The following is a 57,671-nucleotide window of genomic DNA, read 5'->3' on the forward strand; positions in this document are numbered from 1 at the left end:
ACCAATTAAAAGCCAGTTGCGCTTTGCCTCTTGCGCCTTTTTCAGCGTATTCTGGCAGCTCTAAAAACAGCTTAGAGATATACGCATAATCTTCGATTCGATTACAGAAAAATACCGGATGATTGATTAAATTAAAATCAAAGTTAGGACTATCTTCTTCGCCGGGAGCGAGTTTTCCACCCGCTACGTCAAAGACCTTAATCGCTAAACCTTGCGCTAAGCCAAGCTTACGATCAGTCGAAACGCGCGAGGCTCCGTTAGAAAAACGAATGACGGCATCATGAATGCCTGCTTTGGCATACAGACCTTGCGCGTATTCAGCAGGCAAATTATCTACTATCTCAAACTTGGCTTTAAGGGCGCAGTAGCCTTTGGCATGGGCATCACGCGTATGGTAATCGACGTTACTGGCTTTATCACTTCGAGCAATATAGTTTTTGATATCGTCGGTAATGGTGCGAATATTACGCTCGTCTTCTGCGCTCAGCGCAATATATTTTGCGTCATAAGGTACATATTTAGGTTTGAATAATTTCTTTAACATTTTTTTAATCCTTTTTTATCAGTAGTTATTCTTGTAAATGAAACGGTATTTTTAAGCTTTTAAGACAATTCACTCATCCATTTTAGCGCCGATAAGCTTGGGATAAATAAATACTCACCGCCGTACAAGGTATTGAAAGTTTCGATACCGTGATAGCGCTGACGAATTGGGTCAGCAGGTACGGTAAAGGTATCAGCAGCGTCGTCTTTATCGCCATGATGGACACCAAGCATCGGATCTTTCTCTTCTCCTAAGCTCATAAAATTACCATCATTAATCCATTGCGATTGTAAAAATTCAACAGTCTCCATAGCATGAGCATTGATACCAATAAAAAATAGCCCGCGCTCTTTGCCATCGTCCTCAGTCACATCGGGCGGCAACACCTCGCCAAAACCGACGCTGCGCCTAACGATACGGTGAATACGTACGTCTGATAAAATAAAGTCTTTGCTGTCTCTTGGATTCATACGCCGTACATGGGCACCAAATGGACATTTTTTGCCATAAGGATCGTCTTTATAGCCAAAGTTATTGTTGCGGTTGGGGTCATCGCCCAGTGCTTTATCATCGTGCTCAGGAGATAAGACCACAGGCGCACCTGAGCGCCAACGTCCCCACATTTTTGCGCCCAGTAACTCCGCTTCTTCGTCACTCTGCGTATTTTCTGTTAAAAATTTATTAAAGGCGGCGACATGACTGTTATAGGCACGCAATACCATAAACGAGCCGTTTTTACCCAAAACTTCTGGCTGCGGCATTGGTGCTATCGTGCCCGCCTCGCCTTCATAACCTAATACAAACTCGCCTGCTGCAATCGCCTCACCGTCGAGACTTGGCGGCGTTTGAATGCCGCTGCCTTGAATCTCTGGATTACTGATACCATCACGATAGCCAAAGACGTTTTTGACATTATTGTCTGAACCAAAAGCATGCTCCATAAGAATTTCAATATCGCCATTGGCAGGATTATCTTCATTGATATACGACTGAATATTGTCTTGCAGCTCCTTCAGCTTTATTTGCCATTTCTCTTTACTATCAGCAATAATGGCCGCACCGACATGGATATCGCCTTTATCACCAAAAGGGGAAGCCCAGTTTTCGGGGGCATTGATATCGAAATCCCGCAGCTTTTCTGCGCGCTTCGCCATACCTGCTTTAAAGGATTCTGGAAAGCTATCCAATGACGACCGCGGCACGCCGAGCGCCTCTAAACCATCATAAGTCATGACAATAGATAGCGTCGCTTGCATGTCTTTATGCCACGCCTTACTGCCAGTCACGTCAGGTAAAACGGTTTTCAAAAGTTGGCGCCCAGCTTCTGCATTATTGATTTTCAGCGCAACGATTGTTCCATAATAAGGCGTTGGTCGATCGCGTAAAATAATGGATTGAATGTCTTCTAGCTGCATGGTGACGGTATTTGGATTAAAGACGCCGCGTGCTTTATTCGCTAAAGTCTCGATACCATCGCCGACTTCTTTTTTAATATCTGCTAACCACGATTCAAAATTGCTATCTACGATACGATTGCCAAAGTCATCCTTTAATTCATGCAGTTTGCTGGTTAAAGGATGATTATCTTTTGAAGTACTATCATTTTTATTATTATTTCCAGTGTTTTTACTCATTGTTAACCCTATTTTTATCATTGTCTGAGTTTACTTTGCCCTTACCTTTTATATCACCCAGCCCATTTAAAAATGGTGATATAAAAGGATGGCATAAATTAGTGATATCTTATTGTTTTATCACAAACTTTAAGACTGTGCTTCATCCAGCGCTTTATTAATGCCTTTAACGATGCGGTCTTGGCGGCGAATATCTTGAATAGTCAGATGCGGAACTCCTACATACCAACCAGCGGCAGTGATTTGATGATCTAAAATGAACTGTTTGACACTCGGGTCTTTAATGCCAGGCCAACCTTCAACGCTACCGAATAAAATATCCATCAGTTCAGGAATTTTAGTGGCAAAGTCGTCGATATAAGGGTCCCAATCGCCATCATAAGCCGTACAAAACAACACTCTGGTGTCATTGTCTAAAAACACAAAGCGTAAATCGTGCAGCGTGCCAACCCGCGTTGCCCCTGCCAAATTACCGCCAGCAATCTCTAAGACTTTTTTTAGCCGTTCTGCCCCGCCTTCTTTTAACGGTGCAATCACTGTTAGCTCTGAAACTTTTCCGGATTTAAGCCCTTTTTCACCGGCAGTGGTCGTCGAATGGTCATAACCATCATCTCCGCCCTCTTTTAAATTAGCTATCAAAAGCTCAGCGCGCAATTTAAAATCATCAATAGATTCGGTGATTTTGGCTTTTAAATCTTCAGAATTATCGATAATGCGCTTTTTGTTATTTTTAGCATCAGCGTTTTTAGCGTTATTGTTTTTAGTGTCATTATTCATAATATTCGCCCTTTTATTATGTTGTTATTATTTGAAAAGCACTTTGTAAAAAAGATACTCTATAAAAATAAGCTGTCATTTCGCTATCAACTTATTAGTTTTTACCATAACAGACATAAAGAGAAACTCGAAGCCCAGCAAGTTATTCACACAAAATAGAACAGAGAGCAAACGTCACTATTATTTAATTTCGAACAAAGTTTTAGTATTGATATTATTTTTATTTTGCTCAAAGAGCGCTTTATTCGTTTATAGAGTTAAACAAATGACCTTTATCTTGTTTGGATAAAAAAATTGCTTGGATACGTTATATATCCAAGCAATTGAAAGTCACGGTATTCTTATACTTGTTTATAGTTATTAGTGTATCTACTCACTCAGGTATCAAAGCCATTGTTTAATAAAATGATATCTAAACCACAGTCACGTGCAAACGCGCATCCACATTACCGCGAGTAGCATTGGAGTACGGGCATACTTGGTGAGCCGCCTCAACAAGGGTTTGCGCTTGTACTTCATCGATACCAGACACCTCAACGTACAAATCGATATCTAAGTTATAGCTGCCATCGGCCTTCATACCAATACCAACTTGGGTCGAGGTCTTTGACGCAGTGATCGGCAGTTTCATGTGCTGCGCCGTCATATTTAAGGCGCTATCAAAACAAGCGGCGTAACCCATGGCAAAAAGCTGTTCTGGATTGACACCTTCTTTATCTTGCTCTTGAAATGACACCAAATCAAAACCTAACGAACCATCATCAAGACCGGTGTGACCAGAACGACCGCCGGTTGCTGTGGCGCGAGTTTTATAAAATATTTTCATTATCTATTCCTTATGTTTTACTTACACAAAATTTGATTCAATCAATCATGAGGCTGCATCAGTCTCAATAAGGCTAGTATAAGACTCAGCGCGACAATCTGTTAGAACACAGCTCCAAACCTCTTGCCCAATCCTACAAAACTCTATAGTATCGAGTAATTGTATAAAATAAGAAAAGCTAATGAATCAATCAACCATTGAGCAACTCCTATCGTTATTACCTAGAAACAAAACCATTGAATCCGCCGTTTCAGGTTTGTTTTTTTACTGTGCTGATAAACCCAGTAAAGCCGTCAGCTATATTCAAGAACCTAGTATCTGCATCGTTTTACAAGGTGCGCGCCAGATTTACTTAGGTGCCGACTGTCAAAGGTTTGACAAAAGTAATCTCATGTTTTGCCCCGTTAATATCCCTTTAAGCATGCATATAAGGCATGCGACGGTAGAGCGTCCGGTTATCGTGCTGTCTATGAAATTAAACCTTGTTATGATTAGTGAGGTTTTAGCAAAAATACCGCCGAAACTACCTAATACTGCAGGTCATTTAGGAATAAAGTGGCAATTGGACAGTACCATCATGGCGGCGTTTGAACGCCTGATACACTTGCTTGATTATCCAAATGATATTGGTTTTCTTGCTCCATTAATTCAGCAGGAGATTTACTATCGCCTGCTTATAGCAGAGCAAGGCAATAAATTGCGCCAACTGGTGGTCAATGGCAGCCATACGCACCGTATTAGCAAAGCTACCGATTGGATAAAGACGCATTTAAATGAGGCAATAGTTATCGAAGAATTGGCCAGTCGCTGCGGGATGAGTGTCTCAGGGTTTCATCATCATTTTAAGGAAATTACTCAGTTAAGCCCGCTTCAATACCAAAAAAGCCTGCGTTTGATGGAAGCAAGACGACTGATCCAAGCAAATGACACTCAAATCGCCCAAATCGCTATGCAAGTCGGTTATGAAAGCCCGAGCCAATTTAGCCGAGAATATAAACGCTTATTTGGCATCAGCCCGAGTGCTGAATTACAGGTCTAGAATTAAGCAGTCAAAATCAAAGAATATAAGTATTATCAAAACTGACAATCACGTTCATAAATTAGCGCCTAAATTCATGCTCATCTGTTTTTTTAGCAATAAACTGTACCACCGCACTCAAACCTTGATGGCGCTTACCTTCAGAAATCATGCGCTGCTTTTCGATACCCGTTATTTCTTCTAACTCTGCCAGCTCAGCACGCAAAACTGCTAACGAACCAAAGCGCTCTTTTTGTGTTGCAGGAGGTCCGCCGACAGCGTCCATGCTTAGCTGCTGCTCGGTATAAGCCTCTAAGATAAACACGCCCTCTGGCTTGAGCGCTGGTGCAATCTGCCCATGAACGTGCTGGCGTATGGCTGGCGGCAGATGCGCCCAGATAGCAACGATACTGTCCCACTGTGATTGGCCAAACTCATAGTCAGCTAAATCAGCAACTTGAGTGATGATATCAACGCCTCTATCTTGCGCCAGCTTTAAAGCTTTATTTAATCCTACGTTAGACATATCCATGGCGGACACTTCGTACCCTTGTTCTGCTAAAAAAACTGCATTCCTGCCTTCGCCTTCAGCCAAACATAACACCCTGCCACCTAGCGGTATTTTTTGAAAATTTTCTTTTAAAAAGTCATTGGGCTCGGTACCAAAAATATATTCTGCTTCGTCATAGCGCTCGTTCCACATGGTTTTTCCCTTTTTATTGCATTGGTTTTTAATTTTTGCTTAGGCTATTTATTTTCTATTGATAAAATTTTAGGCTTTAATCTCGCAGCTAGTGTGCTATTAGTTAAATAAAGATGGTGATAAAAAACAGTTGACTTAACTTGTATATTCGTAATATAACATATAATAATATATTCAATTATTGGAATATATTAGATATTGATGTGTTATCCATGGATGGTCACATCACCGTCAGATTTAGGGAGGAAGTCACATGATTCGTTTCAGCTACACTCTCAAATGCTGGGCATTAGGTATCAGCTACTATGTAGGCTTTTACTTTATCGTTCTCTCAAGCAATCCTGACTTCGTCAAATATCTCTATATTCTGGCTGTCAGCACCCTACTTTTCCCGATCGCCAAACGCGCTGTCGATGTCATCACCGATTTTATCGCGCCGCACAGCATTATCTTTAATGGTCTATTATCATCATTACTCATTAACATTGTAATTTGGGTTTTAACGCCGTTTATCGTCGCCATGACCCTTATCGCCTTGCTGTTTTATGCGATGGGCGTGGTGACAGAAAATATAAGAGCAAAACCCTAAAGCAAATTTTGGCGCTTATTAAGTGCTTTAAACTAACTATAGTAGAATTACTCTAAAATCGATACAGTGCGACTGGGATGAATTTTTCGTAGCCTCTGTGATAACAGCAAGCAAGGAAAATTTATACCAGTCGAAGAAATCTATAACGTGTCGCTTTTATTTTACACTGACTATATTAAAGTAGAGATAAAATCATATTATCTTTGCTTTGAAGGTGGATTTAATGAGTTTACGGCCTTCTTCAGATAAAAACGTTTAGCGCTTACTATTTATAATATAAAGTTTTTTGTTTTATTATGAGTGATGTAATAAATATTCATTGTTAATCCCTGCCTAAAAGGCTTATGCTATAAGGTCAACCATATAGACTTACCAATGCAAGGCTATTACTGTCATGTTAACAAATGACGGTATCTTTGCGTCTTAATCAGGGCTTTTTATTGAAAGGATTTATTGCATGACAACTGCTACTCGCCAAGAACATGACCTACTCGGCTATCGTGACGTGCCCGCTGATGCTTACTATGGTATCCAAACCTTACGTGCTTTTGAAAACTTCACGGTCAGTGGAGTGCGCTTGAACCAGTTTTCGACCTTTATTCGTGCCTTTGCCACCGTTAAAAAAGCAGCCGCGATTGCCAATAATAAAGTAGGCGTGCTAAATGACACCGTTAAAGATGCTATCGCAGCGGCGTGCGATGATTTAATTGCTGATAAATATCATGATCAGTTTATCGTTGATATGTTCCAAGGCGGTGCAGGTACGTCGACCAATATGAACGCCAACGAAGTGATTGCCAATCGCGCGCTAGAAATCCTAGGCTACGAGAAAGGCGACTATCAGCACGTGCATCCAAATAACGATGTCAACTTGTCACAATCAACCAACGACGCCTACCCTACAGCGATGAATGTGGCGTTAGATGAATACTGTGTCCATCTATTAAGTAAAATGGATATCTTGTATAACAGCCTTAAGAAAAAAAGCGCGGAGCTTGCCGATCAATTAAAAATGGGTCGCACGCATTTGCAAGACGCTGTGCCTATGACCGCGGGTCAAGAGTTCAACGCCTTTGCAACCATGATCAAAAAAGAGATGGATCGTATCGAATCTACTCGTGCGCTGTTTCATGAAATCAATATGGGCGGCACAGCAATTGGTACGGGCTTGAATGCACCAGCGGGCTATTCTGAAGAAGTTGCCAAAACCTTGTCTGATTTGACTGGCAGACCTTATTATATTGCTGAAGATTTGATTGAAGCGACACAAGACACCAGTGCTTATGTGGCTTTGTCTGGCAATTTGCGTCTCTTTGCTGCGCGTTTATCTAAGATTGCCCATGACTTACGTTTGCAGTCTTCGGGTCCGCGTGCAGGTTTAGCGCAATATCGCTTGCCTGAAATGCAGCCTGGTAGCTCCATCATGCCGGGTAAAGTAAATCCTGTGATCCCAGAAGTGGTGAACCAAGCGTGTTTCCATGTCATGGGTATCGACCATACTATCGCTATGGCGTCAGAAAATGGTCAGCTACAGCTAAACGTCTTTGAGCCCGTCATTGCCTTTAACTTGTTTACGGGTATGAGCATGCTGGCTAATATCTGTGAGATGTTTGCCACGCGCTGTATTGATGGTCTGATGATGAACAACGAGGCGTGTAGTGTCGAGGTATTCAATAATATCGGACTGGTCACCGCGCTAAATCCGCACCTTGGTTATGACGCCTCTTCTTTTGTTGCGAGAAGAGCACAAGAGACTGGTGGCAGTGTTTACGACATCGTATTAGAAGAAAAACTGATGGACAAAGAGACGCTAGATGATATCTTGTCTCCTGCCAATATGGTGTATCCAAAGGTTAGAGCATTGCTATAGTTTATCTATGGTTAAACAAAAAGGCTGGATTAGCGTTTGCTAATCCAGCCTTTTTTATTGTTTATCATTAGATATGGAAATTATTGTAGGGTGCGCCAAGCGCACCGATAAGAAGTAAATTACATGGAAATGGTGCGCCGGGCCCACCCTACTCACTAGCTATCTAGGATAACTGGATTTTCGGTAAAATTCCTAGTTACTAACTCACTTTCTCCCACATTTTATTTAGACGCTTCGGTGATACCGCCATACGGGTTTTCATCGGCTGCGCGAAGAGTTGAATGCGATACTCCTCAACCATCCAGCGATATTCGCTAATGGCTTTATCATTGGCACGATTTGCCAGCCGCTCCATATGCTCATCAAGAGCGTAGACACCATCAAGATCCGCTTCAAGATTGTGCTCAAGGCGCTCAAGACGAATCTCTAATGCTTCCAAATAGCGTGGATACTGCTGCCAATGGCTATAATCCATGCGATAAACAAAATCAGCCAACTGCAAATCCTCTAGCTGGTCTTCGATATCTTCGATAGACTCGCCAAATATTTCTCTATCAAGCATGAGTAAGCTCTGACGAATACGCTGCCAACGCGTATAGACATTTTTGAGTGTTTTTATGACATCTTGACCCGTTAATAGGAAGTTACCAGCGACGACTTCTAAGGTTTTCTCAAACTCCTCTGGCGTAAAAGGCAATTCTTCTGCAAGGGCAACAGCAGTATCATCAGCGCTTTCAGGTAAATCGGCAGTATGATCAAATAGCACATAATGCTCTTCAAGCGCAGCATCTAATGCCGCATCGATAACGATGGTTTTTAGCTTCTCCATATCACCAAGGGGAGCAAAAGCCAATTTAAATATCTTATCAATCTGACTGGTGAGCTGTTTTTTCTTCGCACCAAGCTTAGCTTTTATTAAAGTCAAAACCCCGATACGGTGCGCCTGCAACGCTGCATTAACGTCGGTATATTGGTGAATCGATACCGCCTCGCCCGACGCGTCTGCGACCAAAGCAGCAAACTGTTTCATCACCACACCTGCACTATGATGATTTTTGCTAAAGGCAAAATGCTCAGGAAACTCCGTATGCGTACCTTGTTGCTCATTCACCGCTTGGCGGGTCTCTTGAGCATGGCGAATTTGTAGCGTTTGTAGGTCGCGACCTTTTTCGATAATGCGGTTTTTGTCATCGACCACGCAGATTTGCGGCTGTAAATAGCGATCAATGCTAGCAGGATTAAAACTCTCAGGCGTCACCGACATAATGCCGCGACGATTTAAAGCTTGGCACAGCTGCTTAAGCAACCCTTGCCCACCAGCAGGCTGCAACTCATCAAACAAGCTATCGGCAGTATCAGGAATGGGGACGATTTGACGGCGAATGTCTTTCGGCAATGACTTGAGCAATTGTAATACCAGCTCATAACGCCAGCCGGGTACGCCCCACAATAGCTCAATCGCATCAAGCTGCGGTAGCGCTGCCAGTGGCACACGAATGGTCACGCCATCATCATCGCTTGACGGATCAAAGACATAACGCAGCGGTAATTTTAAATCACCCAGTTTCCACACTTCTGGAAAATCGCCTGTCGTTGGCGCTTGGCTATTAAGTACGTCATCATCGGTGAAGAATAGATACTTAGTATCAGTTTTTTCCACCTCGGCACGCCAATCTTCAAACGTTTTGCGGCTGGCAATATGCTCGGGGATTTTTCTATCATAAAACTGATACAGCGCTTCTTCATCAACCAATAAATCACGGCGACGCAATTTGTCTTCGATACGTTCAATATCAGCAATTTTATCCATATTATGCTGTAAAAATGGCGCTTGCCGACCCAAATTACCGGTCACCAAACCATCACGGATAAAGATTTCTCGCGATTCGCTTAAATTGACTTGCTCATAGTTGGTCAGCTGTTTACTGATAATAATCAGACCAAATAAGCTAATCTGCGCGTAAGCTTTAACGCGTCCGGTCTTCTTCGACCAATGCGGCTCAAAGTAGTGATATTTTAACAAGTCGCCTGCCGCTGAGATAATCCATTCAGGCTCAATTTTGGCAACGGTGCGCATAAATACTTGCGAGGTTTCCACCACTTCAAAGGCCATTACCCAAGGCGGTATTTGTTTAAACACCGTACTGGCTGGGAAGATTTTGGCTTTTTGCTGTCGCGCGGCTAAGTACTCACCGCGATTTTCAGTTTTATGCGCGATCGTAGATAACAGACCCGTTAATAACGCACGATGTAAATTGGCATATTTAACGGCTTTGAGTTCTTCATCTTCAATCGCGGTAGGGTCGCTAGTCACATTCTCTAAAGAAGCTTTTTTATTGCTACCTTTATTAGTGGTTTTTGCCTCCTTAACATCGGTCAGTTTTAGCTCAGTGACCATTTGTACCAGCTGGCGATGGGTTTGATTCCACTCACGGACACGCGGGAAGCTCAAATAGTTTTTCTTGGTAAAATTCTTACGCTGATTGCCAGACAGTTTGTTGCCGTCTTCGTCCTTTTCAAACAAGGCTTTCCACAGGCTCAAATAGAATAAGAAATCTGAATCATCTTGACGAAACTCAGCATGCTTTTGATCCGCTTGCTGGCGCTTATTGGCAGGACGCTCGCGCGGGTCTTGAACAGCAAGCGCCGCAACCACGATGAGCATCTCACGGATACAATCAAAATCGCTACCGGCAACTAGCATACGTGCCAGCCTTGGATCAATTGGCATACGTGCCATTTTTTGCCCAGTCGGCGTCAAAACCAAATGGTCGAGACCTTTTTGTTTTTTAGCATTACTGGCCGTTTCTTTTTGAGAAGCTTTTTTGGAAGTAATCGCGCCCAATTCATCAAGCAATTTATGCCCATCAGTGACCAAACGGCTATCAGGTGGCTCAATAAAGGCAAAATCATCGACACTGCCTAAGCGCAGGTTGGCCATTTGCAAAATAACGGAGGCAAGATTGGTACGTAAAATTTCAGGTTCGGTAAATTCTGGACGACCAGTAAAATCCTCCTCAGAATAAAGACGAATACAAACACCCGGCGCCACACGACCGCAGCGACCTTTACGCTGATTGGCCGCTGCTTGTGAGATGGCTTCAATCGGGAGACGCTGCACGCGCGAGCGGTACGAATAACGCGAAATCCGCGCAAATCCTAAGTCAATCACATAGCGAATACCAGGTACGGTCAGTGCAGTTTCGGCAACGTTGGTGGCGATAACGATACGCCGACCGCGACCTGACGGCTGAAAGATTCGCTGCTGCTCTTCATAAGTCTGCCGTGCAAATAGTGGCAGCACTTCGGTATGTTTTGGCCCATGACGCTCAAGCACCTCTTGGAGCTCACGAATCTCAGCTTCTGTCGCGGCAAATATTAAAATATCTGCTTGATCGGCATGACCTTTATTTTGTGCATCGCTAAAACATTCTTCGACGGCAGCAACCACCGCACGCGGCAGATTCTCTTCAAAGTCATCATAGCTATCATCATCCGAGCTGTTTACTGGCTCATCGGTCAGCGGACGATAACGAACTTCCACAGGGTAACTGCGACCTTCGACATTAAAAATCGGCGCAGGCACGTTACGTTTTAGCTTCTTATCATAATGGCTAAAATATTCACTAAAGCGTCTAGTATCAAGGGTCGCTGAGGTAATAATGACTTTTAAATCAGGGCGCTTGGGCAGCAGTTTTTTTAGATACCCCATAATAAAATCAATATTTAAACTACGCTCATGCGCTTCATCAATGATAATGGTATCGTACTTACTCAAGAAACGATCATGACCCAATTCAGCGAGCAAGATACCATCGGTCATGAGCTTGACAATAGATTGTGCCGACCCTTGCTCATTAAAACGAACCTTAAAGCTGACGGTATTACCAAGCTGCTCGCCCAACTCTTCAGCGATACGGTTTGCTACGCTGCGTGCTGCCAGACGTCTTGGCTGAGTATGCCCTATTTGTCCTGTAATACCGCGACCTGCCAGCATTGCAAGCTTTGGCAATTGCGTCGTCTTACCAGAACCCGTCTCACCTGCCACGATAATCACTTGGTTATCAATAATACCTTGAACCAAGTCATCAGCACGTTGGCTTACGGGCAAGTCAAGATTTAACTTCGCTGCTAAATCTTGAGGAATACTATCAATACGCGCTTGCACCGCTTTCTGTGAGCGGGTTTTTATTTTGTCATACTGCGCACGTTTTTTGGTTAGCCCGTCCTCTGCTTTATTATCAGAACCCTTCTGATCTCTTTTATTATTAGCCACAGCGGCACGCGCCAGCTCACGCTCTAAACGACTGAGATAATAGCTATCTTTGGCTAAAACTGGTAAGTCAGTGGCAACCTTCGCGTACGAAGATGCCTTATCACTGTTTACAGTAATATTTGAGTCATCATTATTTGGGTTGGCGGCTTTACTTGCTTCATTTTCGTTGGAGCTAAATTCATTAGAGCTTAGGTCGTTGGTTGTGTTTTCAGTAGCAGTTTCTGTAGTATTCTTAGAAGTATTGGGCATATTTACTTAGGCTATTTATTATTTGGAAGTGCTTAGATTATGGGGGTAATTTGGGCGTGATTCAAGATGGTTATAGAAACAGGCTAAAGCAAAAAATTCACTAATTACTGGTATAAATTACCTGCCCACTAGTTGCAGCTCCCGTAAAGAAGCTATGGAGCTTTTGCAGAGGCAGCATAGGAAAAGGCAGGTGCAACGAAAGTAACAGTCTTTCAAACGCCACCACCTCATCAGCTAATAATTTAGCGACATTAGGCTGAATCTGTGGATTTTCATAAAAGTTATCAATTAACCACGTCAATTGTGGAAAATTGGCATTATTATGAATCTGATAAAGCGTGGTCAATAGCTCATCAGATATTTGGCTGCGCATTTTGCGAATAACGCCGTTTTTATAGTACATATTTAAAGCCATATTATTTTAACCTCCTTAAATTCTTGATACTCAGATAACCAACGTACTCTTTATCATCAGTATTCGCAAATTCATTGTTATCGTTAGTAATCGGCTCAATCAACAACCGAACATTTGGAATAAGGTCATTGACGTTATAAATATCGTCGATATCTACCTCAAACTTATCATCAATATGCGAGGCGGCATTAAAAGGCGACTCTTTGTCTTTATAAGTAAATTGCTTATAAAATTCGCTCTGTTTTGCTTGCTTAATAGCGTCCGCTTGAGTAGCAGCAACGATAAGCAGCTTATAATGAAACTCTTCGAAACTGCCGCGCTGATAACCCCCTAAATTGATAAAGAATAACTTTAAATCGTTGGTACTCTCTACATCGTTGGCACTTTCTATTTGGCTACTTGGTTCGACCAATTTAATCGCATAATTATTAACTTTAGTAATCGCTCGATACGAGTCAATGTGCCATTTATTTTTAACCTCAGACCAGTGCTGATTGATATCGTCTATCAGCTCGCTGACTTGGTTGGCCACGCCAAAAAATATATCGTGCTGCTCAATCAAACGACCTTTGGGGCGAGCACCAAGTTGTACCATAAACAGTGTTAGCATTTTACCCATTCCATAGCCAATCTCTTCTATAAAGCTTAACGTTAAAGTTCTAGTTATACATTCATTGAAAATAAAAGGAAATAAAAAACCCGACATTTAAGTAAATATCGGGATTTATTGAAAGCAGTAAATGACGGCTTAAACTAGATTAAGAAAAAATACGCCCACAACCCGACGACTAGGGTAGCAAGAATATTGAGAATAACACCAACACGTATCATCTCGTTTTGCTTAATCAGACCCGTACCAAAGACAATCGCATTCGGCGGCGTGGCAACCGGTAGCATAAAGGCACATGAAGCGCCAATACCGATAACCAAGACGAGCACTTCGTGTGGCAGTCCCATTTGCTCAGCAATAGCAGCAAATACCGGTACTAACAAAGCAGCAGAAGCCGTATTAGAAGCAAACTCTGTCAAGAAGATAATAAATGCCGATACGGCAATCATGACGATAATAAGCGGTGCTGAAGACAGCGCATTGGCAACCGTTTCGCCCAGTACCAAAGACGCACCTGATACTTTCAAAATCGTCGATAGCGCGATACCACCACCGAACAGCATGAGTACGCCCCAATCGGTATTATCAGACACTTGCTTCCATGACACCAAACCCAAGCTCACTACAGCAGCAGCAGCGGATAAGGCAATCACGGCATCGGTATCCGTAATATCTAATGCCGCACCGATTTTTTTGGAAAAGATCCAGCTAAGGGCGGTAATGATAAAGACGATAATTGTCACTATGCGCGGTTTATTCCAAGCAATAGGCTCGTCTTCAAGCAGTACAATCTTACGATTTAGATTTGGTTTTAAATACACATACATGGCACCCAGTAACAATGGCAAGAGCACCAACATCATCGGTATACCAAACTTCATCCAGTCTACAAACGCAATATCAAGCGCCTTTGCGGCAATAGCGTTGGGCGGCGAACCAACAATCGTACCCAAACCACCAAGACTCGCTGAATAAGCAATACCCAGTAATACAAAAACAAAGGTGCCGCGGTCTTTTTCACGGTCAACTTGGGTCAAAATACCGAGTGCTAGTGGCAACATCATCGCCGCGGTCGCAGTATTCGATATCCACATCGACAAAAACGCTGTCACACCAAATATCAAAAATACTGCCGTGCTGAGCTTACCGCCTGACATCGATAAAATCTTTAACGCAATTTTTTTATCCAGTTGCTGTACATGTAGTGCCGCTGCCAAAGCAAAACCACCAAAGAATAAATAAATCGTCGGATTGGCAAAGCTTTGTAAACCAATCTCCGCATCAAACTCTGGAATGCCAATCAACGTGCCAACGACGACGACCAAAAGCGCCGTAATCGTAACATGCACCGCCTCTGTCAGCCACAGAACCCCGATGAAAAACAACATCGCGAGGCCCTTATTGGCATTGATATCAAACGGCAAAACGTTATAGATAATCATACTGATAACCGCCGCAATAACGACCACTATCAACCCTTTACCCGTACCTTTTGGAAAGGTGTCGGTAAATAAATACTCGTTGCCATCATCAGGAAGATGGCTATCTAGTTTTTGCTCTGACATAAAATGTCCTTATTTTCCCCAAAGACAGTGTAAAAAACCTAAAATAAAAGCGTATTTTAGCGACCTACCCTTCATCAATCGGTCACCACAAAAAATACGCCGTCATCATAGCAGATATATAACAAAAAACTGATTTAAGAGTGCTGCTAATAATTTTGCAATAAATGTGGTTATAGAAAAATTAAGCAGTAATCCTTGTGATGTATGGTTACACATCGTCACTAAACAAGCGTACACCGTGTATGTACAAGCGTACAGTGCTATCTCATACTAAATAAGTTAATTAAAACTAAAAGCCGATAAATTTACCCATTATATTTTTAAAATTTTTATTGGACTTTATTGGACACTGATAAAAACAAACAGGAGTATGCTATGCCAAATTCAAATAAAACCGATTCGACCACAAAAATGGCACCAAAAGATATCAATCAAGACGGCTTGGATAGAAAAGATCAGCAGCGTACCGACGACTCCGCATTAGATATGATGCAAGGGTTACATGAACATGAAGATCACGAAGAAGACGATAAGTAGTTTGTCTCATTAAGCTTATTTGAATTAAAAAGTTAAAATAAAAAGCGCTCATCAAGCAGATGGGCGCTTTTTTTGTCTCGGCTGTCTTTTTTCTGGCAAACGGTCTGACATATAGTTATAGAAAAAAGCTGCACTCAAAACAATGCTAATAGGGACAAATAACGCGCCATAGCCAACTTTAGCGTACAAAAACGCCCCAACGGCGCCGCCACCGCAAAAGCAGTACCAAATAATCGCTTGAAAACCTAAGGTGGGCTTACTAATACGGCGACCTGCCAGCCAGTTGCCAATGGCAGCGCCCATATCCGAGGTTAGTCCGGTCAAATGCGTGGTACGAATAACCGCGCCGCTATAAGTGGCGACCATCGCATTCTGTAAGCCGCACGCCATCGCCGCTGCCAATTGTCCTAAATAATCATGCTGCTGATATAACCAATAGCTCATCAATAATAGTGCCGCTTCTATATACAGGGCACTGCCGTAACGCCGACCCAGCTTTAATGATCGTTGCCCAATCACAAAACCGCTTAATATTGCCCCAGCCAAAAAAGACAGTAGCAAAGCACCGATATATAAAATACTGCGACCGTCTAAATGGGCAATCGCCGCTGAAAACAAGCTGACATTACCGGTTACATGCGAGACAGACAGATTGGTAAAACCCATTAATGCGGCGGTATTGACGCAGCCTGCGCTAAATGCCAGTACAGCACCGCCCCACAATATCCATTTTGGTAATCTGGTTATCATATTCGTTGCCTAATGGCCCAACACCAAAAAGCCCTTATTATAACTAAAAAAGACAGCCAATTGGCCGTCTTCTCTACTGCTTAACTCACATTAACTTTGCTTACAAACATTATTTTGTCTCATCAAGCATCATTAATTGCTCACTGATGGCAACGGTATTAAAACCTGCATCTACAAACATAATCTCGCCAGTGATACCAGATGCCCACGGTGATAGTAAAAATAGCGCCGCATTACCGACTTCGGTCTGGGTAATATTACGCTGTAACGGGGCAATTTTTTCACTGATATCGAGCATTTTACGGAACGATTTGATGCCGCTTGCCGCAAGGGTACGAATAGGACCAGCAGAAATGGCATTGACACGAATACCTTCACCGCCCATCGAGGTAGCAAGGTAGCGCACACTGGCCTCTAAACTGGCTTTTGCCATACCCATAACGTTGTAATTTGGCAACACGGAAATACTGCCTTCATAGGTCAAGGTCAACATAGAACCATGACGCATGGCTAGCAGCGCGCGTGCTTCTTTGGCCAAGGCCACAAAGCTATAGCTTGAGATATCATGAGCAATTTGGCTGCCTTCACGGGTAGTGGCATTGACGAAATCGCCATCCAGCTGGTCCATCGGCGCAAAGCCAATCGCGTGGACAACACCATCAATACCATCGCCCCAATGCGCGGTCACTTGCTCAAAACATTCAGCAATCGATTCATCTGATGCCACGTCACACTCAAGCACTAAATCCGCTTCAAAGGCTTCGGCGGCCATATCGACCCGTTTTTTAATTTTTTCATTGGGATAAGTTAAAATTAACGACGCGCCTTCACGGTGCAGCGCTTCAGCAATTGACCAAGCGATAGAAAGTTTGCTTGCGATGCCGGTAACGACAAAGCGCTGTCCTTGTAGTAACATAATAGTTCCCCGTAAATCAATTTAAATGACAGATTATTTTTAATAGCTCGCTCATAAATAGCGAGTGAAGACACAAATTAAAAGATGACTCATTATACACGAATTGATTTAAGTAAACACTCGTATACTGTATTTACTTACACGCTATAAACGCTTAATCTCCTTTCATAGTAATAGCTAATATGGATAAAACGATTATCTACTGAGCATAGCAGTATGAAGTTAAGCTGTTTTCAAGTATAATCACAGCCCTCCCAGCTTGCACAATTTTTATAAAAATCCTTTACAACCATTGTTTGTAAACAAGGATTAGCGTTAAGCTACACCCACATTTTGGATGGCTGCCAAACTTATGAGCAATACCCCAACAATAGCAACAGATTTTCATGAAAGTGTTGAATCCTATCGTCAGCTAATCACCTCAACTGGCGAAGACTTAGAGCGTCCTGGCTTGCAAGATACTCCAATACGCGCGGCAAAAGCGTTTGCGCATTTGACGCAAGGCTATCATCAAAGCTTGGAAGAAGTGGTCAATGGCGCGGTATTTCCATCGACCAATCGTGAATTGGTCTTGGTGCAAAACATTGAATTTTATTCATTATGTGAGCATCATATGTTGCCATTTCATGGCGTCGCGCACATCGGTTACTTGCCCAATGGTCAAGTATTAGGGCTGTCAAAGTTCGCCCGTATCGTCGATATGTTTGCCCGTCGCTTGCAAATTCAAGAGAATTTAAGCGAACAAGTGGCACAAACGATTATGGATGTGACAGGTTGCCGCGGTGTGGCAGTGGTTATGGATGCAGCGCACATGTGCATGATGATGCGCGGCGTTAACAAGCAGCATTCAACCACGCGCAGCACAGCGATGCTAGGCGAATACGTACACGACAATCAAGCCCGTAATGAGTTTTTAGATGCGGTGCCAAAGCGTAAACCTGCGTTTTAATATCGTTTAAAATAAAACCAGTGCTAGTTATAAGCAACCGAGAAGTAAAGAAAAAGAGCACATTGCGATAACAGCAATGTGCTCTTTTTTATTTTTAGAAATTGTTAATCGGACTTATTAAGTAGCTTAAATAACTTAAGCAACTTTACCAGTTTTTGCATCACGACTGGCGTGCTCATCACTGGCTTGCTTAATCTTGGTTAAAATATCCTTAATTTCAGCAGCAGATAGATAAGTCGGCACCGCATAAGTATCGCTGACTTCTTTTGCCGCGGCTTTGGCAATATCATTAAAATCACTGCTTTGCATATTTTTAACGGTTGGATCGATATTTAAGGTAGCAATCAGCTCGCGTACTTGTGCGATGAGACTATCGGCAATATCGCTATCACTCTTGCCAGCTTGACCCGATTTGACCATACCAGTCTTGCGAGCTAACTCTGCCAATCTTTTTTTGCTGCCTTTACGATTGACGTCAAGCACATACGGCAGCACGATGGCATTGGCACGGCCATGGGGGATACTATAGTGCGCCCCCAACTGGTGAGCGATAGCATGGACGTAGCCAAGACCGGCTTTATTAAAGGCGATACCGCCGTAGTGAGCAGCGATACCCATCTCTTCACGGGCTTTGAGGTTGCTGCCATCTTTATAAACTAGGGGTAGATTTTGCATCACAGTTTTAACCGCAGAGGCAGCATAATAATCGGTCTCGACGCTAGCATTGGCACTCATCCATGCTTCTAAAGCATGGGTTAAGACGTCGATACCCGTATCAGCTGTGATATGCGCCGGCATGCCTTTCATAATAATCGGATCGATAGCCGCTGCTAATGGCACCATTCTTGGGTCGATAGACAGGGCTTTTTGATGCGTTTTGTCATCTGACACCACCGCACCCAACGTCGCTTCTGAACCGGTGCCCGCTGTGGTCGGAATACAATAAAGCGGAACCGAAGGCTTTCTGGCTTTTAGGATACCGATAAGCTGTTTTGGCTTACAGTTATTGCCCTGTGACATCGCAATCATTTTAGCGGCATCAATAACCGAGCCACCACCGATGGCAATAATCGAGTCGCACTTAGCATCGACAGACTTGCGCAATCCTTCTTCGACGACTTTAAAAGTAGGATCTGGGGTAATGCCGTCGTAGATTTTATAGCTAATATTTTTGCTATCTAGATAGTCTGTGACTTTCGCAGGGATGCCCAGTTTGTTTAATACTGCGTCCGTAACGATAAAAACATTGGTATTGCCTTCATTGATGAGCATGTCGCACAAATCTTCACATGAGGTCTCACCGACAAATAACATCGGTCTTCTGATAGGCACAACGTAAGCGAACGCTTTTAGCACTTTGGCACGCGTCTTAGCAACCGCCAAATAACCAGCGTGTTGTAAGCCTGTACTACTGACCAATTTAGAAATTGTATTTTGTTTTTTCATGGGTATAAAAATCCTTTTTAATGATGCTAATACTAGCAATAACGACAACTTGAATCAGCGAATCATCACCGCTGTCAAAATAGAAATGCTTGCAAAACAAAAGCACGGTGAATAAAAATACTGCATCAGCGTCTATATAAAGCAGACTACTGTTTAAACTTATTGTACCACCGCCATTTTTAGGATGTCATGATTATTATGAACTGCGATGTTCTGGTTATCTAGCGTCGCATCTTTACTTATACAAAGAAAATCAGCCATCAACTTGCTTCTTTACGAAAACTTAAAATAGTCTCAGTAGCGACTTGTTGTAGGTTCATTCAGGCTTTTTGCCCACGCGCTTCTCTCCCCAACTAGGATCGCCATCATATTCAATCAATTCGACAAATTCTCTAGGTAGATTTACAAAAACGCCGCCAAGATCGCCAATGGCATATTTGTCTTCTGTATTAGCTACGGTTGAACTATCCGAACAACCACTAAGCGATAGAGCGCTAAATAAAAGCATCAAGCATAATTTTCTCATGTTTTTTACTTATAATAATTGATAGCGTTTATTGTTATAACAAATTCGCCTGCAACAGCTGCTGTGCGTATGGGTGCTGTGGGTTATTAAACACATCTTCGCTAGGGCCCGACTCAATGCACACACCATCTTTTATCACCATCATATGCTGACATAAGGCGCGTACTACTTTTAAATCGTGGCTGATAAACACATAGCTGACTTGCAATTTTGCTTGAATTTCCCGTAGCAAGTTGACCACCGTAACCTGCGTGGTGCTATCAAGCGCCGACGTTGGCTCATCTAATATCAATAAACTTGGCTGCATAATAAGGGCACGCGCAAGGGCGACGCGCTGACGCTGACCACCTGATAGTTCATGCGGATAACGCTGCGCAAAATCAGCTGGTAGATGCACTGTCGCCAAACTATCCATCACTGCTTGCTGGCGTTCTGCTTTATTGACACCTTGAACTAACAGCCCTTCTTCGACGATTTGCATGACTGTCATGCGCGGATTGATACTGGCAAAGGGGTCTTGAAACACCATTTGACTTTGCGAGCGAAAGGTGCGCAAATCACGTTTGGACAATGCTGTCATGTCCTGTCCATTGACCATTATCTGACCACTGACACGCGCTTGATTACTGAGTAATTGACTTAGCGCAAGGGCAATCGTCGTTTTGCCAGAACCTGACTCACCAACGATACCTAATGCCTGCCCTTTCCGCAGGGTCATATCGACATCTTGTACCGCATCAAACCAGCGTTTGGTACCGCCAAACAAGCTTTTTTCAATCGGAAACTGCACTTTTAGGTTACTGACCTGCAATACGGTTGGTAACTGACTTTCATCCTCCAATAAACTGAGCGCGTGCCCGAAATCTTGCTGAATAAGCGAGCGGGTATATTCTGCTTTCGGCTCATTAAATACCGCTGCCGTTTGCCCTTGCTCAATCGTTTGCCCTTGGCGCATAACGATGACATCATCACTATAACGCCTGACCAGATTGAGATCATGGCTGATTAATATCATCGCCATATTGTGCTGACGTTTGAGATTATCTAGTAGCTCAAGAATCTCATGTTGCAAGGTTACATCAAGCGCAGTAGTCGGTTCATCAGCGATTAAAATATCAGGTTGCTGCGCCAATGCCATGGCAATCATGACTCGCTGACGTTGACCGCCCGATAATTCATGCGGATAGCGATTTAGCTTATCAGCAGGGTCGTTGATATTGACATCATTTAACAAGGCGATACTTTTTTCGCGCCATTGCTTTTTGGCTACGCCGCTGAGATGCAATGATTCAGCAATTTGTTTGCCGACTGTATGTAGTGGATTAAGCGCCGTCATCGGCTCTTGAAACACCATACCGATACGCTGCCCTCGTATAGAGCGCAGCGCCGCATTACGTGCCTTATTATTAGCTACCAGTAATGTCATCATTCCTGTTACATCTGCTAATCGTACATCGCCAGTAACGGTCAAACTGTCCGGTAGCAAGCCTAATAGCGCAAGACTGGCAATCGACTTACCAGAGCCCGACTCACCTACGATAGCTAACGTCTGCCCTTGCCGTAGCTCATACGATAGCTTATCTACCAGAGCAACACCTGCATGAGTTATGATGCTAAGTTTATCTACGCTCAGCATGAGCTTGTTTTGGCTGTTGCTATGACTATGATTTAAATAGGCATTTTGCTCAGTAGCACTTTGCTCAGTCGTCGTCATATTAGCGTTTATCATCTTATCAGTTGTCATAATATCAGGAGCGCCTCGGATCAAAGGCATCACGTAGCGCTTCGCCAACGAAGATGAGCAATGATAAGATAAAGGTTAAGCTAAAGAACCCTGATAGCGCAAGCCATGGGGCATCAAGGTTGTTTTTCCCTTGTACCATCAGCTCACCAAGCGACGGTGAACCAGGTGGCAAGCCATACCCTAAAAAGTCTAACGCTGTTAAAGCAATAATATTAGCCGTTAAAATAAACGGCAGTTGTGACAAGCTTGATGCCAATGCATTTGGCAAGATATGCCTGAGCATGATTTGACTGTCTGATACCCCAAGGTTACGCGCGGCACGAACATAATCAAAATTACGCGCGCGCAAAAACTCTGCTCGCACCAACCCTACCAATCCCATCCAGCCGAATAACAACATCATCGCAAACAGCATAAAGATACTAGGGCTGAATAAGCTGACCAAAATAATAATCATAAACAGCTGAGGCATCCCGCCCCATACTTCCATAAAGCGCTGCCCGGCCAAATCCACCCAGCCACCATAATACCCTTGTATCGCACCAACGATAATACCAATGAGTGCCCCCGCGAGCGTCAGTGCCAGTCCAAACAATAACGATACCCGCAACCCATAAAGTATCCGCGCCAGTACATCGCGTCCTAAGTCATCAGTGCCCAGCCAGTTCTGGCTATTGGGCGCGGCTGGATATGGAATCCCAAGCTCAACGTTGGGTGTCTGGTCAGCAAAAGGAATGGGCGGCATAATATAAAAGCCCTGCCCATCAATCAGAGCTTGCACCGCAGGGTCCTTATAGTTGGTTTCGGTCTCAAACACTCCGCCAAAAGTCGTTTCAGGATAGGCTTTTAATACGGGGAAATAATAATCACCTTGATACTGCACCAGTAGCGGCTTGTCATTGGCAATCACGTTGGCTGCCATACAAAGGACAAATATTAGGGCAAAAATAGCGAGCGATACGACCCCTAGACGATTGCGACGAAAACGCTTTAGACGCGCCTGCCAGATAGGGTTTAGGCGGCGTTTTTTTTCTATAGCAATAGACGCTGCGCTTGAGGGTGTTGAAGATAATGGATGACTTGACATTAGCGCCCCTCAAAATCAATACGCGGATCAATTAAGTGATAACTCAAATCACTGATTAACTGCAATAACAGCCCGAGCAAAGTAAAGATAAACAGCGTACCAAATATCACCGGATAATCACGCTGCTGAATCGCTTCGAAACCCAACAACCCCAAACCATCAAGTTTAAAGATAATCTCAATCAAAAAATTACCGGCAAAGAAAATCCCAACGATGGCCGCTGGGATACCGGCGATAATAATCAGCATGGCATTACGAAAGACATGACCGTATAACACTTGCCGTTCGCCCAAGCCTTTGGCGCGCGCGGTAAGCACATATTGCTTACCGAGCTCTTCTAAAAAACTAAACTTGGTCAAATAAGTCAAGCCAGCAAAGCCGCCAACGGTACTTGCTAGGAGCGGCAATGCCAGATGCCAAAAGTAATCTTTCACTTTACCAAGGGCGCTTAATTGATCGAAATTTTCGGAAGTTAATCCTTGCAGTGGAAAGACATTCCAGTAGCTGCCACCGGCAAAAAAAACTAACAGTATGACGGCAAATACAAAGACGGGTATCGCATGGCCGATAGCAAGCAGCATCGCCGTGGCTTTATCAATCCCCGAGCCATGATGCATGGCTTTATAAACACCCAGTGGAATGGCGATCATATAAATCAGCAGCGTGCTCCAAAGCCCGAGTGAGATGGAGACGGGCAGCTTCTCTATAATGAGGTCAGTCACAGTCTGACCTTTAAAAAACGACTCACCAAAATCCAGCTGGGCATAATTTTTTAGCATGAGCCAAAAGCGCTCAGGCGCGGATTTATCAAAGCCGTATTGCGCATTGATGGCCGCTACCATCTCCTCCGATAGACCGCGTGTACCTTGGTAAGTACTAGTATTACCGGCACTGCCCGCACCAAGATTACCGCCGAGCGCATTGTCCTTTGCGCTTTGCTCAATAAGCGCCAGTTGCTGCTCAACAGGACCGCCCGGCGCCGCTTGTACAATGACAAAGTTTGCCAGCAATATCAAAAATAGCGTCGGTAATATCAGTAATAACCTTTTTAAGATATAACGACCCATAATGGCGGCTTCCTAAAATAAAGAGATATGACAACTTAGCATTTAGAAGTTATTTTTTAGCTCACGTAATGCTGCAAATATAGTTAAAGACTTATCATCATCAATAGTGACTTCAGACTTCACCCCTGCAATCACACTTGGCTCTTGCGTGCGCAAAAACACATTGATTGCGCGCTCATGCTCTAAAGTAACGGGCAGCGTCGGGACACCTTGGGCGGTTTTTTCTTCTGCTTGCGCAAGCGCTTGCTGCATCGCTTCATTAGCCGGTTCAATAGATAAGCCAAAGCGTAGATTACTGGCCGTATATTCGTGTGCTGGATACAGCAGCGTCTCAGCTGGCAAGCCATTTAAACGCTTAAAGCTCTCATGCAATTGCTCAATCGTACCGGTAAAGACGCGACCACAACCGGCACTAAATAAAGTATCACCGCAAAAACAATGCTTCTGCCCATCTATATCCAAAATATACGCCACGTGGCTTGCTGTATGACCTGAGACATCCCATACTTGCGCGGCGCAGCCCCAAGCACTGACCGTACTGCCGTCTTTAATGGTCTGGTCTTCATCGACGTTGTGTTCTGTATGCGCAACCAGATGGGTCATCGGATAAGACTCTTGTAGCTCGGCAACACCGCCGATATGATCATGGTGATGATGCGTGGTCCAGATAGACGTCAGCTCCAGCTCATGCTCCTCTAAATAAGCAATCACTGGCTCAGCTTGACCCGGATCAATGACAATCGCCTGCTTATTATTTTCATTAATGAGTGTCCAAATATAGTTGTCATTGAACGCTTTAATGGGGTGAATACGAATACTCATATAAAATCCTTAGCAGTGATTGTCTTTACTACTGATGTTTTTTATTAAATTTTAAAAACCAAATGAAACGCGACTTTACTTATTGGTTTAAATGATAATTTTTAAATAACTGTTTTGAGCCATTATCTTAAACTATTGCTTTAAGTATCGATTAACACGGGCTTCCGCTTCTTTATCTGACCACCAATAATCGATACCGATCGCATTGGACGGCAGTTTTGCAGTATGACGATATTGATTCCAGTAGGCAACATTGGTGCTAGATTTGCCGTATAAAGGCACTAAATAATGACCTGCCCGTAGCAAGCGATCGAGCACCTTGGTATATAAAACAATCTCATCACGGCTCTCAGCATTTGCAAGTGCGGTTGTGACCTCATCTATCACTATATTTCTAATACCAATGGTATTGGCGTTACCCGCTTCATCAGCGGCGGCACTGCCCCAAAATGCCGCTTGCTCAGCACCAGGTGATAAGCTCTGTGCAAAGACGTCGACCACCATATCATAGTCAAAACGACGCATACGCTCGTAATATTGCGGCCCATCGACTTGGCGTAAGGTCGCATCAAAGCCCAAACGCTTTAAATTACGGATATAAGGTAGCAAGACACGCCCCATGGTCTCGCCTGTCATCAAAATTTCAATCTGAGCAAGCTTACCGTTTGGCTGATACAACTTCATATCTTGATAATAAAAACCAGCCTCTAGCAATAGCTGCCGCGCCTCTAACAATCCTTGACGATTAAAACCGCTACCATCGCTGGTTGGCAATCGCCATTCGTCTAGTACCGCTTGCCGTTGAATCGGTTCAAGCTTGGCTAGCAATGGGCTTAATACCTGCATCTCAGCCGCAGATGGCGTACCAGTAGCAGCAAGCTCTGAGCCATGAAAGAAGCTTTGTAAGCGCTCATACTGCCCATGAAATAAGGTTTTATTCATCCACTCAAAATCATAAGCTGCCGTCAATGCTTGGCGGACGCGAATATCTTGAAAAATTGGCCTGCGCATATTCATCACCAGACCCTGCATCGGTACTGGGTTTTCGCTGCTGATGGTTTCTTTATTAATCAGACCAGCTTTGACGGCTGGGAAATTGTAACCTGTTGCCCAATTAGAGGCTTTGTTTTCCGGGCGAAAGCGATATTGCCCAGATTTAAAACCCTCAAAAGCAATCTCATCACTTTGATAATAGACAAACTTAATCATATCAAAGTTATAACGACCGCGATTGACCATCAAATCACGGCCCCAATAATTGGGATCACGCACATAGCTGACCGCGCGCCCCGCATCGACGCGGCCGAGTTTATAAGGACCACTGCCCATGAGCGGCGTCAAGGTTATTTTCTCAAAATCTGTATCAATCGATGACTTAGCAAAAATAGGGAATTGCCCAACCGTTAATAAAATCTCTTTATTTTCATCAGACTTAAAAACAAACTTGACGCGCTGCTTATCGATAATCTCAATGTCTTTAATATCGCCCAAATAGCTGCGGATATACATTGGGCCTTTAGTCAGTATCGCATCATAGGTGGCTTTAACATCGTGACTGGTCACCGCTGTCCCGTCCCAAAAGCGCGCAGCAGGATTAATATGATAGATAATCCAACTGGTGTCATCAGGGTCATACGTGACTTTATTTGCCAGCTGCGGATACATGGTAAAGGCTTCATTGAGTGAGCCTGTCATCAAGGTATCATACAGGTAGTCAGTACCAACCATTGCCACACCTGTGGTCATCCATTTATTGGCCGCATTAAAGGTGCCGCGTGCCTCAAGCGATAATGTGCCACCCTTGGGCGCATTGGGATTGGCATAAGGCATAAACGGCACGTCAATATATTCAGTGGTACTATTATGCCCAAGCGCAGTCGTGGTGATTGGCGCGGCAATACTAGCAGGTATCCAGCTGATAGTAATGGCAAGCAAGACGGCTTTTAGCATGGTATTTTTTAGCATCATAAAGTTATAACAAACCCTTTTGCCAGACCGAATGAATATATTGAGCATTTAACCAGTGACTGAAAGCCACCGACCGCTTATGAAATAAAAGCTGAAAAAATATGACGTATCTGACGTATCGTAAGTGCTGCAAAATTTTATCATAACAAACTTAGGTTTTTTAACCTAATGCTTTGCAGCGTTAAGGTTGCCACATAACCCATTATGCTACTTAAAAAAACACTAATACGCATAAAAAAAGACGCAGCCCATAAAAGTTGCGTCTTTTGTTTTAAAACCTGTGCTAACTTAAGCGTGCTTTTTTTCAAAGGCGATCATAAAGTCAACCAATTGCTGTACCCAGTCTAGCGACACTGCATTATAAATACTGGCACGCATGCCGCCAACATCGCGGTGACCTTTTAGATTCATCAAACCTGCTGCCGCTGACTCTTCTAAGAATACTTTGTCAAGGCTGCTGTCTGCTAACGTAAACGGCACGTTCATGATAGAGCGATATTTGGGGTCAACTGGATTGCTATAAAAGCTGCTGTCATCAATCGTTTTATAGAGCAAATCAGCTTTTTGTTGGTTGATTTCACCGATAGCAGCAACGCCGCCCTGCTCCTCTAACCAATCAAATACCAACCCTGCTAAATACCAAGAATACGTCGCTGGCGTGTTTGACATTGACTCTTTTTCAGCCTGATGTTCATAATTCATCAGCAGCGGACACCATTCACTTGCTTGCCCCAATAAATCTTCACGAATAATGACAATGATTAATCCTGCTGGCCCGATATTTTTTTGCGCACCGGCATAAATCATGCCAAATTTAGAGACGTCAATAGGCTGTGACAAAATGCAAGAAGACATATCGGCGATAATCGGCGCATCGACTTGTGGCGGCTCAAATATTTGTACACCATGAATGGTTTCATTAGCGCAGTAGTGGAAATATGCCGCATCTTCGCTTAGGTTCCAATCGCTTTGGGCTGGCACGTCGGTAAAATTACTGTCTTTACCCGTTGCCACTACATTAACCTCGCCTAAACCCAGTTTGGCATAGCGCTGTGCTTCTTTAACCGCTTTACCAGACCAAGTACCTGTCGTTAGATAGTCTGCGCGGCCACCATTTAACAGGTTTAATGGAATCGCTGAAAACTGTAAGCTGGCACCGCCTTGTAAAAACAGCACTTTATAGTTATCTGGAATGTCCATTAGCGAGCGCAATTTGGCTTCCGCTTTTTCGGTAATCGCGATGTATTCTTTACTACGGTGACTCACTTCCATGACCGACATACCGCGTCCCTGCCAATCAAGCAACTCTTCTTGAGCGCGTGATAAGACGGCGGTCGGTATGGTGGCAGGTCCCGCTGAAAAATTGGGTACACGGTTAGGAGCGGCTTTAGTGGTCATAATCATTATCCTAAATATGATGAAATCATCGTGGTTATTAAAGGTTAAAGGTGAATTTTATCGTTATTTTTTAATCTCTGTCATAGTAAGTGGCAAGCCTTTAACGCTGGCTCGATAACTGCTCCCACAGCTGACGTTTAAGGCTACTATCAGTAAGCATCTCATCGAGTGTGGGCACAGTAGTAAAGTTCGGATGCTCAAGGCCGTCAGGTAATATGGTCAATGCCGCCACTTTTATATCTTCGCTACGACCAATCTTAAAGACATATCCTGCAAGGCTGGCATTAGCAAGCTCAGCGGTATCCATACCTTCACAAATAGGAAAGGATGTAGTCTCACAACTGATGGATAGCGCTTGGGTGATATTTTGCCAAAGCTTTTGGCTGTCATTATTGAGGGCTTGGATATCAACCAAAATTACCCAATCGCCATAGCGACCACCTTGTAAATCAAATGGTACTACCTTTTTAAAGCTATCGTCTTTAAAGTTATTCTCTTTAAAACTGCTATCTTCAAAGCTTGGAGCATTATTTACATTATCAATCGCAGCTTGCTGAACGACAGTATTTACAAGGGAGGTAACGGCGGGCTTAGAGATGTCAGGGGCAGTCGAGTCAAAACTATAGGTAACGGGGCTTTGTTGGTCAGAATGACTTAAACCTGTAGCATTAGATAGAGTGCTGGCATTAGATAAAGTTGAGTTAGCGGTAGTCTGCTCAGGCAGAGTAGGCGCAGAAATATCAGCGATACTCAATGTTTCAGAGCTTGGCTGCACCCACTGATTGATACCCATCATCGCTAAAATCTGGCGCTGCTGCATACGATGCTGCAATACAATTAGCGGGTCTTGAATATCACTCATGCTTATTTACTATCCTACTTATCTAAAATGGATTTACAGGCTTTTAATGTCAAAAACAATATTAAAGAACGATGTTAAAAAAAAGGATTAAAAATATAGTCGATTCAATTTAAAAAAGAATACTCAAATGCAATTAATGACATTGCTCAAAAAAGCTGCCGAACGCCTAGCCAATGATTGGCAAGCTCGGTCAAACAATCATACTCATCTTGACTGACTATCGTATCGTGTAACATCACTGTATGCAACGTACTCAGCCATTGCCGGTACGTATGATAAGTATAAAAATGGCGCGTACTATCATTGCCCGCCTTATCTGCCCTATCTGCCCTATCTGCCCTATCTGCATTGCCGTCCTGTATATGAGCATTATAATCTATTTGAGCGCCGCCCTGTTGCCTCTGTCGATAATTATCATCACCTTTGGCTTCTGATACAGACGATTGACTTGCAGACGCTATAAAAATAGGCACCGCTTCTATTAATGCTAATAATTGGACAGTATTTAAACTTTGCGCAGTCAATAACAACCATTGCAAATTTGCCTCACCAACGGCTGCTAAATCAATATCAATCAAACGTGCATGACGGCGTAAATCTACAAGATAATGAGCAACGCTAGCACTATTATAGCTGAGCACTGAAATAGGTGTTGAGATAGGTACTGAGCTATCTAGGGCAGATATTATCTGCCCTTTGGCATCCTTTGATAAGCGATAAGCCAATAAAGTAAGCATTGTTCTCGCGGCAATATCGAGACCATTAAACACCTGTCCTGACGGGTCAAGCTGAGCATAGATATCATCCGTGCCAGCGTGCAATACTTGCTGCCATTGATAGTATGGATATTGAGGGTGAAGATGCGACTGAACCTGTGTATCATTTAATACGGCAGACAATACGGGTAACAATTGCTGCAGCTGTAGCGCCTGCCATAACGCTAAAATCGCTGGCGACCGAGAATAGGTATTCTCTAAAGGATTTAATACGGATGTAGATTTATCAATAGAATCATCATTATCTATAGTATCAGCAAATTTTTGGCTTAAATCAGCCGTTAGGGAATTTTCAAATAGCTCAATGATACCTCGCTGATAACGCAATAGCATTGACCGACACTTTTTTTGCTGCACGTAATGTTGATGATCTTGATTACGATGACTGGCTTCATATTTTAAGCGCAACTCATCGATAGCGTTTTCTGATAAATTATGCTGGCGTAGTTGCTTTAGCGCCAATGCAATCAAAGCACTGTCTACGCGCCGATCAAGATTTGCCACTGCCGCTAATAATTTATGATCGAGTGTATGCGGTAAAATTTGTGTGTTGCCGCTTGTATCAGTTTCAGCAGCAGAGGTTCCATCGTTAGCAAGCCCAAGCCAGATATCAGTTAAATCATAAGTTGCTGTTGTTGACAGCACACAACCCTGATGACAAAGTAACACGACTTCAATCAAAGCTTGCGCCCCTAGCGGGTGATAACTGTGATTGAGCACATACTGCGGTAGCAATACCTTTTGTATGTCATCAATGCCAACCAATGCATCAGACGGCAAATCACTATCAGGTTTGGCTTGCCATGGCTTAAGCAGCTGCTGAGTACCGATATCTTCTGCTTGCACCTGCAAACGCCCATCAATAACAACATCTTGCTCTACAACAAATTCAAGCCCACTGTCGCTCTGCAATTCATTATTTATCTCACTAGTAGAATAGGTTGCGATTTCTTTTTCGATAGCAGCTTTATGAATAGTATTTTTTTGAATAGTATTTTTTTGAATGGCATCTTCGTCAATAACATCATTGAATGTATTATTAATATTTTTATCAGTGAATTTATTTTCACTTAGGCTATTTGTTACTATCACGCCCCAATCACCCAAGCGGCGCTGCTCATAAATTTCTTTTATCTTTTGCTGATTGAGACGTTTTTCTTTAGCCACTTGCACGGCGAAATCATGATAAGCGTTGGCATTGATAGCACTCATACGCTCAGCCAAACTTGGATGCGTGGCAAACCATGATACGTCACCCAAATCAGCACCACTACTGGCAAAAAAGAAATGACTTAATCCATTGATATCGGCGATGCCAGTTAAGCGCGAACCAAGCGCATCTTGATGAATGGCCTTTAAGGTTTCCATAATAGCCGGCGAACGTGTCAGCTGCACACTGGTCGCATCAGCAAGCAACTCGCGCTCACGGTTAAAGCTGTGTTTAATCAGCTGCGCACTGGCCATACTAGAAAAGCTCAAACCATGAATTAATAATGTCCAAATATTGCGCGGTGCTTGATTATCAAACTTATTATTATGTTGTAGCCATCTTGACTGACCCTTAGCTGAAGATTGCTGGCTTTGCGACTGGTTTTGCCAGTAGGCTACCCATTCGCTATGAGTGGTAAAGTTGGCTGTCTGCGCTTCAGTGCGACGCGCATGGCTATCGATTGCTTTTTGCGGTAAAGGGTTGCTTTGATTGACCGCACTATTAATAAAAGAGCCATCAAAATAGTTTTGCTGAGTGGTTTGATGACTGACTTTATAACCAGAACCAAAATCATTAATAGAATCACTCCAGTCATAGAGTAATTGCAAACCTGCTAGTACCACCATTAGCTGTAAATTAAACGTCGCATCGCCATGCAAGATATGACCATACTCATGCCCTATCAGCCCGTATAGCGCCTCATCAGATAGTTTATCGAGGGCGCCTTGGGTGACGACGAGCACCATATCTTGGCTATGGCGACCCGCCACAAAACCATTAATGCCTTGTTCTTCAGGTAGCACATATAAAATTGGCATTCGCAAACCTGAAGCAATGGCTAGCTGCTGGGCAATCTCATAATAACGCCGATAAACAGGCGGGAAATCCCGCTCATCACGCACGGCAATCTGGCGGGCACTAAAGCGAACTTTTGATACAGGCTGATGCTGATGGGCAACTCCTTGGCTATGCTCCCAAGCGTCTTGGCTTTGGTCGATAAATAAGCGCACTGCACCCACACGTTGAGCAATCGCCCGACCACCTGCTTTTAAGCGCCTATACTCTAAAAAACTACCAACGACAAAGCTACCGATTGTCCATACGACCACCAGTATTAATACCCAATGATAAATGCCACCGGTAAATAGCGTGAGCAGCAACGCCATGACACCAAGTGCTACAGCAATATGGGCAAAGACAATCAGAAAAAATAGTCCATAAAGCAACAAGCTGCGCTGAGTACGGCTACGCTGTGCACCAAAAAAATCCATCTATTTATTTACCTAACGCTAGCTAAACACATTTAACATTATTTGAGCATCAGCCCATATCGACGACAGGTGCTTGAGCAATTACCTTTCTATCTTCAAATACCAATGGGCTAAGTGGACGAAAGCCAAAGGTTGTGCTGACAAGATTATTAGGAAACACTTCGCGGTCATTGTTATAAAACATCACGCTGTCATTATAATGCTGACGGGCAAAGCCAATCCTATTTTCGGTATTGGTGAGCTCATCCATCAGCTCTTTAATCATACTATCCGCTTTTAACTCAGGATAGGCTTCTACAACCGCTGAGAATTGCCCCAAGGCTTTTGACAACATACCCTCTGCTTTGGCAAACAACGCCATATGTTCAAGGGAGTCTGGCTGATGCTTAGTAGAATCTTGCAAGCTTTGGGCATGATTACGCGCATTAATCACACGGGTCAGCGTCTCTTCTTCATGGGTCAGATAACGTTTAGCGGTTTCGACCAAATTTGGAATCAAATCGTGACGGCGCTTTAGCTGCACATCGATTTGTGCAAAGCCATTTTTTGCTTGGTTGCGGGCACGTACCAGCTTATTAAATACTGACACCCCAAACACCACGATCAATATCACCACTGCAATGAATAGCCAAACGAACATTTTCATTATCAGACTCCAAAAGGTTTTTTGTTCACAAAATTGTTATTAAAGGTTACTACATTGTATTTTAACTCATATATTTTGTTTAAAGTCTAAAATCAGACGAAATGCAGGCGAAAAAAAAGCCCTTTACAATTAAGGGCTTATTATAAGGTTTGACTCGTTTAAAGCGATATAGCACGACTATCAGCAAATTTTAGGTAAAAAAAAGCGACTCCATCAGCACATCCTCGGCACACATTATAACTATTACCGTTGCTACCTTCCGGTCCTGGCGGGATTCATAGAACAATGTTGCGAGGCTACCAATGGAGCCACCAGTTGCAGATTATACAAGATTTTTTTATTATTACAACCCCCCATTGTCAAACTGTTTGCTTTAGGCAATAGACAACCTTATCAGTAATACGTGCAAGTGACGATGTAGCCAAATTTAAACAGCAACTTAACTGACAAAATACTCATAGCAAATTGTTGATTTTTTGCTATTTTAGTCAAGGTATGTTGCATAAAAACCAATATAGAAAACACTCATATAAAAATGAGTTTTCTGACCATATCCCTCATACAACTATCATGACCATTACTAGCACTAATTAGGAGATAATTATGAAAAACACTTGGATGAACAAAGCCGCACTTGCTACGGGTACCGCTGCTCTACTAACAGCAATGATAGGTAGCGCCCATGCAGAACCTACAGGCTACGATCAACTGACTTTTCAGACAGAAGTCAAAGAGGAAGTCCAAAACGACGAAGTTCGCGCCACTATGTATAAAAAAGCGCAAGCATCAGATGCTAAAACGCTAGCGACCACGCTTAATACTTCGATCAATAACGCGATGAAAATCGCCAAACGCTACCCAAGCGTGACGGTTAGTACTGGCCAGCAGCGCACCTATCCGCGCTACGATAAAAACGACAAAATCATTGGTTGGACAGGACAAGCCAACATCGACTTAAAGAGCACTGACTTTGCTGCCACCAGCCAACTGATTGCAGACTTACAGCAAACCTTAGTGATGGAAAACCTAAACTTTGGGGTTTCAGACGCTAAAAAAGATGCGCTAGAGCAAAAGCTTATGACCGATGCTTCTCGCGCTTTTCAGCAGCAGGCTAAAAACCTGACTCGTGCATGGGATGCGCGCGGTTATCGTGTCGTCACTGTCAATCTAAATACCGGCAGCAACTACCCTCGCCCTATGTATAGCGCGATGAATATGAAAGCTGAAGCGGCGGATGCCTCAGTACCAAGCCAAAGCTTTGAATCGGGCAATAGTACCATTTCAGTCACTGCCAATGGCACGATTGAGTTGTCTAAATAAGATAACGACAGTTATAGAAAATGGTTTTTAACAATAAGGGCAGCCACTGATTCAGTGACTGCCCTTACTTTATAGATATATTTTTATTATTAACACTTAATCAAGAGATTCAAGGTTATTTCTTTATCGGTTCTTCAAGGGTCATGGGTTTATCAGCTATTGGCTTATCAACTATGGGCTTAGTAAATGACAACATATTGGGCTGCTTGCCATCTTGACGCAGTTTTAATAACACTTTTTGGTGCCAAGGTAGGCGCTGATACGCCAACAGCTGCTCTGCTAATTTCTTCTTTTTTTGCAAGGTTTGTGTATTTTGAATGACATAAACCGTACGCTCGACCTGTTTTGCTGCCTGCCCTTTTTTATTTTTTATCGCTGCTTTGATGTTATGCGCACCCGGTAGAATATCAACGGTGGCAATCGAAGCGCTCAAGCCCTGCGCCACTTCGTTACCATCTAAGTAAATGCTCACGCTATCGCCTGCTTGTAGGGCTGGTTTTACTTGCACCTTGACATCGATGCTTTGTACCGGACGACGGTATGCCCGCTCTTCGCTAGGCTCTGTTATCGTCAGCTGATAATTAATAGGCGCTTTATTAGCGGTTTTGTCACTGTGGGCGGTGGTACTAGTCGCGTTAGCAGCAGGTGCTTGAGTAGTATTGACAGGCTGATTGTTGGCATTGTTGGTTTGACTAGAACTATTTGCACCCACACTATCGCTGCCAGTCATGACGCTGGTTTGGCTAATTTGTTTGCCAGCTTGCTGTTCGTAGTTTTGCGGACGATCGGTAAAGGTCACTTGACCGGTCTTTTCATCGACAACTTTATAAATAGCAGCGGCATTTGCCATCGGCGCGTAAAGGCTTGCGGTGCTAATAATCAGCCCTGTCAGCAAACTTACCGACAACCCTTTATTTAAAAAAACAGTACTTTTAAATGATGAACTCATAGTCAATCAGCCTAAAGCGATTTGTTATTAATATATAGATGTAACCATTATGCGATATTTTTGCCATTAAATCAGTAATGACTTTACACTAAATTTAACAATTAAACGTCTACTTTAATTGCCCACAAAAAAACCAGCTAAATATAATTTAGCTGGTTTTTCTTATTTAAAACAATTGAGCCTATTAATTATTAATTAGCAGCTATAGTACAAATCAAACTCAACAGGATGCACAGTAATGTTGACACGTTGTACTTCTTCTTGCTTCAGCGCGATGTAAGCTTCTAGCATCTCTTTAGTAAACACATCGCCTTTTAATAAGAACTCATGGTCATCTTTTAACGCTTGTAGGGCCACTTCTAAGTTTTCAGCAACCGTTGGAATGAGTGCTTCTTCTTCTGGCGGTAAGTCATATAAGTTTTTATCAGCGGCTTCGCCTGGATGCATTTTGTTTTGAATACCGTCAAGACCTGCCATCAATAACGCTGCAAACGCCAGGTATGGATTGGCTGCTGGATCAGGGAAACGCGCTTCAACACGTACCGCTTTTGGGCTACTAACGTGTGGAATACGGATAGACGCCGAGCGGTTAGACGCTGAGTACGCAAGCTTGATAGGCGCTTCATAATGCGGCACAAGACGCTTATAGCTGTTGGTCGATGGGTTGGTAATCGCATTTAAAGCACGGGCATGTTTGATAATACCACCGATAAAGTATAGTGCGGTTTCTGACAAGCCGGCATATTCATCACCTGAGAAAGTATTGACGCCGTCTTTTGAGATAGAAATATGCACGTGCATACCAGAACCGTTATCACCAACGATAGGTTTTGGCATAAAGGTGGCGGTTTTGCCAAACTGGTGGGCAACGTTATGGACGGCATACTTTAGCTTTTGTACTTCGTCTGCTTTACGTACTAAAGTATTAAATGCCACGCCAATTTCTAACTGGCAAGGAGTCACTTCATGATGATGGACTTCGATACAACCTTCGCCAATCATATCTTCGATACGCTCGCACATTACCGCACGCATGTCTTGTGAGCTATCAACCGGTGGTACTGGTACATAGCCGCCTTTAACGCGTGGACGATGCCCCATGTTGCCCCACTCATAGGCTTTATTGGTTGACCAAGCGGCTTCTTCAGCGACGATTTCATGGCTGACACCAGACATATCAACCGACCATTTTACTTCGTCAAAAACAAAGAACTCAGGCTCAGGACCAAAAAAAGCGGTATCACCAATACCCGTTGATTTTAAGTATTCTTCGGCCCGACGAGCAATAGAGCGCGGATCACGGTCATAGCCTTGCAGCGTTGATGGCTCGATGATGTCACAAGTCACCACCACAGTAACTGCGTCAAAGAATGGGTCGATAAAGGCAGTTTCTGGGTCAGGGCGCAAAATCATATCTGAGGCTTCGATACCCTTCCAGCCAGCAATCGATGAGCCGTCGAACATTTTGCCATCTTCCATCACTTCTTCATCAACGCTGTGCGCTGGGAAAGTCATGTGTTGCTCTTTGCCGCGGGTATCGGTGAAACGGAAATCGACCCATTTGGCATTGGATGATTCGATAAGATCAAGTAATTTGTTCGACATGGAAAGTTTCCCTTATGGTTAACATGGTAATAAAATTGTAACGTAGTATGAAAATTTTAGACGAAAAGTTTTTTAAAAATTATTTTTTGCTTAAAGCCCAGCTGATTTTCTGGCGTTAAGCTTTAAGTATTTTTATGAGCCAAATAAATGCAGGTGCTATTTTAGCAACATCTGGCCAATAATGCTGAACTCTTCAAATGCATCTTGGTAAATAATATTACATCGCTTTAATAGCGAGCTATTCACACCTATAAGAATTGCAGCTACTATGCCAACTCATCTTCGGGCCATCAAGTTTTTAAAATTTCCAAAGGCTGAAAGTAATAATTATCTACAATAAATACAAACATTTACGTAATATAAATCTTTTATATTAAAGCGTTATTTGCATAGCAATTGCTATGTATAGCTAGCAAACTCAAAGATGAATATATTAAATGACGTCCCATAATAGTGCAAAATTTAGAAAATTTAACTTAGTAATGCACCTTTATAGAGCATTTATTACTATCAGCGTGCAACAGCGCTACGTTTGATAGATAACGAAATAGTGTTAAGATAACAGCGTTTAAAATCGCATCGCTGTTAAACCTATTGAATTAAAGACACTACACTAAGAACACCAAGATTAAGACACTAGGTTAAAGATAATAAGTTGAACAAATGATGATTTTGATGATCGATAATTACGACAGCTTTACCTACAATATTGTACAGTACTTCGGTGAATTGCAGCAGGACATCAGCGTTTGGCACAACGATGAAATCAGTATTGATGAGATTAAAGCACTTGCGCCAGATGCCATTGTTATTGGTCCCGGCCCCTGTGACCCTGACAGTGCTGGTATCTCGCTAGAGGTGATTGCGACCTTTAAAGGCATTATCCCGATATTAGGTATTTGCTTGGGTCATCAGGCAATCGGTCAAGCCTTTGGCGGTAAAGTCGTCAAAGCAAGCGAGGTTATGCATGGGCGGTTATCGGCTATTTATCATAATGGTCAAGGCGCTTTTACCAACTTGCCAAATCCAGCCCAGTTTACCCGTTATCACTCATTGGTGATTGAGCAAGCAAGCTTACCCGACTGCTTTGAAGTTAGCGCTTGGACTCAAAATGCTGATGGCAATATCGAAGAAATCATGGGCATTCGCCACCGCGAGTTTGCGATTGAGGGCGTCCAGTTTCATCCTGAGTCGATTTTAAGCGAAGCGGGTTATCAGCTGCTGAATAATTTTTTACAAATGCATCAGTTAGCAGTTTTATCCTCAGATAATTTACCAAAAGTAGGATAAGTGTTTTAAAAGACGAACCCTATTTTTTAATCCAATGAATGTATTTAAACGACAACTATAAAAGATAATAATAAGTGAGAATATTATGACCGCTGCCGCTATGCAGGACAAAAAATCAATCATGAATCAAGATAAGCAAAACCTGCAAAATGCTGAGAGCATCAATCAGCTGCCAGATGAGAGTATTCATAAGCTTCTGACCACCGCATTAGGCAGGATTTTTCAGAATATTGATTTGACCTTTGACGAGATGTATCAAGTCATGCTCGTCATCATGCAAGGCAGATGCAGCGATGCCATGATGGGTGCGATTTTGACGGGCCTGCGGATGAAAGGCGAATCCATCGACGAGATTACCGCCTCAGCCAGTGCGATGCGTGACTTAGCTGCCAATATTAACCCAAGAGACTGTCGCTACATGGTCGATATCGTCGGTACTGGTGGCGATGGCGCTAACTTATTTAACGTATCCACAGCGGCAGCCTTGGTCGCAGCCGCAGCTGGGGCGCAAGTCGCTAAGCATGGCAACCGCGGCGTTTCAACCAAATCTGGTAGCTCAGACTTACTTGAGCAAGCTGGTATTAGCCTAACCCTGACACCAGAGCAAGCACAGCAGTGTATCGAGAATCAAGGGATTGGCTTTTTATTTGCGCCCAATCATCATAGTGCGATGCGCTACGCCAATCCGGTACGCCGTGAGCTAAAAGCGCGGACGATTTTTAATATCTTAGGTCCACTGACCAACCCTGCTGGCACGCCAAATCTGGTTATCGGCGTCTTTACCGCCCAGTTATGTGAGCCTTTGGCAAAAGTGATGAAAAATCTGGGCGCGCGTCATGTAATGGTGGTCGGTGCCAAAGATGGTTTGGATGAAATCAGTCTTGCAACTTCAACCACGGTAGCCGAGTTAAAAGACGGTGAAATCTCTGTTTATGAGATGATGCCAGAAGATGCGGGCGTTGAGTCACAAACCTTAATTGGGCTTGATGTCGATTCTCCTGCCCAAAGTCTTGAGCTGATTCGTGCCGCTTTATCAGGTGCAGATATTAATGACCGCGCTGTTCTAAAAGCCCGTGATATGATTGCCTTAAATGCCGGTGCTGCGATATATACCGCAGGACTTGCCAGCAACTATCCGAATGGCGTGAGCCGCGCCCAAAAAGTCATTCAAAATGGTGACGCTTTGAGTAAGCTTGATGACTTAGCCAAATATACGCAGCAATTAGCTGACCAAGTTTAATAAGCTAAATGCTTAGAATTAATAAGAAATACGTGGCTCATAACCCTGTTAATCGCAACTATGTGTGCCGCCTTAATTTATTAGCCTAATTGTTACCCTAATTTTTTTACCAAATAACGGAATATAGCCATGACCGCCAAACCAAAATCAGACACCGCGATTCCTTCAGTGTTGCAGCGTATCGTTGCTACCAAGCACGAGGAAGTTGCTGCTGCTCGTGCGGCAGTATCGCTTGAGGCATTAAAATCGCAAGCCACCGCTGATACCCAGCCACGTCGCGGTTTTGCCAATGCTTTACGCAGCGCTGATATTGGTATCATTGCGGAGATTAAAAAAGCCTCGCCGTCTAAAGGTATTATCAATCATAACTTTGAGCCTGCGCTATTTGCCAAGCAATATGAGCAAGCGGGAGCCAGTTGTTTATCAGTACTCACCGACCGTGATTATTTCCAAGGTGATGATAGCTACTTAATCCAAGCGCGCCAATCTTGCAATTTGCCCATATTGCGCAAAGATTTTATGGTAGATATTTATCAGATTTACCAATCTTACTTAATGGGCGCTGATTGTATTTTATTGATTATGGCCTGTCTTGATGAGGCGCAAGTACAAGAGCTGCATGCGCTAAGCATTGAGCTGGGTATGGATGTCTTGATTGAAGTTCATACAGCAGATGAGCTTGAGCGTGCGCTACAGTTGCCACGTTCAGCGCATAATATCTATGGTATTAATAATCGCGATTTAAATACCTTTTATGTCGACTTACAAACGACGCTTGATTTAAAAAACACCCTGCTGCGCGAATTAGCTATCGATGATGCGCTCGCTGCCAATCCTAATGACCGTCTAGAACGGCCGCTTATTGTTACCGAAAGTGGCATTCATAGCAGTCATGATATTCGTTTGATGCTCAATCATGATATTCAGCATTTTTTAATCGGCGAGCAGTTTATGAAGACCGATCATCCCGGACAAGCGTTACAATCCTTACTTGCGAGCGTCGCAGCACAGGCGTAAAGTAAACCACATCTATTTTATGTACGATATAAATTATTAAATCACTCATTCACTCACCAACGATACGTTAATTATTATGTCAAACTCTCTGTTTTCAAAAGAAATGCAAGACCAATTAAAAGAGCTTAAAGGGCAACTGAGTAAAGGTCGCGATACCAATTCACCAGAAGGTGAAAATGAAAAGCCAACCGAACCTGTCTCACTCTTGACCCAAAAACAAGTCAAAAAAACGGTCAAGCAATTAGATAGCGAACATATCGACGACGATAAAGTGCTATTTATGCAAGCGATGCATGGCGTCAACCAGCTAAAAGACAAAAACGTGCGCACACCTGCCAACGCCTCTAAAGCAGGTAAGCCTGACGCTGCAACGCTTTCAAAACGTGCGGCTGCTCAAGGGAGCGAAGCTGGTGATTTGGGCGCAGGCTTGTCAGATATGCAAGCGCTATTAAACCCTGTCGCCGGCGAAGCTTATTTGTCTTATAAGCAGCCGACCTTACAAAACAAAATCTTTGATCAGCTTAAAAAAGGTAAGCTACGCTGGTATGATGCGGTAGACATCCATGGTTGCACCATTGAAGAAGCGCGCGATGCAATGACCCAACTGCTCAGCCAAGCCAAGCAAAACAATGAAACTGTGGTAAAAATCGTCCATGGTAAAGGTTCTGAGGCTATTTTAAAAACCTGCGTCAATGGTTGGTTACGTCAACTGCCAGAAGTACTGGCATTTTGCTCGGCTGCGCCGAAAGATGGTGGCAATGGTGCGGTACTGGTACTACTTAAAAAGACCAAAACCGATAAAGAATAAAATTATAGTTCGAAAAAAAAGGACTGCCATGACGCAGTCCTTTTTTATATCAAAGATTTACCCTCTCGTTTTGTAGTCGCGCTTTGATAAACCTTCCTATCATTTTGCTGCATATTTTTTAGTAAGTGATTTCTCTATGAATATACAAATCATCGAAAATAAACAAGCATTAAAAGCACATATCAACGCTTTGATTGCTCTCGAACCAAGATTTGCGCCTGTTTATGAGCAAGTGGGTGTGCCTGATTTACGCAATAACGCGGGCGGCTTTACGCAAATAATGAGAGCGATGGTTGGACAGCAGTTATCAGTCGCGGCGGCGGCCAGTATATGGCAACGCTTGGTGGATAAAGGATTAACAACACCGATGGCGATTCGTGTAGCGACAGACGAGGATTTACGGGCGCAGGGGCTCTCTAAGCAAAAAATTCGTTATACGCGCTCTTTGGTCGAGCACGATATAGATTTTGCTGCCTTAACAACCCTACCCGACGACGACGTTATCGATACCCTGACTGCTGTTATCGGTATTGGACGCTGGACAGCCGAGATGTATCTGCTATTTTCGTTACAGCGCGCTGACGTGCTGGCAGTTGATGATCTAGCCATTAAAGTTGCAGCGATGGAATTATTAAATTTAGAAGAGCGCCCAACGCCAAAACAATTAAAAAACCTGACCCAAGATTGGTCACCGCACCGTAGCGCTGCCAGCTTATTGTTATGGCAATATTATGGTTTTTTACGTCAAAAAACTGCTATCCCTTTATAAGCCATAGCTTTATAAATAAAACGTTCAATAAACCTTAAGCAAAATAACCACACAAAATATTAAGGCTGATTCCATATAGAAAAACCAAATTTCTTTTTGGCGTGTTTAAACTGACCTTTTTTTAACAGACGATGTTTATGCTTTTGTAGTTTTTGCTTTTTAGTGGTGTCTTTTCGAGCCTCTTTCTCACTCGTCGCACTGTCAGCGTTTTTATTTAAATCAAGCGCCTTTTGCTCATCAGCATTGTCGTTATTGGCATCAGTGTCTGCTTCACTCGCATCGCTTGCGTCCACTGCTTCGTTTATCGAATCATCGGTCACGGTTTCTAGCTGAGCTTGTGGCTCAAGCTCGGCTTGATTGACAATCAGCTGCTGCGTTGGCAGCGCATGCTCGACATCGTATTTTTTCACCAGGGTCAACACATCGACCAACAAGTCATCTTGCTTGCGATAAAACTCTATCGAATCGACAGCATTAATATAAGCGCGCAGTTGAATGACGTAGCAGTCTTGGCGCAGCTCTGAAATATTGGCCTGATTCCACTCCTGATTGGTCAGCTCGTGCTCGTCCAAAAATTGATCTAATTTTTTGACCATCTTGAAGACCACATCAATATCCGCATTGCGTTTGATATATAAGTTATGCAAAAAGTGAAACATATCCCGTGAGGTATAGTTTTCAATTTGCATCGATGAGAAGTCACTGTTAGGTACCGTCACAATCGTCCGGTTCAGCGTGCGCACCCGTGATGAACGAATACCAATATCAATCACCGTACCTGCTTGGTTGCCGAAGCTACAATAGTCGCCGATGCGTACTGGCGAATCTGCCACCACCACCACACTGCCGACCAAGTTCTCAATCGTCTTTTGCGCACCTAGTGCCAAGGCTAAACCACCGACCCCTAATGCGGCAATCCCTGTGGTCAAATCAAATCCTAAATTCCCAAAAATGACAATAACGGCAAAGATTAATAATAGCGCTTTGACCACCTTGCGCATCAAACCCAAGATAGAAACTCGCTCGGTATAGTTTTTCTTATAACTTAAATTGACCGCGCGGGTAAATATCGAATCAATAACACGCAGTAATAGCCATGTCGTCGCTACCCAAGAGGCAATGTCGGTAAAGCGCTTAATCGGTTCACGCAGTGTCACTGATATACCAGCATAAACCATGACCTCGGCCAATATCAGCGCCGTGATAACGACGGTCAGTGGCAATATCACATTATTAGGTAAAGGTAACGTCTCACCTCGTAGGCGAGGATAAATCAGTTTTAATAAATAATAGAGCAGCCAAACCACGATGTAAGTGAAGATAAAACTACTGACTATAATGGCTAATGCCGCCAATATATCAGAAATCTGATAACCAAATAGCTTTTTACCATCTAATGAGTCAATGGTGTAGCGCGAAACCAGCGTCGGCTGATAATTCTCTATCACTTCTGGTATCGAGCTTAGGGTATCGTTTGAAAACTGCCAATATTGCTCGCCTTGCTTAGAGGCTACTCTTTCGAGCACCAGCGGCACGCTCTTATCACCGACATTAATCACGCCGACGTTTTCTTGGCTTGGCGGTAGCTGATCGCTTAAATTTCCCTCAGGCGTATTGTTAATTTGCAAATCAGGCTGAAACCGCCCGCCCGCATCGAGTGCTTGCTTAAATTGGCGCACCACAGTGGTGGGATTATCAGACTTGGATAAATTTAGATAATTACTGGCCAGCAGATAGTCGTTATCGCCCAATGCTTTAATAAAGCCTTGTACAGTATGGCGCGGCGTGTCACGTCCGAAAGAATCAGGGGTCGAAGTGTTGGCCACCTCTTCAGTTTGACCACCCACGCCCAATATACTGGCTTCGGCAGCAAGCGCACCATGTGAAAAAATGACGCTTAATGCACTCACTATCATCGCAAATAAAAACACCGTTATCATGAGCGGCGTTTTTGTTTTTAAAGATGTAAATGATGAAGATGTCGCAGTACGAGCACTCAGATGACGCTGAATAGACAAAACAAACCTCTTAACTTTATGAATGGCAGCACAAAAAAATAAATGAAATTTGCCACTATAATAGCAATTATTAATCACAGCAATGCGTTTGATTGAATGTTTTTATTACTGTTTAAAATAGGGCTTGCCTTTACAGATGATACTTATTTAAAAGCCTAAAAAACACTGGAAATAGCTAAACAACCCAGATAAACCTCAACCATCATGAGCACCACTCAGCGTATGCTGAATAAATATTAGGACAAAGTAGTTTATAAATGTGCTGGTTTTATAGATAATAACCTTATGTAATATTCGTATTATTTTTTGTAACTTTTTACTTTTAGACTTTCACTTCTGTAACTTTTTAATTTGTTCAATTTGTCATTCAACTTTGGAATTCAATATGGCTTTATCACGTTCATCTTCGACTACCTATCTGCGGTTGTGTATCTTAAGTGCGTTAGGCGGATTTGCTATTAGTGCCACAGCTGCGACTGGTGATAGTAGCGTTATCAATCGCAGCGAGTTGCCACAAGTTGAGCTTGATAAAATTGTCGTGACGGCGACGCGGACGCCAACTAAGACCAGTAATGTCATTGCCCAAACTCGGGTGATTGATAAGGAAGAGTTGCAGCGTTTTAAGGGACAAACAGCATTAGAAGTGATCAAGCGTCAGCCAGGTTTTAGCATCAAGCAAGATGGCGGTATGAGTAGTAGCAGTAACTTTTATGTACGCGGTTATGATAGCAAACGTATACTAATATTGATTGATGGCGTACGTTATGGTTCGATGTCAACCGGTCAGCCTGCTCTAGCTTTATTGCCGACAGATCAAATTGATCGTATTGAAATTTTATACGGCGCTTCGGGCTCTAGTATTTATGGCTCTGATGCGATGGGCGGCGTTGTCCAAATTTTTACCAAAGGCACTGATGTTAAACAAACCAATTTCTCAGCCACTGCTGGCGTTGGTTCAAATGATCATTACGTTTACGGTGCTACTGCACAGTTTGCAAATGCTCAGGGCGGTAAACTCAGCCTATCGGCTAGTCGCAACCAAACTAAGGGTATTAGCGCCCTTGAATACCAAACTGGTAATAATAGAGATGATGATGGTTTTAAAAGCAATAACTTTTCCCTTAATACTAGCATTCCTCTAACACAAAATATCAGCATTGGTGCAACAGGTCTTTTTGCTAAATCAACGACTGAATTCGATGATTTTAATAATAGCGCTGATGCAGAAATCGAGCAAGAAAATGGTGCCGTGTCCGCATTTTCACAATACGAAAACGATAAGCTGAGATTACGCTTAACGGCAGGTCAGAGTTTGGATAAGTTGGATAATAAGGTAGGTGATGAATTTGAAACGAAACAAAAACAGGTTAATTTGTTAAGCACCTATCAGTTACCTATAGGACAAGTACAGGCTGGTGGTGAATGGCTAAAGCAAGGAGTAGACATTAATGATAAAACACCAGCTAACGGGGTCGATAGCTATAAAATCGATGAACGTAAAGTAAAGAGTGGTTTTTTGGGCTATCAAGTTAATGAGAGTAGACATGATTTTCAAGCGAATGTACGTTTTGATGATAACTCTCAATTTGATGATGAAACCACGTTTGGTCTAGGCTATGCTTTTAAACTAATACCTAACCTGCGTATTGGTACAAGCTTCGCTACAGGATATAGAGCACCTTCTTTAAATGACTTATACGTTGAAAGCTCATATTATGTACCGAATGAGGATTTAAAAGTTGAGAAAAGCAAAAATATAGAGTTATTTGTTGAATCAAACACCAATTTTCAAAATACACGGTTAACTGGCTTTAGTGGTGATGTTGATAATCTCATTAATAATGAATTTGACGAAGCTACGGGGAAATACCAAGCACGTAACGTAGCTGAAGCTAAACTATCAGGCTATAGTTTCACCTCAGACTGGCAATTAAGTAATGTTCTATTTGGTGGACATTATACGTATACAAATGCCGAAAATCGCTCAGAAGTCAATAAAGGTAAACAGTTAGTATTTCATCCTGAAGATACTGGGCTTATTTACGTAGGTTATCAAGCAACTGATTTTGATATTCGTACTGAAGCTGAATATGTTGGCAAGACGTATAACTCAGCAGACAATAGTACTTTTATGGATGACTATACACTAATTAACATTAGTGGTAATTATTACCTTAGCCCAAACCTAACATGGACAAGCCGTATCAACAACTTAACTAACGTAGATTATTCAACTAATGAAATTTTTGGAGAATATGGTTCACGTTATAACCAAGATGGTATTAATTTCTTCACCTCACTAACTTATAACTGGTTTTAAAAACATTTAGCGTCACCATCCAGCATTTATATAAACAAAGAAAAGGGCATCAATCGATGGCCTTTTTTTATGACGTAAGCACTTACGATTTTCCGCAGCCAATAGGTGACAAATTAATCCTCATCAATTACAATAACGACCTCCGAGAGGTGTTGCGCCATAATCATCGATTACTGCAATTAAGCTTTATTGCTTTGCAAATCATTTATTATGTTAGGCTCGGTTAACTGTTTATGACCATTTTTGGTTATGAACAGCGCAAATAACGGCACCTGCGTTTTTATTCTTTTTATCTATTAACTGATAGGAGCATATTATGGACGCAGTGTCTAACACCCCATCTGCCCATACGATCGATCCCTCTTTCACTGACTATAAAGTCGCCGACATTAGCCTTGCTGATTACGGTCGCCGTGAAATCACCCTAGCTGAAGCCGAAATGCCTGCCCTGATGGGTTTACGTCGTCGCTACGAAGCCGACCAGCCGCTTAAAGGCGCAAAAATCGCTGGCTGTATCCACATGACTATTCAGACGGCTGTCCTCATCGAGACGCTTGTCGCGCTAGGTGCAGAAGTACGCTGGACCTCATGTAACATCTTCTCAACCCAAGACCATGCTGCGGCAGCAATTGCTGCTGCTGGTATCTCTGTTTATGCTTGGAAAGGCGAAACCGAAGAAGAGTACGAGTGGTGCTTGCGTCAACAAATTCACGTTGGCGGTGAAGAGTCCGGTCAGCTTTGGGATGCAAACTTAATCTTGGACGACGGCGGTGATTTGACTGCTTTGATTCATAATGATTATGCCCAAATGCTTGATAATATCCATGGTATCTCCGAAGAAACTACTACAGGTGTCCATCGTTTGGTTGAAATGCTGGGTAAAGGTACGCTAAAAGTACCGGCTATCAACGTCAACGATGCGGTTACCAAGTCTAAAAATGACAACAAATACGGCTGCCGTCATAGCTTAAATGACGCCATCAAACGTGCTACCGATATGTTCCTTGCCGGTCGCCGCGCTTTAGTCATCGGTTATGGCGATGTGGGTAAAGGCTCTACCCAAAGCTTACGTCAAGAAGGCATGATTGTCCGTGTATCAGAAGTTGATCCTATCTGTGCTATGCAAGCCTGTATGGACGGCTATGAAGTATTGTCACCTTATATCAATGGCGATAACACTGGCGGCGCAGAAAACATCAACACTCGTCTATTAGAAGATACTGACTTAATTGTTACCACTACCGGTAACTATCACGTTTGTGACAAACATATGTTAGCCGCCCTAAAACCGGGTGCGGTCGTCTGTAATATCGGTCACTTCGATACCGAAATTGATACGCAATTTATGCGTGACAATTGGCGCTGGGTTGAGATTAAGCCACAAGTGCATCAAGTGTTCCGCTCGGATGACGAAAACGATTATTTGATTTTGCTTGCTGAAGGTCGCTTGGTGAACTTAGGTAATGCTACTGGTCACCCATCGCGCGTGATGGATGGCTCATTCGCTAACCAAGTATTGGCACAAATGTACTTGTTTGAAGAAAAATTCGCTGAGCTGCCAGTCGATGAGCGCTTTGATAATTTATACGTTAAAGTGTTACCGAAAAAACTTGACGAAGAAGTTGCGGCGGCAATGGTTGCAGGCTTTAACGGTACATTGACGAAACTGACTGAAAAACAAGCCGAGTATCTAGGCGTACCTGTCGAAGGTCCGTTTAAGCCTGACGCTTATAAATACTAATAGGAGTCAGACTGTGACTAAGCCTACTTTTTCCTTCGAGTTTTTCCCAGCCAAAACCGAGCAAGGCCATGAAAAACTCCTCAGCACTTATGATGAGTTAAATAAGCTATCACCTGCGTATTTTTCGGTGACCTATGGGGCTGGCGGTTCAACCCGTGGCCGCACGCTTGATATCGTGCAAGCGTTGTGTGCGCGCGGTGACACGGATATTGCGCCGCATATGTCTTGTATTGGTGATGACAAAAGTCAAATCGCTGAACTACTCGATCTTTATAAAAGTTTGGGCATCACACGCTTGGTTGCCTTGCGTGGTGATTTACCGTCAGGTCAGGTCGGTATGGGAGAACTGCCGTTTGCCTTAGACTTAGTAAAGTTTATCCGCGAATATTCAGGCGATCACTTCCGTATCGAGGTCGCAGCCTACCCTGAGATGCATCCGCAAGCACGTAGCTTTGAATTTGATGTCGACAATTTGGTGAATAAATATCAAGCGGGCGCCAATGCGTCGATTACCCAGTTTTTCTATAATGCCGATAGCTATTTATATCTGCGTGATACCTTAGAAAAACGCGGTATTGACACGGTAGCGCAGCCTTTGGTCGCTGGCATCATGCCGATTACCAACTCAAGCAATCTCGTACGCTTTGCTGATAGCTGTGGCGCTGATATCCCACGTTACGTGCGTAAGCGCTTGGCAGATTTTGGCGATGACCGTACTGCTATCCGAGAGTTCGGCTTTGATGTCGTTTATCGTTTGTGTGAGCGTCTAATCTCTGAGGGCGTACCTGCCATGCATTTTTATAGCATGAATAAGGTTGAGCCAAATAAACGCTTAGTCGAAGCTTTAGGCTTGATTGCTTAAATATTTATCGAATGTATTGCTGAATGACTGGCGTTCTTAGGGGCGCCGGTCTTTTTTGGTATGGGAATTGCATTTATGCCAATTCTACTTATGACAATCCCTTTACCCACCCAAATGATATTCTGCTAAGATATTGAAAAATATCATGACTCCCATTATAGGAATAAGTAATTTTGCGACGTTTCTTTTATGCCACCAGTAGCGATAGCAGTGATAAAAATGCCCCAACCTGGCCACAACTGAGCACCTTAGCTATCGGTGCTAACGTCGAGTTGACCGAAAGTATTGTCCATCATTGGTGCCGTGTACTGCGCGCCAATAACGGCGACACAGGTATTTTATTTGACGGTTTTGGCGGTGAATATCAGGTACAGCTGAATAGCATCAGTAAAAAACAGGCCACTGCGACGTTATTATCACACCTAGAAACTGACCGTAACGTCGCTATCTTAACTAAAATCGGACTGGTGATGAGTCGCGGCGAGCGCATGGATTACGCCATTCAAAAATCCACTGAGCTTGGTGTCACTGCTATTCAACTATTGAGTAGCCATCACGGTGAGGTCAACCTAAAACCTGCGCAAGTGGAGAAAAAACTGGCACATTGGCAGCAAGTGGCGATTGCTGCCTGTGAGCAATGCGGCCTTAATCGCCCGCCCCTTATTATCGCGCCATTATCGATTGATGACTGGCTGTCAAATATAGCGGCCAACGAAAATGATAACGACAAAGAGATGGCAGTTAGCCCAATCGTCGCTGAGCTAAGTAAGGATGCCTATTATCAAGCATTACAGCAACCAGCAGATTTACGTCTGCAGCTAAGCGTGCCAGCATCAGGACAGCCGCTGATGCCTGAGGCGCTGCCCGTCGTTTTGAAACAACAGGCGCCTTATATTGAATTACTAATCGGACCTGAGGGCGGGCTCAGCGCTGATGAGTGCGCCAAAGCTGCTGACGTTGGTTTTGCACCGTGGCAAATTGGACCTAGGGTGCTGCGTACCGAAACTGCGCCTGTCGTTGCCCTAGCGACATTGGCTTCGTTGGCAACCCTGCACACCTTACATATGTAGGCATCAAATTGCCATCGCTACATCGCCATTTATTATTCAATTTGATGTTATGAGTCCTATTATGACCGATTTTACCCCTATGCCAATATCGGATAAACAGCAATTATTGGTCAAGCTGTGCGAGCAATTTGAAGACGCTATCTTTATATTGGACGACAAACTGCGCTATCTATCCGTTAATGCGAACTATGAGCTGATGCTTGGCTATACAGAAAAATTTTTGCTTGGCCGTCCGCTTGGTATCTATGCAGCCGAGTTTTTGTCTGAAGAAGAGCAAGGTGTGCTTAGAAATCTGATTAACAGTTTAGACAGTACAGGATTTTGTGAAATTGATTTTTCGATGGCAAATCGCTATGGCGAAATACTTGACTGTCATATCACCTATCGCAAAATTTACTTAGAAGACACCCCTTATTACGTTGGTACCATACGTAATATGGCGACGCTGGCTAAAAACAGAAAAAAGGTCGCCCATCTGTTAAATTATGACCAGCTAACTGGACTGCCAAACCGTAAAGTATTTTTAAGTCAAACCAGTGAGTTGTTAATAGAAAGCTACCAAGAAGTGGTGGTCGTGCGTTTTAACATTGACCGTTATCGCAACCTTGCTATCTTATTGGGACCAGATGGCATCAACAAACTGGTAGAAAGTTTTGTCTTACGTATCACCGAGTTGGAGCTGGATAATTTACGCTGTTTTTCCCATTTTGGCGGTGACGACTTTGCTTTATTATTCGAATGTAATGATGCCAACATGGTGCGCCATCAATTAGACAGTTTAATGCAAATGTGCGAGCGCCCTTTTTTCTTAAATGACAGTGTGGCAAAAGAAGCACAAGTCTATTGTCATATCTCGGTTGGGGTCAGCTATTTTCCTGAAAATGGCAATGAGTTCATCGGCTTATTGACCAAGGCTGAAAAAGCCTTGAATTACGTCAAGCAGCAAGGCGGCGATGATGTCTGTTGGTATCATAAATCGATTAACGAGAAGAATGCACACGATATACAGTTAGAGTCTGAGCTTAGGACGGCCAGCAACGAATGTCAATTTGTGCCGTATTACCAACCAAAATTCGCCTTAGATACGGGTGTGATTAGCGGTTTTGAGGCGTTGGTGCGCTGGCAACATCCTACTCGCGGCTTACTAAGACCCGCCGATTTTATGGATGCCATCATTTCTCATAAATTATCGTTTGAGCTGTTTTCACAAATGGCGAACCAAATTGCCAAGCAATTGACCGTTTGGCAAGATTTGGGCTTTGAGCAGCACATCTGTATCAACGCCGATGCGGCCGAGTTTAGCCATCCTGATTTTTTTGTCTTGGTCAGTAACTTGTTAGACAGCCATAAACTTGCCGCTCACCAACTGCACATAGAGGTGACCGAATCTTCATTGATACAGCGCCATGCCAATGTCAAAAAACAACTGGATTTACTTAAAGAACTTGGCATCTGTCTGGCGCTCGATGACTTTGGTACAGGTTTTGCCTCGTTAAGCTATTTACAAGAATATCCGTTTGATTTTATTAAAATTGACAAAAGCTTTATCTCTAAGATTACCAATGACCGTACGCAGCGCGCCATTGTTAAAGCAATTTTGGATTTAGCAGAAGCGCTTGATATGCACGTTATCGCCGAAGGTATTGAAAACGAGCAGCAACGTGATTTATTGCTTAGTATGGGTTGTCAGTACGGTCAAGGTTATTGGTTTGGTAAACCGATGACGGCGGACGAGGCAACTAAGATGCTTACGCAGCAACATTTGTCTAAAAATGACCGTCCTTAGGATTATTTATCAAAGCGAGATTTATTAAAGTGATATTGTTTGAATTTTTCTACTCTTATTGTTAAATAATGCTTAAGTTTTTGGCGTATAAGCTCGATGATATATAGGATGCAATACAGGTTGATGACTTATCAGTATTGTCACCAAACTTGTATATTTGTCAGTGAACGCCTATCTTTTACCAAGAATTTACGAATACAATCATAATTCTTTTTCACTCTTCTCAATTTATTTCATATGATCGGTGTTGTTGTCCGTTATTGATACAGACAAACCCTTTAACAGTAAACAGTTGGCAACTCAGACTATTCATAATAGTCGATGACAGTTGCTGTTTTACTGCCGGTCGCATCCTAAAAAAGGACAGGAAGTTATGCAATATAAAGCGCCCCTACGTGATATCCAATTCGTGATGCATGAGTTACTTGACAGCGAAAGTCACTACAAAACCTTACCTGCGTTCCAAGAAGCGGATCGTGAGTTGATGGACAGTCTGTTTGAGATGGCGGCAAGCTTTGCGGAAAATGAGCTGTCTCCATTAAACCAAAGCGGCGACGCGGAAGGCTGTCATTTTGACAACGGTACTGTCACTACGCCAAAAGGTTTTAAAGAAGCTTATAAAGCCTACTGCGAGCTTGGCTTCCCAGCCTTGTCTGCTGAAGAGGCATTCGGCGGTCAAAACATGCCGTTCTCATTATCAACAGTTATCAATGAGATGGTTGGCACGGCGAACTGGTCATTTTCTATGTATCCTGGCCTATCACATGGCGCGATTCAAACCATCGAGCACCATGGTACTGAAGAGCAAAAACAAACTTACCTTGAAAAAATGGTCACCGGCGAATGGTCAGGTACTATGTGTTTGACTGAAGCGCATGCGGGTTCTGACTTAGGTATTATTCGCACCAAAGCTGAGCCAAACGATGACGGCACTTATAGCATCACTGGTCAAAAAATCTTTATCTCAGCGGGCGAGCATGACCTAACTGACAATATTATCCATATCTGTTTGGCTCGTTTACCAGGCGCGCCTGCTGGCACCAAAGGCATCTCGCTGTTTATCGTGCCTAAAGTCATGGTCAACGCAGACAGCAGCCTTGGTGAAAACAACAACGTCGTTTGTGGTTCTATCGAGCACAAAATGGGTATCAAAGCGTCAGCGACTTGCGTGATGAACTTTGATGGCGCCACTGGTTATTTGATTGGCCCAGAAAACCGCGGTCTACAGTGTATGTTTACCTTTATGAACGTGGCCCGTATCGGTACCGCCGTTCAAGGTTTAACGGCAGCAGAGTATGCGTTCCAAGGCTCATTAACCTATGCCAAAGACCGCTTAGCGATGCGCTCACTATCAGGTGCTAAAGCACCAGAAAAAGTCGCTGATCCTATCATCGTTCACCCAGCCGTTCGTAACATGCTATTGACCGAAAAAGCCTTTGCTGAAGGCGGTCGTGCCCTCGTTTATTACCTCTCACACTTTGCGGATACTGTAGCAAAAGGCGAAGGCGATGATCTTAAATTTGCTGACCAAATGCTGTCACTATTGACACCGATTGCTAAAGCATTCTTGACTGAAACTGGTCTAGAGGCGGCTAACCATGGCGTACAGGTTTATGGCGGTCACGGCTTTATCAGTGAGTGGGGCATGGAGCAAAACGTCCGTGATACCCGTATTGCTTGCCTCTACGAAGGTACCACTGAAATCCAAGCGCTTGACCTACTCGGCCGTAAAGTATTGGGCTCACAAGGTAAAATGCTTGCCAACTTTGTCAAAGTCATCCAAACTTTCTGCGAAGAGAACAAAGACAACGATCAAATGGGTCAATTTATCCGCCCACTTGCCAAACACGTCAAAGAATGGGGCGATTTGACCGCGCGTATCGGTATGCAAGCGACTGAAAACCCAGATGCGGTTGGCGGTGCAGCAGTTGACTACTTATACTTCAGCGGTTATGTCACATTAGCTTATTTATGGGCGCGTATGGCCTTGGTTGCGCAAACTGCATTGGCGGACGGTACTGGCGAAAAAGCCTTTTACGATGCCAAAATCAAAACCGCGCAATTCTACTTTGCAAAATTATTGCCACGTACCACCACGCACGTACAGCGCATCAGCACTGGTGTTGAGCCGTACATGACCATGGACGTTGATCAATTTGCGTTTTAACTTATAGAACGTTGCAAGTGTAGTATCTATTTTAACAAGCAGTTCCTATCGGCAACATACTTAGGTGTGTTGCCGATTTTCTTAGCGGCTTTATTGCTAATAGTTTTTGGTGGACGCACAATTCACGAAGAAAACCACCCGTCGTTACGCTAATTTGCTAAACTTTAACTATCTATGTTTAAGCTGCACTCACAAGAAAATTGAACGCTTTGCCCTACTCACTTTTATTTATTTAAACCAAAGGAATGTTTATGGCTGTTTATAATGCCCCCCTTAACGACATGCGCTTTATCCTAAACGACGTATTTAAGGCGCCTGAATTTTGGCAAAACAACGAAAACCTTGCTCATGTCGATATGGAAACTGTCGATATGATTTTGGAAGAAATGGCAAAATTGTCAAAAAACGTCTTATTACCTATCAATCGTAGCGGTGATGAAGAAGGCGCAACCTTTGAAGGTAATGGCGTTGTCACCACCCCTACTGGCTTTAAAGACGCCTATAAGCAGTATGCCGAATCAGGTTGGGTTGGCTTAAGTGGTAACTCTGAGTACGGCGGTCAAGGTTTCCCAAAAATGGTCACTATGTTGACCGAAGAGATGGTATTTACCGCCAACCAGTCATTTGCTCTATATCCAAACCTAACCGTAGGCGCAACGCTTTGCTTAAATGCGGCGGCGTCTGAAGAGCAAAAGCAAACTTACTTAGAGAAAATGTACAACGGTGAATGGTCGGGTACTATGTGCTTGACTGAGCCGCATGCTGGTACTGACTTAGGTATTATCAAAACCAAAGCCGTGCCAAACGACGATGGTAGCTATAACATCTCTGGTACCAAAATCTTTATCACCGGCGGTGAGCACGACCTCACAGAAAATATCATTCATTTGGTATTGGCAAAAACCCCAAATGCGCCAGAAGGCTCAAAAGGCATTTCGCTGTTTGTGGTACCAAAATTCTTGGTTAATGAAGATGGTAGCTTAGGCGAGCGCAACACTTTAGCAGTTGGCTCTATTGAGCACAAAATGGGCATCAAAGCCTCTGCCACTTGTGTGATGAACTTTGACAACGCCAAAGGCTGGATGGTTGGTGCAGAAAATACCGGTCTGTCTTCAATGTTCATTATGATGAACTATGAGCGCGTAACCATGGGTCTACAGGGCCTAGGTGGTTCTGAGCTTGCTTATCAAAACGCTGCTTTATATGCTAATGACCGAGGTCAAGGCCGTAGCGACACGCAAATTCAAAGCCCAGAAAAACCAGCCGATGCCATCATTCATCATGCCGATGTACGTCGCATGCTGTTAAATGCTAAAGCCAATACTGAAGCGTCACGTTGTTTTGCGATGTATGTTGCCAAAAACCTTGATCAAGAGAAATTTAGTACCGATCCTGAGGCCGCTCAAGCAGCAGCAGCGCGCGTTGCCCTCCTGACGCCAGTTGCTAAAGCGTTCTTGACCGATAAAGCATTAGAAGCGACCATTGATTGCCAGCAAGTATTTGGCGGTCACGGCTATATCCGCGAATGGGGTATGGAGCAAATCGTTCGTGATACTCGTATTGCCCAGATTTATGAAGGCACCAACGGTATTCAAGCGCTTGACCTATTAGGTCGTAAAGTGGCGAAAAATAATGGCAAATACGTCACTCATTTCTTAGGTGAGATTCGTGACTTTGTCAATAATATGCAAGCAGATCATGGTATTAAGCAAGCAACGCTAAACGCTGCTGATACGATTGAAGAGTTAACCACCACGGTACTTAGCAATATTGGCGCACGTAAGAGTGAAATTAATGGCTGTGCCGTTGATTACATGCATGCGTTTGGCTACCTTGCCTACTCGTATATGTTTGCACTCATGGTCGAAGCTGCGAATGGTAAAGAAGGTGAGTTCTACACCAATAAAGCCAAGCTTGCCGATTATTTCGTCGGTCGTATCTTGCCACGCATCGACGCTCACGCGCAGATGGTAAAAGCTGGCAGTGATCCAATGATGAACTTTGATCTTAGTTACTTTGATGTACCTGCTAGCTAATTGTTTACTTTTATAATAAAGTAAGCCATACCGTACAACAATAAAAGGGACAGTCACGCTACTGTCCCTTTTTTTTCCAAAATATTGTGGCAGCCATTAAAGAAATTAGACGAATTAAAGAAATACGAGAAATCAGCATATTAAAGGTCAGAATAACTGCTAACAAAATAATTAAGCGCCGAGAGATAGTTACGATTAAAATAACGCAGAGCTAAGCGTATTAACTTTAATAAGGGTTTTTTAGTTTTAAACAGTAAAGTGATGCATTGGCACGCTAAAAATTAACACTCAAAAACTCCCCTCACTTATTACAACATTGATAAACACAGCATTTGCTAAAAAAAATATCTCCTTGCCCATACTCAATAATAACAATGATTGAAATAACTACCATAAGGGATGCAATGTGTCAGAAATAAAACACATTTTACAACAGATAACTGCCTTAAGTGATGTGCCAGATCCTGCGGTACTCAAGCGCTTAATCGATGAGCTACGTGTCAGCGACAAAGAGCCAGCGTTAGCCAATCAAAAGATGCAAGATTTGATTGATATTTTACGTCAGCATCCAGAATATGCCGATGGACTGTCAAGCTTCGTTTTAAAACTCATCATTGAATATCGCCAAATTGCGTTATATACCGATACGGGCATCATGTCGGATCAAGGCTTTTTTAATAGTCTGCGCCGCCTTATCGGTCATCGTTTTTTACCCCTGCTGCCACAAGAAGATTCTGTCATAGAATTGGTCGGTTATTTGTTTGACAGACGCTCTGATGAGCGCTGGCTTGCCAATATTGACAAAGACAAATGGGATGAGATGGTCGGCCTACTCAAGGTCAATGAGCAGCATTTAAACTTGGTCGCAACGGCAAAAAACAGTATTTTGAACGCGATTATCATTTTATCGTATCGGATTAGCGGCATCGGCTTGCATCCAGATTTGATGGAATTTTATCCGCAAATGCTCAATTACTCGGCGTCATTTGTGGCACAAAATCAAGAAGCTGTGCTGTACGTCAATCAATACCGAGAAGCGCATGAGCTTGACACTCTAACCGATATTATCCCTGACAAAGCGGTCGATCCTGCGCCATTACTAGTGATGATTGAGCAATGCGAAGATATCGTTGCCACCATACGTAAGCGCATTTATAAAACCGGTATCTCTATCCGCCTAACCAATATGATGCTGCGTTTGGATCAAAGCTTGCAGCGCATGCGTATCTTAACTGAGCTGGTAGCAGACAATTATGATAAGCGCGATCAGGCCATCATTGAGCTGATTCAAGCGCTGATTACCACCGCTAGCCGCCGCTATAGTATTGGCTATCTGATTGATAATAATACCAAGCTGCTGTCGCGTAAAGTCACCGAAAACGCCAGCCGCGTTGGTGAGCATTATATTAGTACCGATAAATCTGGTTATCAGAAGATGTTTAAAAAAGCCTCTATCGGTGGCTTTATCATTGCTTTTATGGCGACCACTAAGATATTGGCGTACCATCTGGCGCTTGCACCGATGGGACGCGCCTTTATCAATAGCATGATTTATGGTTTGGGCTTTGTTTTTATTCATATCGTCCATGGTACGGTCGCCACCAAGCAGCCCGCTATGACGG

At 43.3% G+C, this 57,671-nt stretch carries 44 protein-coding genes and 1 other RNA gene (2 of these 45 running past the window's edge); 19 read left to right on the forward strand and 26 right to left on the reverse strand.

The window, feature by feature from the left end; translation table 11 throughout:
- The 4 genes from H9653_RS01445 to H9653_RS01460 form a co-directional block, all read right to left on the reverse strand.
- On the reverse strand, positions 1-544 hold the beginning of the coding sequence (locus H9653_RS01445; RefSeq protein ID WP_191689900.1) for a catalase family protein. The gene continues 605 nt to the left of window position 1, outside the view; the window shows 544 of its 1,149 coding nt (coding positions 1-544); it begins with the start codon at positions 542-544; its stop codon lies beyond the left edge, outside the window.
- 59 nt (positions 545-603) lie between these two features.
- Entirely contained in the window at positions 604-2,178 is a 1,575-nt protein-coding gene (locus tag H9653_RS01450; RefSeq protein WP_191689902.1) for a Dyp-type peroxidase, read from the reverse strand.
- A gap of 129 nt (positions 2,179-2,307) precedes the next feature.
- Complete coding sequence (locus H9653_RS01455) at positions 2,308-2,955, reverse strand: hypothetical protein (protein ID WP_225211551.1); 648 nt, start codon at positions 2,953-2,955, stop codon at positions 2,308-2,310.
- Positions 2,956-3,367: 412 nt separating this feature from the next.
- The gene (locus tag H9653_RS01460) at positions 3,368-3,781 is read right to left on the reverse strand and encodes an organic hydroperoxide resistance protein (protein ID WP_191689904.1); all 414 of its coding nucleotides are present in this window, start codon (positions 3,779-3,781) and stop codon (positions 3,368-3,370) included.
- A 181-nt stretch (positions 3,782-3,962) separates the two neighbouring features.
- Between H9653_RS01460 and H9653_RS01465 the strand changes: the two genes are divergently transcribed.
- Positions 3,963-4,820 (forward strand): AraC family transcriptional regulator, encoded by an 858-nt coding sequence (locus H9653_RS01465; protein WP_191689906.1) that lies wholly within the window; start codon positions 3,963-3,965, stop codon positions 4,818-4,820.
- Positions 4,821-4,881: 61 nt separating this feature from the next.
- On the opposite strand, the gene H9653_RS01470 is transcribed toward H9653_RS01465, so the two are convergent.
- On the reverse strand, positions 4,882-5,502 hold the full coding sequence (locus tag H9653_RS01470) for a class I SAM-dependent methyltransferase (protein WP_191689908.1): 621 nt from the start codon (positions 5,500-5,502) through the stop codon (positions 4,882-4,884).
- A 253-nt stretch (positions 5,503-5,755) separates the two neighbouring features.
- Between H9653_RS01470 and H9653_RS01475 the strand changes: the two genes are divergently transcribed.
- Entirely contained in the window at positions 5,756-6,091 is a 336-nt protein-coding gene (locus H9653_RS01475; protein WP_191689910.1) for a hypothetical protein, read from the forward strand.
- A gap of 457 nt (positions 6,092-6,548) precedes the next feature.
- Entirely contained in the window at positions 6,549-7,961 is a 1,413-nt protein-coding gene (locus tag H9653_RS01480; RefSeq protein WP_191689912.1) for an aspartate ammonia-lyase, read from the forward strand.
- Between the two features lie 199 nt (positions 7,962-8,160).
- Here the strand turns inward: H9653_RS01480 and hrpA are convergent, their stop codons facing one another.
- The 4 genes from hrpA to H9653_RS01500 all read right to left on the reverse strand — a co-directional run bounded on the left by hrpA (position 8,161) and on the right by H9653_RS01500 (position 15,076).
- Complete coding sequence (hrpA, locus tag H9653_RS01485; RefSeq protein WP_225211552.1) at positions 8,161-12,486, reverse strand: ATP-dependent RNA helicase HrpA; 4,326 nt, start codon at positions 12,484-12,486, stop codon at positions 8,161-8,163.
- A gap of 100 nt (positions 12,487-12,586) precedes the next feature.
- Positions 12,587-12,901: a hypothetical protein gene (locus H9653_RS01490; RefSeq protein WP_191689914.1), complete on the reverse strand. Its 315-nt coding sequence runs from the start codon at positions 12,899-12,901 to the stop codon at positions 12,587-12,589.
- Between the two features lies 1 nt (position 12,902).
- Entirely contained in the window at positions 12,903-13,511 is a 609-nt protein-coding gene (locus tag H9653_RS01495) for a DUF1543 domain-containing protein (RefSeq protein ID WP_191689916.1), read from the reverse strand.
- Between the two features lie 143 nt (positions 13,512-13,654).
- A complete protein-coding gene (locus H9653_RS01500; protein WP_191689918.1) occupies positions 13,655-15,076 on the reverse strand; it encodes an SLC13 family permease in 1,422 nt (473 codons plus the stop codon).
- A gap of 375 nt (positions 15,077-15,451) precedes the next feature.
- Between H9653_RS01500 and H9653_RS01505 the strand changes: the two genes are divergently transcribed.
- Positions 15,452-15,613 (forward strand): hypothetical protein, encoded by a 162-nt coding sequence (locus H9653_RS01505; RefSeq protein WP_191689919.1) that lies wholly within the window; start codon positions 15,452-15,454, stop codon positions 15,611-15,613.
- A gap of 51 nt (positions 15,614-15,664) precedes the next feature.
- Here H9653_RS01505 and H9653_RS01510 read toward each other — a convergent pair whose 3' ends face one another.
- On the reverse strand, positions 15,665-16,363 hold the full coding sequence (locus H9653_RS01510) for a YoaK family protein (protein WP_144296217.1): 699 nt from the start codon (positions 16,361-16,363) through the stop codon (positions 15,665-15,667).
- 109 nt (positions 16,364-16,472) lie between these two features.
- A complete protein-coding gene (locus H9653_RS01515; protein ID WP_191689921.1) occupies positions 16,473-17,279 on the reverse strand; it encodes an enoyl-ACP reductase FabI in 807 nt (268 codons plus the stop codon).
- A gap of 352 nt (positions 17,280-17,631) precedes the next feature.
- Between H9653_RS01515 and folE the strand changes: the two genes are divergently transcribed.
- Entirely contained in the window at positions 17,632-18,228 is a 597-nt protein-coding gene (gene folE / locus H9653_RS01520) for a GTP cyclohydrolase I FolE (RefSeq protein ID WP_223808440.1), read from the forward strand.
- A gap of 135 nt (positions 18,229-18,363) precedes the next feature.
- On the opposite strand, the gene H9653_RS01525 is transcribed toward folE, so the two are convergent.
- The 12 genes from H9653_RS01525 to ffs form a co-directional block, all read right to left on the reverse strand.
- Positions 18,364-19,674: an iron-containing alcohol dehydrogenase gene (locus H9653_RS01525; protein WP_191689923.1), complete on the reverse strand. Its 1,311-nt coding sequence runs from the start codon at positions 19,672-19,674 to the stop codon at positions 18,364-18,366.
- A gap of 316 nt (positions 19,675-19,990) precedes the next feature.
- Entirely contained in the window at positions 19,991-20,200 is a 210-nt protein-coding gene (locus tag H9653_RS01530; RefSeq protein ID WP_191689925.1) for a hypothetical protein, read from the reverse strand.
- A 34-nt stretch (positions 20,201-20,234) separates the two neighbouring features.
- Positions 20,235-21,914, reverse strand: a complete 1,680-nt coding sequence (locus tag H9653_RS01535; RefSeq protein WP_404814799.1) for an ABC transporter ATP-binding protein — start codon at positions 21,912-21,914, stop codon at positions 20,235-20,237.
- Positions 21,915-21,948: 34 nt separating this feature from the next.
- Positions 21,949-23,031, reverse strand: coding sequence for an ABC transporter permease (locus tag H9653_RS01540; RefSeq protein ID WP_191689927.1), 1,083 nt, complete (start codon positions 23,029-23,031; stop codon positions 21,949-21,951).
- Complete coding sequence (gene yejB, locus H9653_RS01545) at positions 23,031-24,098, reverse strand: microcin C ABC transporter permease YejB (protein ID WP_191689929.1); 1,068 nt, start codon at positions 24,096-24,098, stop codon at positions 23,031-23,033. The genes H9653_RS01540 and yejB overlap by 1 nt, the downstream gene beginning before the upstream one ends.
- Positions 24,099-24,140: 42 nt before the next feature.
- Positions 24,141-24,920 carry a hydroxyacylglutathione hydrolase gene (gene gloB / locus H9653_RS01550; RefSeq protein WP_191689931.1) on the reverse strand — a complete coding sequence of 260 codons (780 nt, stop codon included), beginning with the start codon at positions 24,918-24,920 and terminating at the stop codon, positions 24,141-24,143.
- Between the two features lie 132 nt (positions 24,921-25,052).
- Positions 25,053-26,885 carry an extracellular solute-binding protein gene (locus tag H9653_RS01555; protein ID WP_191690049.1) on the reverse strand — a complete coding sequence of 611 codons (1,833 nt, stop codon included), beginning with the start codon at positions 26,883-26,885 and terminating at the stop codon, positions 25,053-25,055.
- Between the two features lie 291 nt (positions 26,886-27,176).
- On the reverse strand, positions 27,177-28,286 hold the full coding sequence (gene serC / locus H9653_RS01560; protein WP_191689933.1) for a 3-phosphoserine/phosphohydroxythreonine transaminase: 1,110 nt from the start codon (positions 28,284-28,286) through the stop codon (positions 27,177-27,179).
- 100 nt (positions 28,287-28,386) lie between these two features.
- A complete protein-coding gene (locus H9653_RS01565; RefSeq protein ID WP_191689935.1) occupies positions 28,387-29,148 on the reverse strand; it encodes a hypothetical protein in 762 nt (253 codons plus the stop codon).
- Between the two features lie 146 nt (positions 29,149-29,294).
- Positions 29,295-32,405, reverse strand: a complete 3,111-nt coding sequence (locus H9653_RS01570) for a M48 family metalloprotease (RefSeq protein WP_191689937.1) — start codon at positions 32,403-32,405, stop codon at positions 29,295-29,297.
- Between the two features lie 49 nt (positions 32,406-32,454).
- Complete coding sequence (locus H9653_RS01575; protein WP_191689939.1) at positions 32,455-33,051, reverse strand: LemA family protein; 597 nt, start codon at positions 33,049-33,051, stop codon at positions 32,455-32,457.
- A 208-nt stretch (positions 33,052-33,259) separates the two neighbouring features.
- Positions 33,260-33,356, reverse strand: an RNA gene (gene ffs, locus H9653_RS01580) — signal recognition particle sRNA small type.
- A gap of 298 nt (positions 33,357-33,654) precedes the next feature.
- Between ffs and H9653_RS01585 the strand changes: the two genes are divergently transcribed.
- Positions 33,655-34,371, forward strand: a complete 717-nt coding sequence (locus H9653_RS01585) for an SIMPL domain-containing protein (RefSeq protein WP_144296230.1) — start codon at positions 33,655-33,657, stop codon at positions 34,369-34,371.
- Positions 34,372-34,486: 115 nt separating this feature from the next.
- Here H9653_RS01585 and H9653_RS01590 read toward each other — a convergent pair whose 3' ends face one another.
- Entirely contained in the window at positions 34,487-35,320 is an 834-nt protein-coding gene (locus tag H9653_RS01590; RefSeq protein ID WP_191689941.1) for a DUF4124 domain-containing protein, read from the reverse strand.
- Positions 35,321-35,515: 195 nt separating this feature from the next.
- On the reverse strand, positions 35,516-36,925 hold the full coding sequence (gene glnA, locus H9653_RS01595; protein WP_191689943.1) for a type I glutamate--ammonia ligase: 1,410 nt from the start codon (positions 36,923-36,925) through the stop codon (positions 35,516-35,518).
- A gap of 666 nt (positions 36,926-37,591) precedes the next feature.
- Here glnA and H9653_RS01600 point away from each other — a divergent pair.
- The 5 genes from H9653_RS01600 to H9653_RS01620 all read left to right on the forward strand — a co-directional run bounded on the left by H9653_RS01600 (position 37,592) and on the right by H9653_RS01620 (position 42,049).
- Positions 37,592-38,215 (forward strand): anthranilate synthase component II, encoded by a 624-nt coding sequence (locus H9653_RS01600; RefSeq protein ID WP_144296405.1) that lies wholly within the window; start codon positions 37,592-37,594, stop codon positions 38,213-38,215.
- Positions 38,216-38,336: 121 nt separating this feature from the next.
- Positions 38,337-39,455 (forward strand): anthranilate phosphoribosyltransferase, encoded by a 1,119-nt coding sequence (gene trpD / locus H9653_RS01605; RefSeq protein ID WP_191690051.1) that lies wholly within the window; start codon positions 38,337-38,339, stop codon positions 39,453-39,455.
- 129 nt (positions 39,456-39,584) lie between these two features.
- Entirely contained in the window at positions 39,585-40,472 is an 888-nt protein-coding gene (gene trpC, locus H9653_RS01610; protein ID WP_191689945.1) for an indole-3-glycerol phosphate synthase TrpC, read from the forward strand.
- Positions 40,473-40,548: 76 nt separating this feature from the next.
- A complete protein-coding gene (locus tag H9653_RS01615; RefSeq protein WP_191689946.1) occupies positions 40,549-41,280 on the forward strand; it encodes a Smr/MutS family protein in 732 nt (243 codons plus the stop codon).
- A 136-nt stretch (positions 41,281-41,416) separates the two neighbouring features.
- Complete coding sequence (locus H9653_RS01620; protein ID WP_191689948.1) at positions 41,417-42,049, forward strand: DNA-3-methyladenine glycosylase family protein; 633 nt, start codon at positions 41,417-41,419, stop codon at positions 42,047-42,049.
- Between the two features lie 59 nt (positions 42,050-42,108).
- Here H9653_RS01620 and H9653_RS01625 read toward each other — a convergent pair whose 3' ends face one another.
- Positions 42,109-44,067, reverse strand: a complete 1,959-nt coding sequence (locus H9653_RS01625; RefSeq protein WP_225211554.1) for a mechanosensitive ion channel family protein — start codon at positions 44,065-44,067, stop codon at positions 42,109-42,111.
- Positions 44,068-44,452: 385 nt separating this feature from the next.
- Between H9653_RS01625 and H9653_RS01630 the strand changes: the two genes are divergently transcribed.
- The 8 genes from H9653_RS01630 to H9653_RS01665 form a co-directional block, all read left to right on the forward strand.
- A complete protein-coding gene (locus H9653_RS01630) occupies positions 44,453-46,387 on the forward strand; it encodes a TonB-dependent receptor plug domain-containing protein (RefSeq protein ID WP_191689950.1) in 1,935 nt (644 codons plus the stop codon).
- A 316-nt stretch (positions 46,388-46,703) separates the two neighbouring features.
- Entirely contained in the window at positions 46,704-48,128 is a 1,425-nt protein-coding gene (ahcY, locus tag H9653_RS01635; protein ID WP_144296236.1) for an adenosylhomocysteinase, read from the forward strand.
- 13 nt (positions 48,129-48,141) lie between these two features.
- On the forward strand, positions 48,142-48,990 hold the full coding sequence (locus H9653_RS01640) for a methylenetetrahydrofolate reductase (RefSeq protein ID WP_191689952.1): 849 nt from the start codon (positions 48,142-48,144) through the stop codon (positions 48,988-48,990).
- Between the two features lie 173 nt (positions 48,991-49,163).
- The gene (locus tag H9653_RS01645; protein ID WP_191689954.1) at positions 49,164-50,060 is read left to right on the forward strand and encodes a 16S rRNA (uracil(1498)-N(3))-methyltransferase; all 897 of its coding nucleotides are present in this window, start codon (positions 49,164-49,166) and stop codon (positions 50,058-50,060) included.
- Positions 50,061-50,121: 61 nt separating this feature from the next.
- Positions 50,122-51,846, forward strand: a complete 1,725-nt coding sequence (locus H9653_RS01650; RefSeq protein ID WP_191689956.1) for a putative bifunctional diguanylate cyclase/phosphodiesterase — start codon at positions 50,122-50,124, stop codon at positions 51,844-51,846.
- A gap of 373 nt (positions 51,847-52,219) precedes the next feature.
- A complete protein-coding gene (locus tag H9653_RS01655; protein WP_191689958.1) occupies positions 52,220-54,013 on the forward strand; it encodes an acyl-CoA dehydrogenase C-terminal domain-containing protein in 1,794 nt (597 codons plus the stop codon).
- Positions 54,014-54,264: 251 nt separating this feature from the next.
- Positions 54,265-56,049 carry an acyl-CoA dehydrogenase C-terminal domain-containing protein gene (locus H9653_RS01660; protein WP_144296241.1) on the forward strand — a complete coding sequence of 595 codons (1,785 nt, stop codon included), beginning with the start codon at positions 54,265-54,267 and terminating at the stop codon, positions 56,047-56,049.
- Positions 56,050-56,455: 406 nt separating this feature from the next.
- Positions 56,456-57,671, forward strand: the 5' end (the start) of a protein-coding gene (locus tag H9653_RS01665) for a site-specific recombinase (protein WP_191689960.1). Its footprint extends 1,226 nt past the window's final position; the window shows 1,216 of its 2,442 coding nt (coding positions 1-1,216); it begins with the start codon at positions 56,456-56,458; the stop codon falls past the right edge of the window.

Origin of the sequence: Psychrobacter communis, assembly GCF_014836505.1 — a bacterium.
Taxonomy (GTDB): Bacteria; Pseudomonadota; Gammaproteobacteria; order Pseudomonadales; family Moraxellaceae; genus Psychrobacter; species Psychrobacter faecalis.

What these genes read in the sequence shown, in the direction of transcription:
- H9653_RS01450 (WP_191689902.1), bottom strand. Translation starts at nt 2,178, where the DNA reads ATGAGTAAAAACACTGGAAATAATAATAAAAATGATAGTACTTCAAAA.
- H9653_RS01455 (WP_225211551.1), bottom strand. Translation starts at nt 2,955, where the DNA reads ATGAATAATGACACTAAAAACAATAACGCTAAAAACGCTGATGCTAAA.
- H9653_RS01460 (WP_191689904.1), bottom strand. Translation starts at nt 3,781, where the DNA reads ATGAAAATATTTTATAAAACTCGCGCCACAGCAACCGGCGGTCGTTCT.
- H9653_RS01465 (WP_191689906.1), top strand. Translation starts at nt 3,963, where the DNA reads ATGAATCAATCAACCATTGAGCAACTCCTATCGTTATTACCTAGAAAC.
- H9653_RS01470 (WP_191689908.1), bottom strand. Translation starts at nt 5,502, where the DNA reads ATGTGGAACGAGCGCTATGACGAAGCAGAATATATTTTTGGTACCGAG.
- H9653_RS01475 (WP_191689910.1), top strand. Translation starts at nt 5,756, where the DNA reads ATGATTCGTTTCAGCTACACTCTCAAATGCTGGGCATTAGGTATCAGC.
- H9653_RS01480 (WP_191689912.1), top strand. Translation starts at nt 6,549, where the DNA reads ATGACAACTGCTACTCGCCAAGAACATGACCTACTCGGCTATCGTGAC.
- hrpA (WP_225211552.1), bottom strand. Translation starts at nt 12,486, where the DNA reads ATGCCCAATACTTCTAAGAATACTACAGAAACTGCTACTGAAAACACA.
- H9653_RS01490 (WP_191689914.1), bottom strand. Translation starts at nt 12,901, where the DNA reads ATGGCTTTAAATATGTACTATAAAAACGGCGTTATTCGCAAAATGCGC.
- H9653_RS01495 (WP_191689916.1), bottom strand. Translation starts at nt 13,511, where the DNA reads ATGCTAACACTGTTTATGGTACAACTTGGTGCTCGCCCCAAAGGTCGT.
- H9653_RS01500 (WP_191689918.1), bottom strand. Translation starts at nt 15,076, where the DNA reads ATGTCAGAGCAAAAACTAGATAGCCATCTTCCTGATGATGGCAACGAG.
- H9653_RS01505 (WP_191689919.1), top strand. Translation starts at nt 15,452, where the DNA reads ATGCCAAATTCAAATAAAACCGATTCGACCACAAAAATGGCACCAAAA.
- H9653_RS01510 (WP_144296217.1), bottom strand. Translation starts at nt 16,363, where the DNA reads ATGATAACCAGATTACCAAAATGGATATTGTGGGGCGGTGCTGTACTG.
- H9653_RS01515 (WP_191689921.1), bottom strand. Translation starts at nt 17,279, where the DNA reads ATGTTACTACAAGGACAGCGCTTTGTCGTTACCGGCATCGCAAGCAAA.
- folE (WP_223808440.1), top strand. Translation starts at nt 17,632, where the DNA reads ATGAGCAATACCCCAACAATAGCAACAGATTTTCATGAAAGTGTTGAA.
- H9653_RS01525 (WP_191689923.1), bottom strand. Translation starts at nt 19,674, where the DNA reads ATGAAAAAACAAAATACAATTTCTAAATTGGTCAGTAGTACAGGCTTA.
- H9653_RS01530 (WP_191689925.1), bottom strand. Translation starts at nt 20,200, where the DNA reads ATGAGAAAATTATGCTTGATGCTTTTATTTAGCGCTCTATCGCTTAGT.
- H9653_RS01535 (WP_404814799.1), bottom strand. Translation starts at nt 21,914, where the DNA reads ATGACGACGACTGAGCAAAGTGCTACTGAGCAAAATGCCTATTTAAAT.
- H9653_RS01540 (WP_191689927.1), bottom strand. Translation starts at nt 23,031, where the DNA reads ATGTCAAGTCATCCATTATCTTCAACACCCTCAAGCGCAGCGTCTATT.
- yejB (WP_191689929.1), bottom strand. Translation starts at nt 24,098, where the DNA reads ATGGGTCGTTATATCTTAAAAAGGTTATTACTGATATTACCGACGCTA.
- gloB (WP_191689931.1), bottom strand. Translation starts at nt 24,920, where the DNA reads ATGAGTATTCGTATTCACCCCATTAAAGCGTTCAATGACAACTATATT.
- H9653_RS01555 (WP_191690049.1), bottom strand. Translation starts at nt 26,885, where the DNA reads ATGCTAAAAAATACCATGCTAAAAGCCGTCTTGCTTGCCATTACTATC.
- serC (WP_191689933.1), bottom strand. Translation starts at nt 28,286, where the DNA reads ATGACCACTAAAGCCGCTCCTAACCGTGTACCCAATTTTTCAGCGGGA.
- H9653_RS01565 (WP_191689935.1), bottom strand. Translation starts at nt 29,148, where the DNA reads ATGAGTGATATTCAAGACCCGCTAATTGTATTGCAGCATCGTATGCAG.
- H9653_RS01570 (WP_191689937.1), bottom strand. Translation starts at nt 32,405, where the DNA reads ATGGATTTTTTTGGTGCACAGCGTAGCCGTACTCAGCGCAGCTTGTTG.
- H9653_RS01575 (WP_191689939.1), bottom strand. Translation starts at nt 33,051, where the DNA reads ATGAAAATGTTCGTTTGGCTATTCATTGCAGTGGTGATATTGATCGTG.
- H9653_RS01585 (WP_144296230.1), top strand. Translation starts at nt 33,655, where the DNA reads ATGAAAAACACTTGGATGAACAAAGCCGCACTTGCTACGGGTACCGCT.
- H9653_RS01590 (WP_191689941.1), bottom strand. Translation starts at nt 35,320, where the DNA reads ATGAGTTCATCATTTAAAAGTACTGTTTTTTTAAATAAAGGGTTGTCG.
- glnA (WP_191689943.1), bottom strand. Translation starts at nt 36,925, where the DNA reads ATGTCGAACAAATTACTTGATCTTATCGAATCATCCAATGCCAAATGG.
- H9653_RS01600 (WP_144296405.1), top strand. Translation starts at nt 37,592, where the DNA reads ATGATTTTGATGATCGATAATTACGACAGCTTTACCTACAATATTGTA.
- trpD (WP_191690051.1), top strand. Translation starts at nt 38,337, where the DNA reads ATGAATCAAGATAAGCAAAACCTGCAAAATGCTGAGAGCATCAATCAG.
- trpC (WP_191689945.1), top strand. Translation starts at nt 39,585, where the DNA reads ATGACCGCCAAACCAAAATCAGACACCGCGATTCCTTCAGTGTTGCAG.
- H9653_RS01615 (WP_191689946.1), top strand. Translation starts at nt 40,549, where the DNA reads ATGTCAAACTCTCTGTTTTCAAAAGAAATGCAAGACCAATTAAAAGAG.
- H9653_RS01620 (WP_191689948.1), top strand. Translation starts at nt 41,417, where the DNA reads ATGAATATACAAATCATCGAAAATAAACAAGCATTAAAAGCACATATC.
- H9653_RS01630 (WP_191689950.1), top strand. Translation starts at nt 44,453, where the DNA reads ATGGCTTTATCACGTTCATCTTCGACTACCTATCTGCGGTTGTGTATC.
- ahcY (WP_144296236.1), top strand. Translation starts at nt 46,704, where the DNA reads ATGGACGCAGTGTCTAACACCCCATCTGCCCATACGATCGATCCCTCT.
- H9653_RS01650 (WP_191689956.1), top strand. Translation starts at nt 50,122, where the DNA reads ATGACCGATTTTACCCCTATGCCAATATCGGATAAACAGCAATTATTG.
- H9653_RS01655 (WP_191689958.1), top strand. Translation starts at nt 52,220, where the DNA reads ATGCAATATAAAGCGCCCCTACGTGATATCCAATTCGTGATGCATGAG.
- H9653_RS01660 (WP_144296241.1), top strand. Translation starts at nt 54,265, where the DNA reads ATGGCTGTTTATAATGCCCCCCTTAACGACATGCGCTTTATCCTAAAC.